This window comes from Pseudomonas sp. FW305-25, from assembly GCF_017351415.1.
Taxonomy (GTDB): Bacteria; Pseudomonadota; Gammaproteobacteria; order Pseudomonadales; family Pseudomonadaceae; genus Aquipseudomonas; species Aquipseudomonas chlororaphis.
In genome coordinates, this window is the sequence record NZ_JACNDE010000049.1 from 1 (window position 1) to 43025 (window position 43025).

Annotated in this window: 29 protein-coding genes and 1 pseudogene; 5 read left to right on the forward strand and 25 right to left on the reverse strand. The window is 65.6% G+C overall.

Going from position 1 to position 43025, the window contains the following annotated elements; translation table 11 throughout:
• Positions 1 to 54: 54 nt before the first annotated feature.
• From J4E58_RS28990 to J4E58_RS29030, 9 genes are all read right to left on the reverse strand, one after another.
• On the reverse strand, positions 55 to 1008 hold the full coding sequence (locus J4E58_RS28990) for a peptidylprolyl isomerase (protein WP_087091122.1): 954 nt from the start codon (positions 1006 to 1008) through the stop codon (positions 55 to 57).
• On the reverse strand, positions 1005 to 1541 hold the full coding sequence (locus J4E58_RS28995; protein ID WP_087091123.1) for a YbjN domain-containing protein: 537 nt from the start codon (positions 1539 to 1541) through the stop codon (positions 1005 to 1007). Before J4E58_RS28995 ends, J4E58_RS28990 begins: the two co-directional genes overlap by 4 nt.
• Before the next feature lie 20 nt (positions 1542 to 1561).
• Positions 1562 to 2224 (reverse strand): DNA repair protein, encoded by a 663-nt coding sequence (locus J4E58_RS29000; RefSeq protein ID WP_087091124.1) that lies wholly within the window; start codon positions 2222 to 2224, stop codon positions 1562 to 1564.
• Positions 2225 to 2258: 34 nt separating this feature from the next.
• Positions 2259 to 3953, reverse strand: coding sequence for a putative porin (locus J4E58_RS29005; RefSeq protein ID WP_087091125.1), 1695 nt, complete (start codon positions 3951 to 3953; stop codon positions 2259 to 2261).
• A 43-nt stretch (positions 3954 to 3996) separates the two neighbouring features.
• Positions 3997 to 4704, reverse strand: coding sequence for a TonB C-terminal domain-containing protein (locus J4E58_RS29010; RefSeq protein ID WP_087091126.1), 708 nt, complete (start codon positions 4702 to 4704; stop codon positions 3997 to 3999).
• A gap of 3 nt (positions 4705 to 4707) precedes the next feature.
• Positions 4708 to 5133, reverse strand: a complete 426-nt coding sequence (locus J4E58_RS29015; protein ID WP_007928991.1) for a biopolymer transporter ExbD — start codon at positions 5131 to 5133, stop codon at positions 4708 to 4710.
• 11 nt (positions 5134 to 5144) lie between these two features.
• Positions 5145 to 6968, reverse strand: a complete 1824-nt coding sequence (locus J4E58_RS29020; RefSeq protein ID WP_087091127.1) for a DUF2341 domain-containing protein — start codon at positions 6966 to 6968, stop codon at positions 5145 to 5147.
• Positions 6969 to 6988: 20 nt separating this feature from the next.
• Positions 6989 to 8650 carry a ShlB/FhaC/HecB family hemolysin secretion/activation protein gene (locus J4E58_RS29025; RefSeq protein ID WP_256583185.1) on the reverse strand — a complete coding sequence of 554 codons (1662 nt, stop codon included), beginning with the start codon at positions 8648 to 8650 and terminating at the stop codon, positions 6989 to 6991.
• 74 nt (positions 8651 to 8724) lie between these two features.
• Complete coding sequence (locus J4E58_RS29030; RefSeq protein WP_007928988.1) at positions 8725 to 9336, reverse strand: transposase; 612 nt, start codon at positions 9334 to 9336, stop codon at positions 8725 to 8727.
• 276 nt (positions 9337 to 9612) lie between these two features.
• On the opposite strand from J4E58_RS29030, the gene J4E58_RS29035 reads away from it, so the two are divergent.
• Positions 9613 to 10215: a GNAT family N-acetyltransferase gene (locus tag J4E58_RS29035; protein ID WP_087091129.1), complete on the forward strand. Its 603-nt coding sequence runs from the start codon at positions 9613 to 9615 to the stop codon at positions 10213 to 10215.
• Between the two features lie 463 nt (positions 10216 to 10678).
• On the forward strand, positions 10679 to 10933 hold the full coding sequence (locus J4E58_RS29040; protein WP_087091130.1) for a hypothetical protein: 255 nt from the start codon (positions 10679 to 10681) through the stop codon (positions 10931 to 10933).
• Between the two features lie 418 nt (positions 10934 to 11351).
• On the opposite strand, the gene J4E58_RS29045 is transcribed toward J4E58_RS29040, so the two are convergent.
• From J4E58_RS29045 to gspG, 12 genes and pseudogenes are all read right to left on the reverse strand, one after another.
• Entirely contained in the window at positions 11352 to 11609 is a 258-nt protein-coding gene (locus tag J4E58_RS29045) for a hypothetical protein (protein WP_256583187.1), read from the reverse strand.
• Between the two features lie 13 nt (positions 11610 to 11622).
• Positions 11623 to 12027, reverse strand: a pseudogene (locus tag J4E58_RS32370) (hypothetical protein); the annotation flags it as partial.
• Positions 12028 to 13307: 1280 nt separating this feature from the next.
• Entirely contained in the window at positions 13308 to 25970 is a 12663-nt protein-coding gene (locus J4E58_RS29055) for a filamentous hemagglutinin family protein (protein ID WP_087091131.1), read from the reverse strand.
• 135 nt (positions 25971 to 26105) lie between these two features.
• Positions 26106 to 27266 carry a substrate-binding domain-containing protein gene (locus J4E58_RS29060; RefSeq protein WP_087091132.1) on the reverse strand — a complete coding sequence of 387 codons (1161 nt, stop codon included), beginning with the start codon at positions 27264 to 27266 and terminating at the stop codon, positions 26106 to 26108.
• Positions 27267 to 27385: 119 nt separating this feature from the next.
• Positions 27386 to 28537, reverse strand: coding sequence for a substrate-binding domain-containing protein (locus tag J4E58_RS29065; RefSeq protein ID WP_087091133.1), 1152 nt, complete (start codon positions 28535 to 28537; stop codon positions 27386 to 27388).
• A gap of 534 nt (positions 28538 to 29071) precedes the next feature.
• On the reverse strand, positions 29072 to 30283 hold the full coding sequence (gene gspF, locus J4E58_RS29070; protein ID WP_087091134.1) for a type II secretion system inner membrane protein GspF: 1212 nt from the start codon (positions 30281 to 30283) through the stop codon (positions 29072 to 29074).
• The gene (gene gspE / locus J4E58_RS29075) at positions 30283 to 31704 is read right to left on the reverse strand and encodes a type II secretion system ATPase GspE (protein ID WP_062825739.1); all 1422 of its coding nucleotides are present in this window, start codon (positions 31702 to 31704) and stop codon (positions 30283 to 30285) included. Before gspE ends, gspF begins: the two co-directional genes overlap by 1 nt.
• A gap of 892 nt (positions 31705 to 32596) precedes the next feature.
• Positions 32597 to 34993: a type II secretion system secretin GspD gene (gene gspD / locus J4E58_RS29080; RefSeq protein ID WP_087091135.1), complete on the reverse strand. Its 2397-nt coding sequence runs from the start codon at positions 34991 to 34993 to the stop codon at positions 32597 to 32599.
• Positions 34990 to 35556, reverse strand: coding sequence for a type II secretion system protein GspM (gspM, locus tag J4E58_RS29085; RefSeq protein ID WP_087091136.1), 567 nt, complete (start codon positions 35554 to 35556; stop codon positions 34990 to 34992). Before gspM ends, gspD begins: the two co-directional genes overlap by 4 nt.
• Positions 35549 to 36742 (reverse strand): type II secretion system protein GspL, encoded by a 1194-nt coding sequence (gspL, locus tag J4E58_RS29090; RefSeq protein ID WP_087091137.1) that lies wholly within the window; start codon positions 36740 to 36742, stop codon positions 35549 to 35551. Before gspL ends, gspM begins: the two co-directional genes overlap by 8 nt.
• Positions 36739 to 37722, reverse strand: a complete 984-nt coding sequence (gene gspK, locus J4E58_RS29095; RefSeq protein WP_087091138.1) for a type II secretion system minor pseudopilin GspK — start codon at positions 37720 to 37722, stop codon at positions 36739 to 36741. The genes gspL and gspK overlap by 4 nt, the downstream gene beginning before the upstream one ends.
• A gap of 8 nt (positions 37723 to 37730) precedes the next feature.
• Positions 37731 to 38210: a type II secretion system major pseudopilin GspG gene (gene gspG, locus J4E58_RS29100; RefSeq protein WP_016704695.1), complete on the reverse strand. Its 480-nt coding sequence runs from the start codon at positions 38208 to 38210 to the stop codon at positions 37731 to 37733.
• Positions 38211 to 38358: 148 nt separating this feature from the next.
• Here gspG and gspI point away from each other — a divergent pair, with 148 nt between their 5' ends.
• On the forward strand, positions 38359 to 38787 hold the full coding sequence (gene gspI, locus J4E58_RS29105) for a type II secretion system minor pseudopilin GspI (RefSeq protein WP_087091139.1): 429 nt from the start codon (positions 38359 to 38361) through the stop codon (positions 38785 to 38787).
• A gap of 181 nt (positions 38788 to 38968) precedes the next feature.
• Here gspI and J4E58_RS29110 read toward each other — a convergent pair whose 3' ends face one another.
• On the reverse strand, positions 38969 to 39400 hold the full coding sequence (locus J4E58_RS29110) for a type II secretion system protein N (protein WP_007930664.1): 432 nt from the start codon (positions 39398 to 39400) through the stop codon (positions 38969 to 38971).
• A 107-nt stretch (positions 39401 to 39507) separates the two neighbouring features.
• Between J4E58_RS29110 and gspH the strand changes: the two genes are divergently transcribed.
• Together gspH and J4E58_RS29120 are read left to right on the forward strand one after the other, a co-directional pair.
• Positions 39508 to 39969, forward strand: coding sequence for a type II secretion system minor pseudopilin GspH (gene gspH, locus J4E58_RS29115; RefSeq protein WP_085531027.1), 462 nt, complete (start codon positions 39508 to 39510; stop codon positions 39967 to 39969).
• Positions 39966 to 40589: a type II secretion system protein J gene (locus J4E58_RS29120; RefSeq protein WP_087091141.1), complete on the forward strand. Its 624-nt coding sequence runs from the start codon at positions 39966 to 39968 to the stop codon at positions 40587 to 40589. The genes gspH and J4E58_RS29120 overlap by 4 nt, the downstream gene beginning before the upstream one ends.
• Positions 40590 to 40889: 300 nt before the next feature.
• On the opposite strand, the gene J4E58_RS29125 is transcribed toward J4E58_RS29120, so the two are convergent.
• The 3 genes from J4E58_RS29125 to J4E58_RS29135 all read right to left on the reverse strand — a co-directional run.
• Positions 40890 to 41840, reverse strand: coding sequence for a FecR domain-containing protein (locus tag J4E58_RS29125; RefSeq protein ID WP_087091142.1), 951 nt, complete (start codon positions 41838 to 41840; stop codon positions 40890 to 40892).
• Positions 41841 to 41879: 39 nt separating this feature from the next.
• Positions 41880 to 42425 carry an RNA polymerase sigma factor gene (locus J4E58_RS29130; RefSeq protein WP_087091143.1) on the reverse strand — a complete coding sequence of 182 codons (546 nt, stop codon included), beginning with the start codon at positions 42423 to 42425 and terminating at the stop codon, positions 41880 to 41882.
• Positions 42422 to 43025: STN domain-containing protein (locus J4E58_RS29135; protein WP_259334418.1), on the reverse strand; the 604-nt coding region annotated here is incomplete at its 5' end. The genes J4E58_RS29135 and J4E58_RS29130, both read right to left, overlap by 4 nt.

The following is a 43025-nucleotide window of genomic DNA, read 5'->3' on the forward strand; positions in this document are numbered from 1 at the left end:
TCGATCCTGTAGGAGCGAGCTTGCTCGCGAAGCGGTAGCGGCCACACCGCTTGCCTAAAGCTTCTCCTCCAGCACCTTGTTCAACTGCGCGCCGTCGATACTCAGGGTCGCGGTGTCGAGCATGCCTTCCAGGTAGGCCTTGGCGATCTGCTCCTGGCGCTGCGCCCGCAGGGCCTGGGTCAGGCGTTCGCGCAACTCATCCAGGGTCGCCGTGCGGGCCGGTTGCTGCTCGGTCAGCCTGAGCACATGAAAACCCGCCGCGCTCTGCACCGCATCGGACACCGCGCCGACCTTCAGGCGCGCCACCGCGCCGCGGACCTCGGGCAGCAGTTGCTGCAACGGCTGCAACCCGGAGTCGCCGCCGCGCCGGGCGCTGTCGGGGTCCTGGGAATACTGGCTGGCCAGGGCGGCAAATTCACCGGGGGCGGCCTGGGCCTTCTTGCTCAGTTCCTGGGCCTGCTTGCGTGTCGCCTCCAGCGCCTGCGGGTCATTCACCGCGAGGAAAATCTGGCTGACCCGGTACAAGGCCGGGGTCTGCCACTGCGCCTTGCCGGCGTCGTAGGCCTGCTGCAACTCGGCCTCGCTCGGGTAGCCGGCCGGGACCTGGCTGACCGAGCGCAAGTAGTCGCGAAAGACAATCTGTTCAGTGGCCACCCGGGTCTGCAAGGCCACCTCCGGACGCTGGCGCCAGCCCTGGGCGTCGGCCTGTTCGAGCACGGCCTTTTCCGCCAGGCGCGTGCGAATCCAGTTTTCCAGGGCCGGGCGATTGCCCCGCAGCTGCTCGCGGGACGCCTCGGGCAACGCCGCGAACAGCGCCTTGAGCTCCTCCGGCGCCACCCGCTGGTTGCCCAGGCGCGCCACCGCCGGGCCGTCATCGACCGGGCTGGCTACCGCCACCCTGGGCTGTTGCGCCGCCACCGGATCGCTGCCCGGACGCACGCCCAGCCACACCGCCAGCGCTACCAGGGCCAGGGCGCCGACACCGACCACCAGGCTTGGCTTCTTCACTGCCCAGGCACCTCAACGACAGCCTCGGCGACGGCCTCGGGCGCTGCTTCAGGCATGGTTTCTGGCGTGGCTTGCGGCGTGGCTTCAGGCTGGGCCTGCAGGCGCGCGGCGTGCTGGCTGTAGTCGCGCAGGTAGACGATGAACTCCTGCAACAGCCGATCCCACAGTTCCAGCTGGCTGCGCAGGTGATCGTGGCCGACCCCGGCCACCACCACGTCCATTTCCATCACCAGGAACTCGCCCTGCACCGACAGCCGGGCAAAGCGCCGCGAGGCGTTCCACAGCTCGGCCAGGCCCGCCGGCAACTCGCCCTGGACCCGCAGCGCGCAGCTGAAGGTGAAGTCCACATAGCGGCCCTGTTCAACCCCCGCCGCGTTGCCGAAGCGCACGGCGTAGCCGATGCCCTGGCTGGCGCTGAGCAGTTGCACGATGCCGTTCTGGTCGGTCTGGTTGACCCGGTAGCCGGCACCTTGCAGCAGCTCCGTGAGGCTCTGCGGGGTGACGCTGGCGATCAGTTGCGCTTGTTCAGTCATGCTCGATTCTTCCCTGGTATTCAGTGGGTGCTCGCTGCCCGTGGGGCATCGAACTGGGTTTTGTACAACTCGTCACCAAAGCCCTGGGCCAGTTCCTCGAACTTGACCCGGGCGCCGCCGGCGAAGGGCTGGCGGATTTTCATCACCTCGGCCACGTCGATCTTCTCGTAGGCCGCGAGGATCTCTTTGGCCACGCCATACATCTGCTGATTCTTGACCGAACATTGCTGCACTTGTGTGTCACGTTCGCTCAATTGCGCCTCAAGCCTGGCCCGTTCGGCCTCTTTGGCCCGGGCCATGACCAGCAGTTCGTCATAGGCCTTCTTGAACTTGCCGATCTGCTCGCTGCTGGCGGCCATCTGCGCCTGGGCCTGGCTGTGCAGGTTCTGCTGCTGGCCGGCCAGTTGCTCGGCGACGCCACGGGCCTTGGCCAGGTCAGCGGTCAGTTGCTTGATCTGCGCCTGCGCCTGCCTGGCCTGGTTCTCGGCGGCGACACGGGCGGCGCTGGCCTGGGCCTGTTCGCTCTGCAGGGCCTGCAACTGCTGGGTGGTGCTGCGCAACTGGGTACGCAGGCGTTCCTCCATGCCTTCGGCGCTGGCCCCGCTGGCCGTCAGCACGCCCAGGGTCAACAACAGACCGCGCCCCAACCACAGGCAGCGCCCTGCCCTGGCTCGCGTGTTCATATCGAGACTGTTCATAGCAATGCACCCTTGCGCCCTAGAAGCGCGTGTTGATTTCAAGCTGCAAGACATCGATGTCGAACGGCGCGCCGTACACCGCCTCGGAACTCAGCCAGCGGCCGGTGGCGAAGACGTTCTTGGCCAGGCCGTAGTTGCCGCCGAGGAAATAACCCTTGGCGTTGGTGCCGCCGAGGTGGAACGAGGAATCGTTGAAACCGTCAGGCAGCGCATCGGGCTGGATGTACTTGTAGCCGGCGAACAGGTTCCAGTCGCCCTGCCTGGCCAGCTCCAGGCTATTGCCCAGGGTGAACTGCACCATCCAGGCGTTGGCGCCGCTTTCCAGCTCGCCGTTGCTGTCCAGGTTGTTGACGATCTGGCCTGCGGAGCGCTTGCGCATCTCGCCTTCGTCGTAACCCAGGTTGTGGATGTAGTTGGCCTGGCTGCGCAGCTTGAAGTTCTCCGGCAGGTCGGCGTCCCACACCAGGTTCAAGTCCAGCAGGTTGAACTCCGAGGCCAGGCCGACGAACTGCGGCTGCGGGGTGGCGGCCGGGTTGAGCGGGTTGGGCGTGATGTCACGCAACAGGAACACACTGTTGCCCTTCTGCATGAAGGCCACGCGGCTGCCGTCGCTGTCGCAGCCCGGGGCCCCGGCCCAGGGTTCGCAGGCGCTGGAGCGCTGGCCTTCGATATCGTCGAAGCGGTAGTAGGCCAATGCGCCCTTGAGCCGGTGGTTGCCGTTGATCGCCCAGTTGGCGCCGATCTGCGCGCCGTACAGCCATTTGTTGTCGCTTTCTTCCTTGTCGAAGCCGTTGCTGGTGGAGGTGTCGTTGGTGTACTCCACCGGGAACGCACCGACCGTGCCGAACAGGCCCCAGTCGCGATTGAGCTTGTGGTTGAAGATCGCCGCCACGCCGTCGAAGTTCAGGTCGTTGGAATACAGCAGGTCGGTGGAGAAGAACGGGTTGGCGATCCGCCCGCCGGTCAGGGTCAGCGCGTCGGTGGCCTTCCAGGTCAGGTAGCCCTGGTCGAGCCAGATGTCCTTCTTGCCGAACCCGCCGCCCAGGGTCTGGGTGGTGGACACCGGGTTGTTGTCCGAGCCGGTGCCGATGCGGATGCCGGCGGTCCAGTCCTGGGCGACCTGGGCCTTCATGCCCAGCCGGGCGCGCAGGCGGAACAGGTTCTCGCGGTCCTCGCGGGTGTTGAGCAAGGGCGGCAGGTTGGAGCTGCTGTTGGGGTTGACATCGTACGGGCCCTTGTCGTTGAGCTTGGCGAAGTCGACGATTTCGTTGCTGTTGCTGCCCGAGTAGTAGCGCGACTCGTCGCGCAGGCGAATGTCGCCGTCGAAACTGATGCGCGACACCCAGTCCGGGAAGGTATTGGGCTGGGCCCAGTTCTCCTGCTTGGCGGTGGCCATGACCTCGGCCTTGACCTGGTCGCGGATCTGGTCGCGGACGATGGCCGGCACGTATTGCACCCGCACATCCCCCGGCGTCGCCGCCGGGCCCGCCGCCACCGCGGTGCTGGCCTGGCGCGCCTGCTGCGCTTCGCGCTCGGCCTGGGCGATCAGGCCGTCGGCCTGTTCCTGTTTCAGCACGCCCTGCTGCACCAGCAAACGGATCAGATTGATCGTGGCGTTTTCCGAGGGCGCAGCGGGCGCGGCCGCTACCGGTCCCACCAGGGTCGCGATGACCATGCCGATCGCCAGGGACAATCGATTCACGTTGGAAATCATTTGCACACAGCTCCTTTTGGCAAAACTTGCATCAGTCGTTCGGTTAACCCGGACGCCGCCCCTGCAGGGACAGGCGTACAGGCAGGGTCAGGGAGGCCGGTGGCCGCTCCGTCAAATGCGCCGCGCCGCGCAAGGCGGCCAGCACCAGGGTGTCGATTTGCGGGTTGCCGCTGGACTTGACCAGCTCGACCCGGGTGATCTCGCCGACGGCGCTCAGCCAGACGTCGGTTTGCAGCGAAAAGGCCTGGTTGCGCAGGTCCGGGTTTTCCCGCAGCACGCGCTGGAAGGTGAAGGCCAGAAACTGGCTGTAAGTGCCGTTGCCCAGGCGCCCACCGCCGGAGCCGGCCATGCCGCCGCCCTTGCCGGCGCCGATGTTGAAAGCGTCGCTGCCGGCCTGGGCATCGCCATCCATCTGCATCGGATTGGCCAGGTCGTCCACCGGCGACGGCGGCGCCTCTTCCTCGGGCTTGACCTGCTCCGGCTCCGGGGTCGGTTCCGGTTCGGGCACCTTCTCCTCGACCGGCGGCTCCGGTTCCTTGGGTTTTTCCGGCGGCGGTGGCGGTGGTGGCGGCAGCGGGATGATGGTCGGTACCTTGGGCGCCTCCCGGCGCACGCCGCTCATGTCGTTGGCCCACTGCCAGAGCAGCCAGGCGGCGCCGGCCCCCAACAGCACGCCCACGCCCCACTTGAGCAGGCGCGGCGCCGTGCGGTTCTTCACTGGCGGCAACTGGATAGGTTGTTGTGCGGTCATGGCTCAGCCCTGGCTCGGTTTGCCGGTGACCAGCCCGACCTGGGACAGCTCCAGCCGGCGCAGCAGGTCCAGGACCTCGATGACCTTCTGGTACTGCACCGTGGCGTCGCCGCGCACGATCACCGGGAAGTCCGGATTCAAGGCCTTTTCCATGCGCAGGCGTTCTTCCAGTTCCGGCAAGGTCACCGGGTAGGCGTCGAGGAACACCTGGCCGCCGTCGTTGACCGAGATCGCCTTGGTCTTGGCCTCGGACAGCGACACCGAAGCGCTGGCCTTGGGCAGGTTGATCTGGATCCCCGAGACCTGGGCGGTGGCGGTGAGGATGAACATCACCAGCACCACCATCAGCACGTCCACCAGGGGCGTGATGTTGATGCTGTCCACTGGCGCGTCGTCATCATCGTCGTGGGAGGCGTTCACAGAAGCCATGACGTTTCTCCTCAGGCCGGCACGCTGGCGTTATGAGCCCGCGCGGGCGCGGCTTCACTGGACTGGCTGGCGCCATGCAACTCGGCCAGGCGGGTGATGAACTCGTCGACGAACACCCGCATGTCGGCGCTGACTTCCTTGTTGCGTGTGATCAGCCGGTTGTAGCCAAACAGCGCCGGGATCGCGACGAACAGGCCCATGGCGGTGGCCAGCAGGGCCGCGGCCATGCCCGGGGCGATGGCGTTGATGTTCACGTCGCCAGCCATGGCCGTGCCGAGAAACACCACCATGATCCCCAGCACCGTGCCCAGCAGGCCGATGTAGGGCCCGCCGGCGATGGCGTTGGACAGGGTCGAGAGCTTGGAACCGAGCTGCTGGTTCTCGCGGGTGCGCACGCCGTCCATGGAGCAGCGGATGGCCTCGATGGTCGCCGCCGAGACCGACGAGGTGTCGGCGCCCTGCTCGCGGCGGGTGCGGATCTCCTGGACTGCCACCTGGTACAGGCGCCACAGCGAGGAATGCTCCAGGCGCTGGGCCAGCTCGCGGTCGTCGGCGAACATTTCCAGGCGGGTGCCGACCCGGGCGAACTGCTCGCGGAACAGCTGGTTGGCACTGCTGACGCGGCCGACCATGCGGTTCTTGCGGATCATGATGATCCACGACTGGAACATCATCAGCACCAGCACCGCGATGATCACCCAGGCGTCCACCGGCACGGCCTTGAGCAAAAAGCCCAGGCTGCCGAAACCGAAGCCCGACTGTTCTTCATCGACGCCGTACACCACCAGCTTCGACTCGGCGCCCTGGGCCGCGGCATCGGCCAGCAGCAGGCCGGCGGGACGGGCCACCTTGGACAGGCGCAGCTCGTCGATGGCGCCATTGAACGGCAGGAAGGCACTGGCCTCGGCCGTTGCCCCTGGCGTTGATGCCGGCGGCAAATCGGCGCCGATGGCCAGCGGCGAATTGAACGCCGGCAGCGCCACCGCCAGGCGGGCGCTTTCGCGGCCATTGACCAACAGCGCCAGCTGGCTGCCCTGGGCGGTCAGGGCCAGGTGCTGCCACTGCCCGGGATTGAGCGGCTGGGTCGACACCGCGCGCTGGCCGTCGACCTCGACAAAAGGCACGCCCTGGTTGACCCCGATCAGCAGGCTGCTGGCTCCCTCACGCCGGGCCAGCAGCAACTGCTCGCCGCTGGCCTGGTCCAGGCGCAGCCAGGCGCTGAAGGTAAAGGCGCCGTCGGCGTTGTGTTGCAGCGACGGGCTGGCCGGCAACAACAGCGGCTGGCCGTTGAACTGCAAGGCGCGGCCGATGACCCCGTCGATGCTCGCGCCGGTGGCGTTCTGCGCATGGTTGCCGTAGGCCGTGGTGTCCTTGGCCGGGGTGCCGTTGGCACCGTCGAAGTGATAGAGGGCGACGTAGTTCGGGTCGAAGGTCAGCTGGCCGTTGGCGGTCGCCGGGGCCTTCTGGTTGCCGTAGTACATCCAGATGTCCTGGCGCTGGCCGCCCTCCACGTTCGGCACGTCGACCCAGACCAGGGCCATGCCCATCAACGGGTCGAAGCTTTCGATCTGGTGGTTGAACACGGTCTTGTCATCGGCGCTGACGAAGCGCAGGTCGGAGCCGTCTTCCTTGACCCCGTCGAAGCTGAAATTGCCGGTGTGCAGGCGCACCAGTAGCGCGGTGCGGCCCAGGGCCTGGTTGATGGCCGCGCCTTGCGGCGTGGTGTCGATCGAGATTTGCTTGCGGTAGTGCCAGTCGTCCTGCCACCACGCCTGGGCGGTCGCCGGGAGCACCAAGCCCAGGCAGATCAACAGGGAAATCAGTAAGCGCTGCATGAAAGTTACTCCGTGAAAGATCAAAACGTCGCCTGCACACTGAAGTGCACGCGCGAGTCCTGTTTCTGGGTGTTCGGTCCATCAAGCAGCGGGTAACCCCAGTCCAGGCTGCCGGAAAGCCATTTGCTCAAGCTGGCGCGGGTGCCCAGGCCGACGCTGGCCAGGCTGTAGTCGGCCTCCTGGTCGGGAAGCTCGTCGCGCAGGTACATCCGCGCGCCTTCGGCGAAGGCATAGAAGCGCCATTCGTTGACATAACCGCCCAGGTACTTGGCCAGGGACGGCGTGCGCAACTCCTGGGAAAACAGGTAGCCGTCGTCGCTGGTGCGCTCGGCCGCCAGGTAGCCGCGCACCGAGGTGGCGCCGCCGGCGGAGAACTGCTCGTTGGACACCAGCGGCCCCGAGGCCAGCTGGAAGGCGGCCTTGGACCCGGTCTGCCAGTCGTTGGCGAAGGTGTAGGTGTAATTCAGGTCGCCCTTGAGCACGGCGAAACTGGGGTTGGCGCGGTAGCGCTTGTAGTCGAAGTCTTCGTCCGAGCTGCCATAGCCGAACAGGCTGCGGGTGCCGGCCACCAGGCTCAGGCCGAGGCCCAGCTGGGAGGTCTCGGTGTAACGGAAGCCGTTGTAGGCAAAGGTGAACGGCGCGTACTTGAGCGGCACCTTGTCGCTGTCGCCGCCCAGGCTCAGCTCCTCCTCGAAGTCCTTGAAGTCCACCCCGACCGAGAACGAATTGGCCCAGGCGCCGCTGGCCGGCAGGCTATAGATCAGCGACAGGCCGTAGGAATGGCCCTTGCCCAGCACGTTGCTGCCGCCGATGGTGGCGACGTTGCTGTCGGACTGGTAGCCGGCGAACTGCAGGCTCCAGCGCTCGTTCAGCGGCGCGGTGTAGGAACCGGACCAGACCTTGGCGTTGTCCTGGTCCTCGGGCGCGGTGAAATAGGTCAGGGAAATGCTGTGGCCCAACTGCCAGAGGTTGTTGTAGCCGAGGCTAGTGACCGCCCGCAGGTGCTTGGTGTCGGCGCTGTAGTCATTGTTCAGGCCGACGCTGGCCTGCCACGGGTTCTGGTCTTCCACCTGCAGGTCGACGTCCATGGTGCCGGGGCGCTGGCCTTCGCGGACCAGCGGCATGACCTGGCGCCCGGGGGTCTTGTTCAGGCTCGCCAGCTGGCCCTGGACCTTGGCGAAGTCCGGCACCTCGCCTTCCTGCAGCGCCGGCACCTCGTCGCGGATTTCCACCGGCGAATAATGCTTGGCCCCCACCACCCGCACCCGCCCGACCTTGGTCTCGCTGACCTGCAGGTAGACGATGCCGTCCTCGACCTTCTGCTCCGGCAGCTCGACGAACACCGACTGGTAGCCGCGGGCCTGGTAGACCTTCTGCAAGGCATCGCGGGCGCCCTCGATATCGCTCAGGGCTTTCTGCGGGCCGAGGAAGGGATACACCGCTTCTTCGATGGCCCGGGCATCGAGCACGGTGTTGCCGCGCACGAAGTACTCATTCACATCCACCAGCCGCGCGGGCGCGGCCGCGCCTTGCGATGCGCCGCCTTGCACCGGTTCACCCTCCACCGGGCCGCCCTCCTCGGCCAACAACGGCTGGCTCAGCGCGACCAGCGCCAGCCAGCCGCACACCGGCAGCCAGCGCCTGGTCGGCCCCGGCCGCCCCCTATCGAACAGATGCTCCACACCGCCCCCTAGATTTCCAAGAATGTCCAACCGCGTCGAAACCGCCGTCGCCGTCTGTACGGCGTTTGGCCGCCTCAATTGCTCAAGGTCGATGTCGTGGCGTGTTTGGCCAGCCAGCTGTGCAGCAGCGCGAAGTTCAACGAGAACTCAGGCATTTGCAGCAAGGCGCCACAGAACACTTCACCGATGATTTTCTGGATCAGCAGCACCGCCCGCGCATCGTTCAACAGCGTGGCGATATCGCGGCTCAGCACGCCGAGGCTCCAGACCTTGTGGTTCAGGTCCAGGCCGACGAACCAGCGAAACAGCAGGTTGTAATTGAGCTGCTCGTACAACTGCTGCTCGCCGGGCACCGAGTACAAGAGCTGCAACAGCAGGATGTGCATCACCGTGCGTGGGGCGATAAGCATGCCGGGCTCGGCATCCAGGCCCTGGAGGATGTCGCGGTGCTGGTCGAGCAAGGCGTCGATCTGCGGGCGCAGCAACACCAGCGAATGGCCCGGCGGGATGTAGCTCGACACCTCCTTCAAGGCGCCCTGCCAGTCATCCTGGGAAACGATCCAGACCCACGGCGCCCCGTAGCGATAGACCGATACCGGCTTCTTGCGCGCGGCCTCGACTATCTTCGACAACCGCTGGTCCAGCTCCTGCATGCCCACTTTCGCGTAGCGTTCCATAGTCCCCATCACCTCACTCCCGGCGTCCCGCCTCGGCTCAGAACAGTGGCCAGAAGGCCCCCTCAAGCGCGTCACATATCCATGACGGGACTGGCGAAGTGCTACCGAACTTTTGTCACAAAAGCTTCATTCACCCCAGGAAGGTTCGGCCAGGACAGGCCAGAGGGCGCCAGGGTGCTCGGCTCGGAAATATGGAGTGGAAAGGTGGGGAACGGTGAACGCCACACGGCCGGCATGCGAGAATATCGATCCCTCAACCAGGCTATTGCCGACAAGGACACACCCATGACAGACCTCAGGCCCACGGAACCCGGGGCTGTCGACGCCATCGCCTACCAGCGGGCCTCCTCGGCCTTGCAGCGAGAATTCGCCTTGCTGCAGCGGCGCGTCTATCCCGAGCCGGACGTGCCTGAAGACGCCGAAACCGCCCCGCTGCACGCTCCCGTGTTCGAGACCTTCTCGTTCTACATCTGCGCACCCGACCGGGTGCTCAGCTACGCCGCTGTCGCCATGAAGACGATCGAGCATGCCGGCCACACGTTCGACATCGCCGGACTCAGCTGCGTCATGACCGATCCCGCTTGCCAGGGACAAGGCCTGGGCCTGAGGACCGTCGCCGCGGCCACACGCTGCATGGAACACAGCAACCTCGATATCGGCGTCTTCACCTGCGATCCACCGCTGGCGCGTTTCTATGCCCGGGCTGGCGGCTGGCCCATTGCGCCCGACGTAGTGCTGATCGGCAATCGGCACGAAATGGCGTTACGCAGCGATACGCTGGGTAAAGTCGTTCTGTTGCGCCTGTTTTCACCCAAGGCAATCGCGGCAGCCTCTGTATTGACCCACGGGGTCATCGACCTCGCCCTGCCGGATGGGCAGTTTTTGTAGTGACAGGGCTGGGGTGATGGGCAGGCCGCTGCTGCGCAGCAGGCATCGAGCGCGATCCCCCGTAGCCGCTGCCGCAGGCTGCGATCGGCCGGAACGGCCGCGACGTCGTCATGCCTTGAGAAGGACTAGATCAAACAGAACTGCCTGCTGCGTTGATAACCAGAAAAGCCTTACAAGCGGCGGTGAACTCGCCTTATTCCCGCCCAGCACAGGCCGGTTTACCTTCGACTAGTCGCCCAAATGGCGACCGGGTTTGGCGACCTGACACCAGAACTGATGCAAAACCTCCTGCTTGCAGGTACTTTTGCATCCGCACGACCGCTTGATGACGGCTGTGCGTGGGAGATCTTCGGGTCTGCCGGCTTTACTTCTGGTGTCGGTTCGCCAACCTGCGTACAGCCGTCACCCTTTTCGTTTGGCGACGATGGGGTGACAGCTCAGATAATCAACCAGAGGTGAGTTTATGAACCGTTACGTGCCAATTACCGGCCACGACTGCAACATCCCTTCCTTGCTTATAGATACCCAAGCGCCTATCGATATGCTGCACGATGCGGCCGCTTATCGCATACGCGCAGTGACCCAACTACTGGAAAGTTTTTCGGTAGCGGATGCCCCTCGACACGAACCTGTTCTGCTTCAGGAACTGACGCTGGTTTGCAGCATCATGCTGCGCGATGGGTGTGATTTGATGGATGTGGCGGGACGAAAGTTATAAGAATGGCTTTCAGTACAAGTAGTAATTCGCGATTTCAGGCCGCCAATTTTTAGTTGGTTTAAAGTTAAAAGTCGTCATAGACCACTACTCATCCAGCAATACGGAAAAGCCCACCCTGAATATAAAGCCACAAGGACTGCAACTAAGGTGAGACTGGGCAAGATAACTGAGAGCATTAGATCAAACAACAAAAGGGCGCCTAGTTACAATGAAAGAATAAAAAACATCCCAGCAACGCCAGGGATATTTATGACCCCCTCAAGGATATTTATAAACTCTCTAAAAACTGAGAAGTCAAGCTTTCTATTCTGAAGAATACAATACATTCACAATCTGCTTACCACATGCGAAATCCTACATCACCAACCACTTTCCACCAAGCCTAAACGTAGTTTGAGCAGTTCCTTTCTCGTGCCGACTACATCCCTTCTTTAATGTAGGAACGAAACACCCCATCTCCTTCATCCACATGGAGCCGACCGCACTTCGGGCAAGAATAAACTGTTTTCGCCCCCTCACCTATCGCATCATAAAACTCATCTTCGGACATGCTTCTAACAGAAAGCAAACTACCAATATCATCTATCTTTCTTTCTGAAATCAAGCTCATTTCAGACTCAGATGTTCCATTAGATAGATTAATTATATACCCACAAACACATGCAAATTTCGACATATTGATCATTTCCTTAAGGACGATCGTAGCGAGCGACAGAGCCGTCAGCTTTCTGAAAAAACAAAGTCTTTATGCTTTGAGCATTGGGTTTACCCCACATTCGAGCTGCAATTGAAGACATATCCTCACTTGATAGATCCGCCTGAACAAATACGCCACCCGCCTGATTTGATTTCTTCTCAATATTTTTAACTATATTTGAAGGAGACAAATTTTGCGGTGTATACACGTCAATCGCCCCTAGTCCATCAACCTTTAAATCCGCAGTACGTTGTCCCTGAACACCTTTCGATGATGCTGTTGCCAGGTGAGTAACATCGTAACCGAGACTTGACAACCCTTGTCCTGCACGCACTTCATTTGCATCAGGTATTGCACCTACCTCTACTTTTATCTTCCCTGCACCTGTTACTTTCGCACCAGCAATATTTTTCTCTGCCTCAACCAACCCCGCTAGATTACCTCCCTCTTTCGGCTTCAGTCCATTACTGGTCTCAAAATAAAGCTTGCCATCCGCAGCTAAAACTTCTGTGTTGCCAGTCTTGGTATTGATAACCCGGCGATAGCCCTCTGGTAACCCCCCCGTCTCATTGAAAGCAGCCCCTACTGAACCGCCTTCGCGATAACCTACCGGCAGTGCGGTTTTCTCCGCAGTGAGTGCTCCTTTAGTCGCAAGCGCATCACGCGACACCAACTCTTTCAAAAAGCCAGCAATGCTTCCCTTGCTTGCCCTACCTACCGGCAACACCGCGAGAAGCGCCTCTAGATCAATATCTGAGGTAACTCCACCAGTCGCGTAACGTCTCAGCGCGCCCCATTGGGCCTCCGTGAGTTCAGCATCGTTACTGATAGCCCCGATCTCTCGGAGCTTCTTGGTTGCAACTGACTCACCATACTGATCAATCCATTTATCAGGAACGACACCCGATCCATCCGGAGAGTTGTTGTAAGTGGTATTACTTGCAGAGTTGAACAGCAGAGGGTCCTTGTACTGCTTGGAGGTTGCACCAAATGCGTAAACCTTGTCGCCATTCGCAACGATAGGAGAACCATCCGCCCAAGTCAGAAGAACTTTTTCACTCTGTAGTTGCTTAACAACATCCCTGGCTCTATCAAGGTCCTCAGCCAGATGCACGCCCTCAGGGTTGTTCGGCCCATAACCGATCAAGATTGCCTGTAGCTGTTTATTAGACTGCGCATCAAGTTCGCCATCAGCGGCATAGGTGAGCAACATGCCCCAATCAAGGCCGGAACTACTTTTACCTAATGATGCTTCCAGCTTTTTAGCTTCTTCAGCAAGCCGTTTTTCCTCTAAAGCATGGAGTTTGCGGTTGTACGACTGCGCGTTACCAGCTATCTGAGACCCCAGTGCAACATCACCATTGACGCCAGCAGCCGCCAACAGACCGACGAGTTTGGAGGCCGCGTTCACAAGCCGATCATGCTCAGCTGGATTGTCACCTCTCAATAGCGGGCTCTTCTCAAGCGTGGTAATGAGTGCCTCATTATTTTGCCGTCAATCATCCGCCGGGCCGGTCGATAGGCGCCGGTCTTCTCCATGAATCCGGGCAGAAAATGGCAAAACCGCGGACTAGAGCCTTCGCCTAGGTCTCAAGGGGTGATGGGCACCTGTGTGGCAGGTCTGCAAAAAAAAGGGGCGATCAATGATCGCCCCCAAGCGTGTTGCCACGAGAGAACCTATAAAGTCAGTTGCCGCCGCTCCTCCTCGGTCAACTGCTGCCGCGCCTGATCGCTCAGCGGCCCGGCGCCCAGCACCTGCACCGGGCTGTCCGGGTTGTAACCGGGGTTGGCCCGGCTGGCGCCATCCTGGGTCGGCGCCAGGCGCTCCTGGCCGAAACTCAGCACCTGCACGCTAAACACCGACGGCATGTTCTGCCGCGCCGCCGCCTGCTGCTGGCGCGCCACATCCTCGGCGGCCTGGGTCGCCGAAGACGCCGCCGAGCTGGCCGACGTCAGGGCCCCGGTATTGACCGAGGCCACCACCGGAATCCCCGAGGACTTGCCCTGGGTCTGGATATTCGCCGCGTTGACCACTTGCAGGGCGGCGATGTTGACGTTGCCCGAGACTCGGATCCCCGCCTCGCCGGCATCGATGGTGCCCAGGGGCGCGATCAGGTCGATATCCCCCGGCGCCACCTCGGCGATCGGGTTCAGCGTGGCGATACCGGCCCCGGTGCTCGGCACCGACGGCGACAGGGTCACGTTGCCCCAGTTGTCGTACACACGCCTTGGCGGGGTATAGACCACGGTGGTTTTCGAGCCGCGCCCGGCGTTGATATCGCCCTCGGCCGACCAGCCGAGGATCGAACCGCCGAAGGTGGTCATGATCCGGCTCTGGCCCAGCAGGATGCTGCCCTGGGAATACAGCTGGATATTGCCCTGGCCCTGGGTGATGACCCCCGCCGTGGACGGTGGCGCTTCGCCCTCGATGCCAAACACCTGCTGCCCGCCCGGGGTCAGCATCTGGATATCGCCGCCGACATTGGTGTGCACCCCGGCGCCGCCATACAGGGTGATATTGCCCTGGTAGACAATCGGGTTGCCGGCCACATCGGTGTCCGGGAACAGCGCGGCAATGGCGTTGCGCCCGCGCAGATAGCTGCCCTGGCGCGGACCGTCGACCTGGTTGTACTCCAGGCCGCCGGCGCGCAGCTCGGCAAAATACACCTGGCGCGCAAACAGTCCCTGCTCCACCGCCGGCAAGCCGGCGAAGTAGGCCCGGGCCTGCTCGTCGCTGCCGCTGAAGCCGTAGCGCAGCTTCAGCCAGCTGGCCAGTTCCGTTTCGTAGGTCTTGGCCACCTTGCCCGGTTGCGCGGCCAGGGAAGCGCTGTCGCTGGCCAGGTTGGCCGGGTCCAGGTAGCGCGCGGCAAAGGCCGTGTAGTTCGGCCCACTGGCCCCGGCCCCCGCCTGCAGGACGATGCTCGCCCCCGGTCGGTTGTCGCCTGGTACCAAGGCGCCGAGGCTGGTGATCGACGCCTTGTCTTCCATGCGGATATCGCGCCCGGCGTTGATTTGCAGCAGGCCGGGCCCCGCGACATTGAAGCTGCTATAGAGGATGTCGCGCCCGGCCGAGACCAGGGAAATATCCAGCGGATCGTTGTGCACGAACAGGTTGCCGCTGCTCGTCCCCCCGCCCAGCAAAGGCACAATGGTTGTCGCCTGCCCCAACTGGGTGCCGCTGTTGACGATATCCCGACCGGCCAGCATCCAGACCGGCGCGGCCGCGTCGTACCAGGTCCGGCCCGGGCGCGAGCCGGAAGCGTTGAAGTTCAGTTGCTCGCCCGAGCGTATGCCCACCAGGTCGCCGGCCATGGCATAGAAGCGCGCCGGCTCACGTCGGCCGCCGAAGGTGGTCAGGGTGTCGCCGCCAAAGGCGAAGAGCGGGAAGCCACCCATGCCTTGCGTGGAAGACAGGCCATCGGGGCTGAGATTGCTCACCAGCAGGCGCTCGCCACCGCCCTGCTCGCGCCCTTCGAAGGCCGGCATGAACGGCGTCGGCAGCAGGCGGCTGTCGGCCCCGGACTGGTTGAGCGCATAACCGCCGGCGAAGATCGAACCGCCGGCCAGCATCTGCAACTGACCGTTGGGCGAAGGTGCCAGTACCAGGGAAGAATAAGACGAGCTCATCTGGCCAGCATCGGTATAGAGCGCCGAAGAACCGTAGTACAGATTGCCGCCCGGAGCCACGGCCCGCAGGATCGAGGGATAGATAAAGCGCCCGTCGGTCGGCGAGGTATTGAGCTGGGCCCGTGGCGTTATCCCATCATTGCTGCTCATGGCCAGTTCTCCGGCCTGGGTCGAAGGCGTCAGGTTGCCCCCCGCCGAGAACAGGTCGATGGCGGTATGCTCGGTCCAGAGCGAAAACCAGCTGCTACCGCCGCCCAGGTAGGCGCTGCTGTCCAGGCTGAACGCCGACGTATTGTGCTGCCGCGTACGGCCCGGGTCGACCGCACCGCCCAGCACCAGGTCGCCACGGGTGGTGAGGCTGACCGTGGCATCGCCGGGAATGATCACCAGGCCGCCGGTGGCACTGGCCACCGAGGCCGAATACGGATCGTAGGCCCGCACTTCGCGGGCGTCCTGGTTGAGGCTGAAGCGACCAAAATTCTGCTGGATGCCACCCATGGCCCCGGCATTGGCCTGCACATTGCCCCGCAGATTGATCAGGGCGCCGTTCAAATCATGGTTCTGCCCCTGCGCAGGCCCGCTGCGAACAACACTGGATGCCCGGGCGTCCAGGGAAGGATTGAGGCCGCCACCGATATTCAGCTTGAGGTCGCCGCCCCCGGTCAGGGTCAGACTGCCATCGGCGGCCACCCGCCCGGTGCTGCCCACCGCCAGGATCAGCGCCTCGCTGCGCGGCGAGTCTAGGGTTGTACGGTCGCCACGGCGTAACAGAGTGCCGGCATCGGCGCCGACCCGCACCTCGAGATTGCCGCCGCCCAAGGTGCCGACTCCAGTAAAACCGCTGACCTGAGGCATGGGCGCGCCTATGGTCGGGGTGACATAGGTCCCGAAGTTGATCCACCAGGCGGTCGGAACGGCCTGGTCCACCGCCGCCGAGCCGCTGCCCTGGCGCCATAGCCAGTTGCCTGCGCCGACACTCGACAGGGCAGTGCTGCTCGCGCTCCGCTCCCAGGTACTGCCCAAGGCATCGCCGCGCAGGCTGCCCGCCGTCGACAGCAACAGGTTGCCGCCTTGCTCCGGGTACCAGGCCTGGTAGAGGCTATCTCCTGCCACCAGCTTTTCGTAGGCCGCCACCTGCTCGTCGAAGCCGGCTTTGTAGTTGGCGTCTCTGTACAGATCGAGGCTGTCTTTGTCGTAACCACCCAGCACCGTGCCTTTGCTGCCCACGCCGCGGGTTGCCGCATAACCTGCGCCCATGGCCTCGGACTGGGTGCCGGCGGTGTAGACGCCGAAGACCGATTGCATGCTCATATCGCCGCCGGCGATCAGGTCCAGGTCGCCGGTGCCGGTGCGCAGCACGCTGAAGATCGGCGCCATGGCGCGCACCGCGATCACCTCGCCAGGCTTGTCGGGTTCGCCCGGCTCGCCGGGCTTGAAGACGCACAGTCCCGGTGCCCAGTCGCAATAACCATTAGCCAGATCTTCCGGTGACAGCGGCTGCCCCACTACGCCACCCAACCAGCTCCAGTCCGGGCTCTCCACCTCAGGTCCCCAGACCCAGCTATCACCATTAGGCTTAAAGACGCACAGTCCCGGCGCCCAGTCGCAATAACCGTTAGCCAGATCTTCCGGCGACAACGGCTGCCCCACTACACCGCCCAACCAACTCCAGTCCGGACTCTCTACCTCAGGTCCCCAGACCCAATTGCCCGACGGCTTGCCAGGAATGATCTCGCGATCCCTGAACAACGAGTAATGGGTATCGGCCAGGATCAACTGGCCATCGACCACCCGGGGCTTGACGCTGCGGGTATCGGCCGCCTCGGTATCGGCGCCACTGACCAGGCGCAGCGACCAGGATTGCGAGCCCTCGGGCAGCAACCCGGCGATCGCCCAGTTGCGCCCCTGGCTTTCGCCATCGGCCGGACGCAGGGCCACCGACAAGGCACCGTTGGGCAACTTGACGTCGGTCTGGGACGGGATCAGCGCGCCCGCTTTCAGCGCCAGATCGCCATTGAGGGCATAAGTGTCTTGCTGGCCGCTACTCGGATCGAGGGTCGCCGGCAACGCCACGCCCTTGGGCCAGAGCATGGCCTGCAAGGCGGTGCGCGTGGTCAACAGGGTCCCGGCGCCGAGCCGGGTGCCCACAGGCAGGGTCACCGCCTGTTCCAGCAAGGTGCCAGCGGCGTACAGCAGGCTGCCGTCGGCGGCGCGCACGTCAGCGCGCACGACGCTGCCAGCATCCAGGATCAGCGCTTGCGCCAAGCGACCCTCGGTGGGCAGCACCACACCACTGGCGAAGGTGGTGGCCTTGATCGGCAAGTCGTAGTTGAGGGTCTTGCCGCCCAGGAACAGCGTGCCATCGGCCAGGGTCACGCCCAGGCCCGGTACCACCAGCTCACCGCCGAACGGTTGCATGCCGGGCAGCAATACCCAACCGGCGTCGTCCGGGGTGGCGGGCGGCGGGGTAAAGCCATCGGTGACGCTGCCGCGCACTTCGAGGTTGCCGGCGGCGCGGATCGCCAGGCTGCCGGTCTCGCCGGAGCCGTAGACCGCGGTCCTGGCAAAGCGTGGATTGAGGCTGGCATAGCGGTAGCCGGACAGGTCCAGGTCGCCCTGGATCACCACGTCCCGCTCGCTGCTGATCTGCACCCCGGGACGCAGGTGCAGGACATCGGCATAACCACCGGCGGTCAGGCCGGCCAGCTTGCCGTCGAGCAGCGTGGTGTTGGCCAGCGCCGCGTCGATGAAGGCCGTGCTCTGGTCGTGTTTGAGGTTCATGTAGACCTGGTCGATCACCCGATACGGCTTGCCGCTGGCGGCGTCGTTGCCGTCCTTGAGCAAGGCGTCGCTGTCGCTGTCGTCATAACGCCAGATGCCATTGACCGCGATCGACCTGGCCCCGCTGATCTGCTGGCGGCCGCTGGCATCGATATCGATATCGCCGCCACTGACCCCACCCAGCCGAGGCGCATTGAGTTCCAGAGTGCCTCGGGCCTGGCCATCGTGCTGCCCGGGTTGGCTGCCCGGGGCCGCGGCGGTGCCGTGGCGCAGATCGATGCGGCTGCCCTCGGCCAGCACCAGCCGGCCCTCGCCCGACGTAAGGTCGACCACCGCGCGGTTCGGCGCATCGATGATCTTGCCGTAGCTGTCGACCCGCAATTGCGTGCCATGGGCATCGAGCAGCGCCGAACCGCCCAGGGTCAGGCCGTTGCGCGCCGCCAGGCGGATGCTGCCGACCTGCTCGCCGCTGGCATCCACGGTACCGAGCACCGTCAAGTAGCCATTGTCCAGGGACAGGTTGATCTCCCCCGCCTTGAGTTCGTTGCCCAGTTGCAGGTCGCCCTGTTTGAGCTGGAAGCTGCGCGAACCATAGACCTGGCCTTCGTTGAGGCGCTGGTTGAGGGCCGCGAAATCGCCCACGCCCTGGGCGCGGATATCCACCCCGGCTGCCTTGTACGGCACCTGTGTGCCGCCGGCATCGTAATGACCGGAGCTGCCGCCGAGGATCGCCCCCAAAAGCGCTACCTGGCCGGCCCCCGGGTCCAGGGCGATGGCGCTCAGGGTCCCGGCCTTGTTGTTCTGCGCCGACAGGTCGATCCGCGAGCCGGCGGCCTGGCGAATATCGCCGCCACGGCTTTCCAGGATCACGTCGCCGCCCCAGCTGTACTTGTTCAGGTCATTGAAGGGCACGGTGCGCCCGGCCAGGTCCAATAGGGCATTATCCGCCAGCACCAGGTCGCGCTCGGCCAGCAGGCTCAGCTTGCCGCTGGGCAGCACCACCGCGGTGTCCAGGCTGATGCTGTGCCCCTGCAGCGCCAGCTCTCCGCCCAAGGTGTTGATCGGCCCCGGCACGGCGCCGCCACCGGAAATACGGATATCGCCGCCGGCCTTGATCCGGTTCACCGAGCCTGCTTCGCCCGTCAGCAACGGGGTGACGATATTCAGGTCGCCGCCGCTGTAGCTGTAGCCCTTGCCGCTCTCGTAGGCCCCCTGGCTCTGGTAGACCGCCAGGCTGCCCTTGTGGTTGGCGGTCAGACGCTGGCTGGCGCTCAGGTCGACCGTGGCAAAACCCAGGGCCAGGCGATCGAAGGAGGCCAGGCTGTCAGGCTGCGATTGCGGGCCGTAGCCGAACTCGATGCGCTCGGCGGCTAGTTCCAGGCGGCCGCTGCCGGTACCGGCGCCCTGGTTGATCACCGTGCCTGGCAGACCGGCCGTGCCATTCCAGATCAGGTTCGCGGTGCGAATGCTGGCCACGTCCTCGGCGCCGCCATGACCGTAGATCGCCGGAGTGCCCAGGATCAGGTGGCTCAGGCTGGATTCGCCGGTGACCGGGTCCAGGGTGCTCAACTGCGTCGAACCATAGAAGTTCAGCGAGTCCCGGGCATTCAGGGTCAGGGTTTCCAGGGCCGGCGCGCCGCGCTCGCGGTCACCGCGCAACAATCGGTCGAGCACCTGCTGGTTAAGGGTCAGGCCGGATGCCAGGGTATTGCCCGCAGCGGCTTCGGCCAGGCTCTGGCTGCTGCCGACATTGATCCCACCCACCGCCAGGGTCAGGTTGCGGGTGCCATAACGCACCTCGTCCCCCAGTTCGAACAGATTATCGGTGGCCGCGGCCAGGGTGCCTTCGGAATACAACTGGGTCACGCCGCTGCAGCTGCCAGCACAGCTGCCGATGCGAATGCTGCCCGGGCCCACCACCTGGCCGTTCTGCGCCGGGGTTGGCGGCAGCAGGTCGAGCCAGCCATTGGACACCGCCAACAGGCTGGTCCTGCCGGGGTCGTAGATAAAGCCATCGCGGGAATCGTAGGCACTGGCGCCCTGCCCCAGAGTATCGATCCCGGCGCCCTGCTCCACCACGATGCCGCCATTGGTCCGGCCACTGAGGAGCATCACTTCGGGTGCCGACAGCAGGGCCCCCGAGCGCAAGGTCAGGTCGGCCAGGTTGGAGCTGAAGGCGATGTAATTGCCGCCCTGGCCATACTGGCGGGTACCGGTCCCGCCGATCCGCAGGCTGGCCGCGCCCAGGGCATTGAGCTGCGCCACATCGATCGAGGTACCGGTAAAGCCCGCGCTCGGGCCGCCCGAGACGATCTCCATTTGTGAGCTTTGGCCCAGTACGTTGGCAACGGTGCCGTAGCCCCCCTCGTCCGGACTGAAGCGACCGGTGCCGGCATAGGTGAAGGACGGTTGCCCGGTCTGGTTCTGCAGCAAACTCAGGGTCAGGCCCTTGGCGTCGGCGGTCAGGGCGGCGCGGGGAATGCCCAGGCGCGCCGCGTCGTTGACGAGGAATTGAGCTAGGGAAGTTTCGTTGTATTGGGAATAGCGGCGCAGCACATCGGCCGAGGTCAGGATCACCTGGCGCGACAAGCTGTCCTGGATCCCGGTATCGAGGACCGACAAGCGCCCCGAGGTACTCCAGGAGCCATTGGCCATGGCCAGGCCCGGCTGCTGGGCGGCCAGGCCGGCACCGCCGTTGAGCTCGACCCGGAACGCCCCCGGCAACAGCGCATAGGTCGCCGGCAACAGGGTATAGACCCCCGGTGCCAGTCCCGGCACCCCGGCCTCCAGGGTGATCTGCTGGCCGATCAGCGGGTCCAGGGCACCGCTCTGCCCAGCGCCAGGGGCATAACCTGCCTGGTTGCCAGGCACAATGGCGTAGACCGGATTGCTGGCCCGCCCCGGCAGGCTGAAGCGACCGTCGGCGCCGATCTGCACCAAGGGGTTGAAACGGGCATCGGTGGAACCGCCACGGCCGGAAACGAAGCCGGCGCCGGCAAGCTCGCCACCGCCCGACAAGTCCACCACGGCGCCACTCTGAACATCGATCGACTGGCCGACCAGCGTCAGGGACGGGGTAGCATTGAGTACACTCTCGCCCAGTGGCTGGCCGTCCTGATTCCAGGTCTGGCCGTCCACCGTACCGCCAAAGGGCATGACCAGCCCCGCCGCGCTCAGGGAGGTCAGGCTGCCGGGCAGCAGGCGCACGGTCGAGCTGTTATCTTCCGGGCCGCCGTTGAAGCCCAGCCCCAGGCTGCCCTGGGGTGCGCGAACCACCCCACCCTGGTCGATGCTCTGGGCGGACAGCAGCAGGCTGCCATAGGCCGAATAGGGCACGCCGGGGTCCTGGGCGCGGCTGCGGCCGATACTCAGGTGGCGGGCGCGGATCTCGGCACGGGCCAGGGTCTCCGGGTAGAGCTGCGCCACCGTCAGGTTCAGGTCGCCCGGGGTATTCAGGCGGGTGACGGAGATACTGCCAGTGGGGCGCAGCATGCGCATGTCCCCGGCGCTGCGCACATCCATCGTGGCGAAGCCGCGCTGGTCCAACTGCAACTGGCCACTAAGCAGGGTGATGTCGCCATGGGCGCCGAGGTTGACCTCATCGCGGATATCCAGCAATTGGCTGACCACGGCCAACTGCGCCTGGGTCGCCTGAGTCGAACTGCCACCGCGTACCACAGGTACCGTCACCCTGTTGTTAAGGGCACCGAGCTGGGCGACACCCGCCAGCCGCACATAAGGCGCACTGAGCCTGACCCGGGTATCGGCCGCCGCGCCTTGAGCCAGGCCCAAGGAAGCCGAATACAGCTGCAGGCTCTGGCCCAGGGCCAGATCGACATCGCCGTCGAAACTGATCTGGCCGTTGCTCAGCAGGACCAAGCTGCCAAAGCTACCGGCGTTGACCTGCTCCACGCTGAGATGGCCCTGTCCATAGGCCAACGGCCCCGAGCTTGTGCCATCGAGGGCCTGGCGACGCTGGCTGAGCAACAGCTCCCGCGGTACCAGCGGCATATCGCTGTCCAACCAGTTGCGATCATAGGACCCAGTCTCCAGAGCCACCGCCAGGCTGCCGCCCGCCGCCCCCTGGCCACCGGCGGCGGCGCGTAGGTCGCCGTCCAGATACAGGCCATTGAGCGAACTGAGGCTGATACTGCCGCCATTGCTGGCCAGGGTCATCGGACCGGTGCCCTTGATGTCCAGGGCAGCCTGGGCACCGGAGGCCTCGAGGCGCGAACCGGCCTTGAGCTGCACGAACAGATCCGGCGCCGCCGCGCGGCCAGTGGCCATATCCAGGGTGCCACCAATGACGATGCTGCCACCGTCACCGACCTTGCCGTAGCGCCGGCCCTGGGCATCCAGGGCACTGACCACATAGCCGGAAACATCCACCAGGGCATTGTGCCCCAGCAGGATCGAGCGCTGATGAGTACTGATCAGCGGCTCGCTTTCCAACCGCAGCGGTTGTACCGCACCGATCGAGACCTTGCCGCCATGGGCGATCAAGTGGCCATCGACGCTGATCTGGCCGACCCCGCGCAAGGCAATGGACTGGCCATTGTCCACCTGTACGGTGGCGCCCTGTCCGATGTCCAGAGCGACGCTGGCGATATCGGCAGTACTGGAATCGAGTCCCCCGGCCTGCAGGGTCAGGCTGGCACCGGCGCGCTGGCTCAAGCGGCCCTTGGCCGGGTCCTCCTGATAGGGCTCCGGCAGCCACGGCTGCAGGGCGCTGGCGGCCGGCTCGCCGGTGGCGACACGGGCCGTCCCGGCGGCCTGGACATAGACCGGTACCCGCACATCCACCTGGGCGCCCTCGGCGACTTTCAGCCCCTGATTGCCGGTGATGTCGTAGGCGCCGAAGCCCTTGCCGAAAAAGTCGCTGGCCAGGACCAGAGTCGTGGCGTCGGGCGCCGCTGCGCCACCGATCTGCACCTTGCCCGTTTGCAGGCTCAGGTTGCCACCGCCACTCACCCCATGGCCCTTGAGCTGGCCATCCAGGGTCAGGACGCCATTGCCAACGCTGGTGCCGGCATTGGCCGCCAGGGTCAGATCACCGCCCTTGCCACCACGCAGGCTGCCGTTCAGCAGCAGCGCCGCGCCGCTGCTGACATCCACCTGGCTGCCGACGGCCAGGGTCAGGTCGCCACGGCTGCGCAGGGACACACTGCCGCCATTGACAAAGGCCAGGCCCCTGTTGTCCTGCGGCGCCAGCAACAGGTTGCTCCACAGGCCGCTGGTGTCCAGGTGCGCGCCCTTGCTCAAGACCAGGCTGGCCCGGGATGCGGTGGAACCGATCAGGGTGTCCGTCAGGTCGGCTGCCGACGATGCCCTTTGCCGCAGCACGTTGCCCAGGGCAATGCGCCCGCCATGGCTGGTCAACCCGGCATTCACCTGGACCTGCGGACCGTGCAAGGCGATCTCCCCCGCCGGCCCGACCTGCAGGTCACCGTCGACCGTGACGCTCTCGTAGGCGGCGACCCGCACCGCGCCCAGGTCGAAACCGTTGAGTAGCCCGGTATCCAGTTGCAGCCGCCCCTGGCGTTCGCCCAGGACCGAGTCCAGTCCAATGTCCAGGGCCTGGGCGACCTGCCCCGGGGCCAGGACCACCTGCTTGAGGGTGCGGTCGGTGGCCTGCAAGATGTTTTGCAGGGTGCCGCTGTCCTTGTGCCAGAACGGTGTATAGCTGCCGACGAGCAACTGCGCGCCACGGGCCACGGCATTCTGCGCCTGGTCGTAGCCATCGAGCCCGGCCTGGGCGGCCTGGGCCTGGCGCTCGCCCTGGTAGGTGTTGCCGAGCAACTGGCCTTCGAGCACCGCGCTGCCGGTGCCGACCACCAGCTTGCCGGCATCGCGGCCAACGCTATAGCCGTCTTCGTAGCGCTGCTGCGGCGCAATCAGCGGGCTGTAGTAGTAATCGGTCTGGCCCCAGCGCGGGCTGTTGTCCTCATAACCCTTGTAGATACCGCTGTAAAGGATGTCGCCCGGCGCCCGGGACAACTCGTAGAGGCGCCCGTCCTCCCCCTTGAGCCAGGTCTGGCGCACCAGGCCGCCCTGGACATCGAGGGTGCCGCCGGACAGGTTGATGCTCGAACTGGCCTGGGTCACCACGTCGCGTCCGGTAAATGTCACGCTGCCGCCCTGGGCCATCCACTCGCCCACCCCGTGGGCCTGGGTCCCCAAGTAGCCGCCCACTTCCAACAGGCCGCCGCCGGTGTACCAGCGGTCCGTGGCGTAGCCGTTGGTCCCGGCCGGCACATAGACCAGTTCGCGCACATCGACCCACACATCGTTGTTGTTCAGGCTGCCCTGGCCGCGGTTGCCGGCGGCATCGCGCTGCTCGTTGCCCTGGATATTGACCTTGACGCTGTTGGCCTCCATGGCCACCTTGACCCCGACCGCACCCGCCACATCGATCACCGCGCCGTCGCGCACCAGGCTGCGCTGGCCAGCGCTGACCGCCACCTGGCCACCGGTGGCCAGGGTGCTGGAGCCGGACTGGAAGTCCACGGTGCCGCCACTGACGATCTCCACCCGCGACTGGTCGGTACGGTCGACCACACTGCTGAGGTTGTCGAAGGCGCCACCGATGTTATTACCAAGGCCGCCCAGCCCGGCCAGGCCAGCGGCGCGCTGGCTGTCCAGGGCGGTGCCACTGGCAGCGTCCAGCAGGATCGCCGTGTGGCTGCCCTGGCCCAGGGTCACGCTGGAACTGCTGTCGCTGGCCGAATTGAGCAGGTGCACGGTGCCACGGCTGTCCACCGAGGTGGTGGCCAGGACCAGGCCGTTCTGCTGCACCTGGTGGCCGGTCAGGGTGATATCGCCGGTGGCGGCCTGGATCAGGCCGTTGTTGCTGACCTTGCCGGCCTGGCTGCCGATCTTGCGGGTGCTGGCCACCTCGTTGCCGCGGGTGGTCGAGGTGGTATTGCCGGCAGTGCCAGCGCCCTTGCGGATATAGAAGCTGTCGCCGGCGGCCAGGGTCGCCTGGCCTTTGGGCGTGACCAGGCTGCCGGCGTTGTCCACCTCGCTGCCCAGCAGCAGGACATAACCGCCGGACTCGGTGGACACACCCGGCGCCCGGGTCTGGATCAGCGCGCCCTGTTGCACCTGGACCATGCCGGCGGCGTCGGTGAAGGTCGGCTGCGAGCCGCTGCTGTCGACATACAGCCCGCGCTCGCGGAACTGGCTGTCGCTGATGGTTGCGGCGGCGGCCACCAGGTTGCGGGTATCGACCTGGCTGCTGCCGCTGAAAATCACCCCGTTGCGGTTGACCAGCATCACCGTGCCGGCCGCCTTGATCTGACCCTGGATCTCGCTCGGCCGCGCCTGCGGGTCGTTGACCCGGTTGAGCACCGCCCAGTCGGCCTGCTGCTGGAAGTCCACCGTGGTGTTGCGCCCGACGTTGAAGGTTTCCCAGTTGAGGATGGCCTTGTCCGCGGTCTGGCCGATGCTCACCGTGGTCTTGTCGTCGGCCTGGGTCTGCACCGGGTTGCTGGCATTGGTCCAGCCCTTGGTCAGGGCATTCTCGTCGACCTTGAGCCCGCCCTCGCCCAAGCCATCGGGAATGCTCGAGGCCGCCACCAGGGCCGAACGCCGCCCAGCTGCCTGGGCCGCCTGCTGCGCGGCGATGGCCGCCACCGTGTTATTGACGTTGCTCAAGGACTGCTGCAACTGCTGGTTGGCCTTCAACTGCTGGGCCAGGGGCGGCGGCGAACCCGGCTTGGGCAGGCTCCCCGCGACACCGCCGACGCCCGCCGCCTGCTGCGCCGCGCCCTTGCTGGCGAACCAACCGGCGCTGAACGCTGTCTCAGCCTGGGCACTGCCCGCCACCAGCAACAGGGCAATGGCATGGGCCAGGGGATTGAGACGCAGGACAGGCAACGTCTCGCAGCGGCTTGCGGACTTCAGAACAGGGTTGGGCTTACCGAGGCGCATCGCTCATATCCTTTTACACAGTCGCGAAATAGGTCGGCGGCCCGCCCGCTGTCACGGACGGAGCGCTCAGGTAATAGGCAGTTGGCGCCGGCCGGCACCGAACCTTTGTCATGAAAACTTCATCCGCGTGTGGGTTCAGAGCGGACGGCCGATGCCGTTGCAGACGCTGGGGTAGTTCAGGCTCAGGGGGTTGGTAGTCAGCAGGAAGTTGTCGCGCACGGCCTTTTTCCAGAGCGCGTCCACAGGGATCAGGTGCTGGGCGTTCAACTGGGCGTCGGTGTTGATCTGGGGGTTCGGACCGAAGTGGCGCATCAGCAGGCTTCGCATCGCCGTAACGTCCCGCAGGTCGCGATAGCACTGGCCAAAGATCAGGTAGCTGTAGCCGACCATGGCATAGCCATAGGCCGGGTTGGCAATATCCGGTGCCCACTTGTGCGGGTCGGCACGATCGCTGGCGGTGGCCGGTGGCGTGAACTGCGCCAGATCGACCTGGCTGATCGCAGAAGGCGGCAACAGACCATTGATCCGCGCTACCTGGGCGTTGCTGGTGATATCCAGGGCCGCGGGGCCCGAGTAACCGATGGCGCCTTCGTTGGCGGCGACTCCGGCCAGCAGCGCCTGATCGCTGCTCACCGCCTGCCAGTGCCCGGGCAGCGGCCCCCGGTGAGCCGAAACGAACAGGTTGCCGATGTTGAAGGCCTGAGGACAGAGGCTGTTGAGGTGGCGCGTAAGGATCTCGCTGGTACCGGCGCGATCAGCGCGGTAGATCACCTTTATCGGCGTGCGCGAATAGGCCGGGTTGATCTCGTCCCAGGTGGTGATGGCGCCGGAAAACAGGCCGCAGAGCATGCCGCCGTTCAGGTCCAGGTCGGTCAACGGCTGGCCGCTGGCCAAGCGCACCCGGTAAGGAATCGCCACCGAGGTGATAGCCACCGGGACCTGGATCAGCGGGCCCCAGTCCGCCGCCGAGCCGGCAACGGCCCCCGGTACCTGGTGGTTACTGCGGTATTCCGCAAGCTCGTTGACGGTCAGCCGTGATTCGCTGATGGCGTAGTCCACGGAAAACGGCACAGAGGAGCCCGGGGTCAGTGCCTGGCTGTCATTGATCAGCAGCGCCTTCTTGCCGGCCCCGCTGCCTGCGGCTCGATAGGGCCCGGCTGTCGGCGGCAATACGCCCAAGGTGTTGTAGAAACCCTGCATCAGGTACGAACCGCCGCCGTCCAGAGCCGCCGAGGCCGGAGCAGTACAAAGGCCAGCCAAAGCCCCAGCCAGGGCAACCAATAGATATCTGGACATGGCAACTCCCTCTGTTGCCCGGGATGCCCCATGGCAACATGAAATTCGCGCGAAGAAAAAATCGGCAACGGCTGGCGCCGTTGCCGATCGGTGTTACAGGTACTAAGCCTCGGCCTGGATCAGGCTGGACGGCCGATACCGTTGCACACGCTGGCGTTGTTCACGCCCTGGGCGCTGGTTGGTGGAATGAAGGCGTTGCGAATGGCGGTCTTCCAGGTTGCGGTCAGCGGGATCAGTTTCTTGTCGATGATTGCCTGATCGTTGCTGCTGGCGAAGGTGGCGTTGTAGTGCTTGGTCAGGAAGCTGCGGATCGAGCTGACATCCGCGGTGTCCTTGTAGCACTGGCCGAAGATGAAGTTGGTGTAGCCAACGATCGAGTAGCCAGTATCCGGGTTAGGCAATACCGGTGCCCACTTGGTCAGGTCGGCACGATCGGCGGCGGTAGACGGAGGCGCAATGGTGCTCAGGGCGGTCTGCACGTTGCCCACGGTTGGCAGCAGGCCGTTGATGCGAGCCACTACAGCGTTGTTGGTGGCGTCGACATCTTCAGGGCCGACATAGCCGATGGCGCCGTCGGTGGAAGCCACAGTGCTGGCCATGGCGGAGCTGCCGCTGACACCGATCCAAGAAGCTGGCTCGGCACCTGGGTGGGCATTGGCGAAAGTGCTGCTGACGGAGGTGAACACCGATGGGCAACGGTTGTTCAGGTGGCGGGTGAGAATTTCCGAGGTCCCGCTACTGGTGGCGCGGTATACCACGCGAACCGGAGTGGTATCGGAGGTGCCGAGTACTTCACCCCAGGTACGGGCGGCGCCGTTGTTGCTCGACAAGGCCAGGCACAGTTGCTCGCTGGTCAGGTTCAGGTTGGTGGTGCCGGCCTTGTTGTAAGGAATGGTCACCGAGGTGGCGGCCGACGGGAACTGCAGCAGCGGGCCCCAGTTGGCAGAATCGGTAGCCGGTACGTCTTGGTGAGCGGTTTTGTAGTTGCTGATTTCAGTGGCGTTGAGTATCGAGTCGCTGCCTGCATAGTCCACAGTGGTACCAGCTGGCAGGCTGGAGGTCAGCGAACCGACGTTATTGGTCAGCACGGCAGTCTTGCCGCCGCCGCTGCCCACGCCGTAGTAGGTACCGAAACCAGGAGTCAGTACGCCCGGAGTGTTGTACAGCTGCTCAGGCAGAGTGGCACCGCCACCCACAACAGCAGCCATCGATTGGGCCGAAGCCAGAGCCGCTACGGCCATGGAAGCTGCGATCATAGTGCGCTTAAACATGAAGAATCTCCTTTCGTCGTGTGTATACGGAGGTCAATGGTTCTTGCATGACGCCATGGCGCTCAGATCCTCTGCCCTGCTCTGAGAGCGTTGTGCGGGGTGAGGCCATGGGTAAGAAGTTCGCAGTTTCCGGTGACAGATAAAGGAAAAAACCTCGGGAGAAAGGCCTTGATTTTCAAAAACTTTCTCGGGTGTCCGAGGGCCCTGGCGCGGGCTTTTCAGCGCAGGTGACAGCGAGGTGTCGCGGGGCCTTTTGCCAGCTCTTGGCCAGGCGCGGCGCGGGTCTTGGGTTGGGGGCGCTGGGGGTGGTTGTGCATGACAGAACGAGGAACCCGAGTTCGGCGGATTCGACGCTCGGGTGATGAATGGAGCACAGAAAAAAGTTGCCTGGGCTGACCCTTTCCCCTGTAGGAGCGAGCTTGCTCGCGATGGCCCTGAACCTTGACGCGGTTCTTGCCGAAACATCCCGCTGCCTTGAGCCTTTTTCGCGAGCGAGCTCGCTCCTACAGAAAAGCGAGCCGGCAATCGATGTCGTTACTGCACCAACTGGTTGATCTCGATGATCGGCAGCAGCACCGCCATGACGATCACCAGCACCACCCCGCCCATGACCACGATCATCAGCGGCTCTAACAAGGCGGTCATGCCCATGGCGCGGCGTTCGATGTCGCGGGACAGGGTTTGCGCGGCGCGTTCGAGCATGGGTGGCAGGGCGCCGGTTTTTTCGCCGCTGGCGATCAGGTGGATCAGCACCGGCGGGAAGACTTTTTCCACCCGCAGCGCGGCGGCCAGGTTGACGCCTTCGCGGACCTTGGCGGTGGCGTCGCTGACGCTCTGGCTCAGGCGGTCGTTGGACAGGGTCTGGCGCGCCGCTTCCAGGGCGCGCAGCAGCGGCACCCCGGCTCCGCCGAGGATCGCCAGGGTCGAGGCGAAGCGCGCGGTGTTCAGGCCCAGCACGAAGCGCCCGATCAGCGGCAGGCGCAGCACCCGGCTGTGCCAGTTCAAGCGGGCCTGGGGATTGCGCAGGTACATACGCCAGCTCCAGAAGCCACCCGCCAGCACGCCGAAACACAGCCAACCCCAGGCGCGGATGAAGTCGCTGGCGTTGAGCATCGCCAGGGTCAGCCCCGGCAGGTCCTGGCGTGCCTGGGAGAAGGCGCTGACCACCTGGGGCACCACGTAGCTGAGCAGGAAGATCACGATGCCCACCGAGACCAGCCCGACCACACCGGGGTAGATAAAGGCGGTGAGGATCTTGCCGCGCAGGGTGTTGCGTTCTTCGATGTAGTCGGCCAGGCGCTCCATGACCTGGGCCAGGTCGCCCGACTCTTCGCCGGCGGCGATCAGCGCCCGGTAGATGTCCGGGAAATCCCGTGGCCGCGCCGCCAGGGCTTCGGCCAGGCGCATGCCGCTGCGCACATCGGCGCGCACCGCGCTGAGGGTCTGGGCGATGTGCTTTTTTTCCGCTTGTTCGACCGTGGCACTCAGCGCCGCTTCCAGCGGCAGGCTGGCGCCCAGCAGGCTGGCCAGCTGGCGGGTGGCCCAGGCCAGGTCGTTGTCCGACAGCTTGGCGCTGAACAGGCTCCCGCCACCGGCCTTGGGCGTGTTGCTCTCGACCTGCACCATCAGGGCCGTCAGCCCGCGGCTGCGCAGTACGCCGAAAGCGGCGCTCTGGCTGTCGGCTTCCAGGTGCCCGGACTCGATCTTGCCGAGGGCGTCGGCGGCTTCGTAGCGATAGCGATTCATCAGGCGTCCCGGGTTACGCGCAGGATTTCTTCAGGGGCGGTGGCGCCGCTGCGCACCCAGCGCTCGCCGTCCTCGCGCATGCTCAACATCCCGGCGCGCCGTGCGGCGGCGCGCAGCGCCTGTTCGTCGGCGCCCTGGTGGATCAGGCTGCGAATGTCGTCGTCGATGCAGAACAGCTCGTGAATGCCGGTGCGTCCGCTGTAGCCGACCTGGTTGCAGGCCGGGCAGCCCACCGGGCGCCAGGTGCCAGGGGCGGTCGGGTCTTCTTCCTTGCAGTGCGGGCACAGGCGCCGCACCAGGCGCTGGGCCAGCACCCCGAGCATCGACGAGGCCAGCAGGAATGGCTCGACGCCCATGTCGATCAGGCGGTTGACCGCCGACACCGCGTCGTTGGTGTGCAGGGTCGCCAGCACCAGGTGCCCGGTGAGCGAAGCCTGCACGGCGATCTGCGCGGTTTCCAGGTCGCGGATCTCGCCGATCATGATGATGTCCGGGTCCTGGCGCAGGATCGCGCGCAGGGCCAGGGCGAAGGTCATGTCGATCTTGGCGTTGACCTGGATCTGGCTGATCCCCGGCAGGTCGTACTCCACCGGGTCCTCGACGGTGAGGATATTGCTGGTGCTGGCGTCCAGCCGTGCCAGGGCGGCGTAGAGGCTGGTGGTCTTGCCGCTGCCGGTGGGGCCGGTGACCAGCACGATGCCGTGGGGCTGGCGGATCAGGTGGTCGAGCTTGCCCAGCACCTGGGGGTCCATGCCTAAGGTTTCCAGTTGCAGGCGCCCGGCCTGTTTATCCAGCAGACGCATCACCACCCGTTCGCCGTGACCGGTGGGCACCGTGGACACGCGGATATCGATGGGCCGCCCGGCCACGCGCAAGGCAATGCGGCCGTCCTGGGGCAGGCGTTTTTCGGCGATGTCGAGCTGGGCCATGATCTTGATCCGCGACACCAGCGCGCCGTGCAAGGCTTTGCGCGGCGAGACCACGTCGCGCAGCGTGCCGTCGACCCGGTAGCGCACCACCGAATGGCTTTCATAGGGCTCGATATGGATATCGCTGGCCTCGTCCCGCGCGGCCTGGGTCAGCAAGGCGTTGATCATGCGGATCACCGGCGCACCGTCCTGGGTGTCCAGCAGGTCGGTGATTTCCGGGATGTCCTGCATCAGGCGGTCGAGGTCGACCTCGTTTTCGGCGGCGCCGACCACGGCGGCAGCGCTGCCGGTATCGGAATAGGCGCTGGCCAGCAGGCCGTCGAGTTCCTCGTCGCGCACCCGCTCCAGGCGCGCCGGGCCGAACTGGCGGCGTGCTTCGCTGATCGACCAGCCGGGGGTCGAGGGGCAGACCAGGAGTACGGCGCCCTCTTCGCTATGGCGCAGGAGGATGCGTTGGGATTTGGCCCAGGCGTAAGGGAGTTGGGGGTTCATGGGAGTAACTCCGGGGCTTGGGCTTGGCTGTGTGCAAATCCGGTGCTGCGGTCATGGCCACCTAGGGTTCCGCTCTTACAGCGGGGTGGGTGTACATATCCGTTGCTACGGTCACGGCCGCTGGCGGTTTCGCCCTTACGGCGAGTCACTTTGAAAAGCCCAAAGTAACCAAAGGCTCTTGCCCCAAGCGTCCGGTCCTCGCCAAGGCTCGGATTCCCTCGCTCCGGTCCTGCTCCGTGGGCCGCCGCCCCAGGCCATCCATGGCCTGGGGCGGCTAACTCGGCATCCCTGCCGAGTTGCCCACTGCGCAGAACCTCCACTCGGCCTCCCGACGGGGCAAGAAAATCAAAAACAACGCGAGGCGACCTGCCGGCCGGCCTGTCTGAGAACACGTTCCCTGTAGCCGCTGCCGCAGGCTGCGATCGGCTGCGAAGCAGACGCAAAACCATGCGCCTCGATCTGCCTGATACATCGCGTCGTCTGGTTTGGCGTGCGCTGCGCGCCCGATCGCAGCCTTCGGCAGCGGCTACAAGAAGCGCGTACAACGCGCTTGGCTTTGGCTTTAGCTGTGGCTTTTGATCTTGCCCTTGATCCACCCGCCCCTTTCCCAGAGGCCGAACGCAGGCGTTGCGCAGGGGGTAGCGCGGCAGGGATGCCGCGCTAGCCGCCCCAGGCCATGGATGGCCTGTGGCGGCGGGCCCCCGGAGCAATGCCGGAGTGAGGGCATGCCGAGCCTTAGCGAGGCACCGAATGGAGGGGCAAGACTTTTTGGTTACTTTTGGGGCGTTTGCCAAAAGTGACCCGCCGTAAGGGCGGAACCATAAGTCGCCGTTACCGCAGCAACGGATATGTACCCCGTCAGACACCCGGCGCATAAACGCAACAGGCGAACTCATTGCACCGGCACCGCTTTGATCCTCGCCCTCGGCGCTGGCGCTGGCACCGACACCGGCACAACCCCCGGCACCCCCTGCTCCGCCGTCGGCAATTGCGGCGCCTGCATGTCCGGCATGGCCCAGCTGCGGTCCGGCTGCAGGCCGCCCTGGGCGCGGCGCATGAAGTCGTAGCGGTTGAGGGTGATGCTGCGCCCCGCGGCGCTGTCGCGAATGATGTAGGGCCGCAGGAACACCATCAGGTTGGTCTTGTTGGTCGAGCGGCTTTCGTTGCGAAACAGCGCGCCAATCCCGGGGATAGTCGACAGCCATGGCACCGCGTTGTTGCTCTGGCTGTAGCCGTCCTGCAGCAGGCCGCCGAGGACCATGATCTGGCCGTCGTCGAGCAGGATGCTGGTGTCGATCGCGCGCTTGTTGGTCACGGTACCAGCCTGCACCGAGGCGCGCTGGTCGACGCTGCTGACCTCCTGATAGATGTCGAGCTTGACCGTGCCGCCCTCGGAAATCTGTGGCCGCACATTCAGCTTCAGGCCGACTTCCTCGCGCTGCACGGTCTGGAACGGGTTGTTGCTGTTGCCGCCACCGCCGGTGACGTAGCTGCCGGTGACGAAGGGAATGGTCTGGCCGACGAAGATGCTCGCCGCTTCGTTGTCCAGGGTCAGCAGGTTCGGGGTCGACAGCACGTTGTTCCCGCCCTTGCTCTTCAGGGCCCGGGCCAGCACCTTGAGGTCGAGGATCTTGCCGATCCCGGGGATGTCCACGGTGCCGTTGACCAGGCCGACGTTGAGGCCCTGGGGCAGCACGTCGATGCTGGTCTTGCCGTTGAGGTTGAGGCCGCTGCCGCCAAGGTTGGCGCCGCCGATGACGCCGCTGCCCCCCAGGTTGCCGGTCTGCCACTGCACGCCGAATTCGGCGGCGTCGTCTTCGTTGACTTCGACGATCAGGCTTTCGATCACCACCTGGGCGCGACGCTGGTCGAGCATGTCGATGACTTCGCGCAGGTTGCGGTACAGCGGTTCCGGCGCGGAAATCAGCAAGGTGTTGGTGGTGGCATCGGCCTGGATGGTCACGCCGCCGGCGCTGAAGGCAGTGTTCTGGTCGGAGGCCTGGGTGCCGCCCTGGCTGCTGCTGGAACTGCCGCCCTGGGCATAACCGTTGCCGGAGCTGCCGCCGCCGAGGCTGGAGCTGCCACTGGTGGAGCTGGTGCTGCCGCTCTGGCCGCTGCTGGAACTGCCGCCCTGGCTCATGCCGCCCATGCTGCCGAGCATGGCCCGCGCGTTGTCGCCGGTGCCGCTGTCGCTCTCGCCGGTGAGCAGGCCGCGCAGGGCCTGGGCCAGCTTGCCGGCCTGGGCGTTGCGCAGGTACACCACGTGCAGGTTGCTCGGGTTGCTCTGGGCGTTGTCCAGCTTGTAGATCAGGTTGCGCGCCAGCTCGGTGCGCTCGGGGCTGCCGGTGCGGATGATGATCGAGTTGGAACGCGGGTCGCCGACCACGCTGACCTTCTGGGTCGGGTCGGCGCCCTGGGTTTCCAGCAGCTCGGAGACCATGCCGGCGATGTCCACGGCGATGCCGTTCTGCACCGGCACCACATCGGTGTCCAGGGCGCTGGGAATGTCGATGCCTTCGATGATCTGCGCCACCCGGGTGAGGTTCTCGGCGTAGTCGGTGATGACGATGCTGTTGTTCCCCGGATAGGCGTTGATCGGGTTGTTCGGCGACACGATCGGGCGCAGCACCGGGATCAGGTTCACCGCGTTTTCGTATTGCAGGCGGAAGGTGCGGGTCAGCATGCCGTTGGCCGACGGCTTGCCAGCGTTGTAGATCGGCCCGCCGAGCAGCTTGGCGTCGGCTTCCGGCACCACCTGGGCCACGCCGCCGACATCCACCACGCTGAAACCCTGCATGCGCAGGGCCGCCAGCAGCATGTCGTAGGCCTGGTGGGCCGGCACTTCGCCTTCGCTGACCAGGGTCAGGTTGCCCTTGACCCGCGGGTCCACCAGGAACTGCTGGCCGGTGGAACGCGCCAGCGCCCGGACCACGGCCTGGATATCGACATCGACGAAATTCAGGCGCACCGGCTGATCGCCCAGGGGATTGCGCACCACCGTGCTGCTGGCGGCGGGAGCACCGGGGGCGCGTCCCGCACGGCTGATCGGATGCTGGAATTTGGGACGCTGGGTCTGTTGCGCCTGGGCCCGCTCCCGCTCGGCCACCACATCGCCGCCACTGCGATTGGTCTCGCCCAGGGGCCGCCCCAGTTCGCTGTCCACCAGCAACGGTGGCTGTGGCTCCTTGCTGTTACTGCACGCCGCCAGTGCCAGGGCCAGCGGCCCCAGCAGGAGCAAGGGCAACGCCTTGCGCGATTGGCGGGCGTAAAAAGAACCTGACCACTTCATGAAGCTTCCTTAGCGCCAAGCGCCTGATCCATGCGAACGGTTCCGGACAGTTTGCCTGCCGTGCCATCGATGTCGGCCGGCCCCGCGCGTTGCAGGCGGGCCTCCACCACTTCCAGGGAAAACTGCCGGGGATTGCCCAGCAGCCAACCGACCACGGCATCCGCCGGGGCCTCTTGAAAACTCAAGTGCCAGGCCTGGGGCTCGCCCTCGCCCGCCAGCTGCAACTGGTACAGCCCCTGCAGGCCGGCGGCATCCAGGGTCTGGCGCAAGGACTGCTCCAGGCTCTGCCCCGGCTCGCCGCCACGGGGCCCGCCGGCCTGGTGCAGCACCAGCTCCAGGGCTTCGGACTGGGAGCGCAGCTTGGGAATCTCGGCCTGCCAGTAATCGATCTTGTTCAGGGCCGGCTCGATCAGCACCAGCCACACCAGCAAGCCGCCCAGCAGCGCCGCCGCGCCGGCCAGCAGGCGTTTCTCGCGCAGGGCCAGGCCGTTCCAGTACAGCTGTGCCTGGGCGGCCTGACGCTGCCAGCGTTGCTGGTAACGGCTGAGGTTCAGCTTATTCATCCTCGTCTTCCTCGCTGTCGTCGGCTTCCATCGGCACCGCGCCGGTCGCCGTGCCTGTGGCGGCGCGCAGGGTCCAGCCCTGGTCGCCGGGGCTGGCTTCAAGCCCGGCCTGGGTCAGCAGGCCCTGCCAGCCGCTGTCGGGCGCAGGGACACGGGTGTCGCTGAGCAGGCTCAGCTGCAATTCGCCGTTCTGATAGTTCAACCGCTCGACCCCGCCGATCACGAAAGGCATGGCATTGCTGGCCTGCAGCACCAGGCTGTTGAAGCTGTGCGGAGCGTCGCCGCTGGCCCCGCTCTGCCGCGCCGCCAGTTGCTGACGCGCCTGTTGCAGGGGGTTGAGGATCACCGGCAATTCCGGGAACACCTGCTGCACCCGTTGGCTCATCTGCGCCTTGAGCTGCTGGCCCTGGGCCGCCTGGCGCGCGGCGTACAGGTTCAGGCCCAGGGTCCAGACCACCAGCGCCACCGCGCACAGCGCCGCGGCACGGCCCCAGCCCTGCTGGCGAGCGCTGTTGTCCTGCACCCCGCCGTGCAGGCCCCAGTCGGGTGCCTGGCCGGTCCAGCGGCAGCTGTCCGGCAGTTGCTCCAGGGCCGCTGGCGGGGCCGCCTCGCCTATCCATTGCAGCCCGGCGCCGTTGGCCAGCAACGCCTGCAAGGCGTCTTCGGGTAGCGGTTGCACACTGCCCTGCCGCGGGCTGTGGCGCAGCAACAGGTGCTGGTCTTGCAGGCAGGCGGTCAACTGGCCCGCCGTCGGCACCGGCAAGGCATAGGGCGCCGGGTACAGGCCGCGCAGTTTCAGGCCGGCCTGCTCCAGCACCTGGCCGAGCCGCGCTAGCGCCTCGCGCGGCAACCAGCTGATGTGCACCTGGCCGTCGCCGTCGCGCGGGCTGTGGGCCACGTACAGGCTGTCGCTGTGGCCGAGAATCAGCGCCTGGGCGGCACAGGCCACCGCCGCGCTGACCTTGGCCGGCGTCAGGGCCGGCAGCTCGATACTCGCCAGCAGGCTGTCCTCGGGGTGCAGGAAACACTCCAGCGCCGGCGCCTTGGGCATCTGCCCCAGTTGCATCAGGCTGGCTTCGCCGGCTTCCTTGACCTGGCCTTCTTTAACCTGGAGCCGGGCAAAGCTCACCCGGCTCTCGGCCGTCAGTGTGTGCAAGGGCGGCAGGCTGACGCGCAAGCGGCTCATACGCCCACCCGCGACCAGATCACTCGGGGCATGTTGTCTTCGCTGCGGTGCAGCAAGGCCAGTAGCTTGACCCGTCGCCGCTCGCCACGAGCCTGGCCTTGCAGGCGGAACCATTCGCTGGTGATACCGACCCGCACCGCGTCCGCCGGTACCTGCGGCATGCGCAGGCGGTTGATGAAGTCACCCTGGTTGATGAACCACTGGCCGCTGTCGCGCTCGGCGATCAGTGCCTTGGCCCGAGGCAGCGCCAGCCCCGGCACGGTCGCGGCGAGCACTTCGGCGCTGGCGGTGTTGCCGTTAACCCAGGTATTGGCCGGCAGGATGGTGACAAAGGGTTGCAGGCGCGCCAGCAGCTTTTCGTCGACGCCGTTCACCCCCAGCAAGTCGTCGAGACTGCGTAGCATCGGTTGCTTGGCCAGCAGCGGTTTGCGCGCAGCCTCGGGCGAAGTGTCGCGACCGCTCTGGAAACCGTTATTGACCGGCGCCGCCGTGCCTTCCGGGCTCAACTGCCGTGGGTAGGAAGCGATCACCCGCTGGCTGATGCGCTGGCCCAGGGTCGCGCTGACCCCGAGCAGCTCGCACAGGCGCTGGAAATTCTCTATCTGCAACGGGTCGAGGCGGTCGTTGGCCAGCAGGTTGCGCAGGTTGAACTTGCTCTGCTCATCCTCCAGCCGCCCCTCGAACGGCCCGGCGCCCGGCCCCAGGGCCGCGAGCTGGATCGGCCGCGCCCAGTTCTGGTCGAGGCGGGTCAGCACGTCGCGCTGGCGGTCTTCCCACAGGCGCTGGCGGCTGACCTCCATGCCGCCCTGCAACTGCCAGCTGCCCTGGACCCGTAGCTGCTCGCTTTCCAGCCCGCGGGTGAACAGGGTCTGGCGGGTCAGCATGCCGCCGGCGATCACCGCCACCACGGCGGCGATCAACAAGGCGCTGATAATGGCCATGCCACGCTGTTTCGCCGCTGTCGGCGAACGGGCTGTCATGGCGGCGCTTACAACTGCCAGGAGCCGATATCGGCATTCACGCCGTCACCGTCTGGCTGGCCGTCGGCCCCCAGGGAGAACACATCCACTTCGCCGTTGGCCCCCGGGTTCAGGTAATGGTAAGGACGGCCCCAGGGGTCGTTGGGCAGGCGTTCCAGGTAGGAGCGCCAGTTGCTGTTCTTGGCATCCGCCGGGCGTTCCACCAGCACTTTCAGGCCCTGGTTCATGCTCGGGTAGGTACCGTGGTCGAGGCGATAGAGCTTGAGGGCCTGCATCAGCCCGCCGATGTCCTGCTTGGCCGCGGTGGCCCGGGCCTGGTCCGGACGGTCGAGTACCTTGGGCACCACCATCGCGGCGAGGATCCCGAGAATGACCACCACCACCATGATCTCGATCAGGGTGAAACCGCCCTGTCCGCGTGGGCGGCGGGGCTGGAGGCGGGGCTGAAGATGAGGCTGGGGGTGTGACGTGAAGCGCACGACATCCATCTCGACGTTCCTTGGCTTGATTTCGATTCGTCGGGCAGTGTTACAAGAAAATATGTCAGTGATATTGACGTTGCTCGGGAGCGTCCGTAGCCAATCGGTCAAATTTGCCATGTAGCCTGCAAGCCTCCATTTGCGCCACGAGACGTCCATGCCGCGGCCCCGCCAGCCACTACTCAAACGACCCGCCGGACCGCCAGCCGCTAAACAGCGGGGGTTCACCCTGATCGAGGTGCTGGTGGCGCTGGCGATCATCGCCGTGGCCATGTCGGCGGCGATCCGCGTGGCCGGCTTGATGACCCAGAGCAATGGCTTGCTGCGGGATAGATCCATCGCCCTGCTGGCGGCCCAGTCGCGCCTGGCGGAGTTGCGCCTGGAAGGCCGCCTGCCACCCGGGACCAAGAACATCGAATGCGACCAGGGCCGGCTCAAGCTGCGTTGCGAACAGAACATCGCGCCCAGCCCCGATCCACGGCTGTCCCGGGTCAGCGTGCGGGTCCTCGACCGCAGCCGCGAGGCCCCGCCCCTGGCGCGCCTGGACACCCTGGTCGCGCGGACACCGAAAAACCCCAATCGTTAAGGAATAACCTTGTAGGAGCGAGCTTGCTCGCGATGGACGTTAACGATAATGCGTGTTGAGTGGATGAACGCGGCGTTCTCGGGTCCATCGCGAGCAAGCTCGCTCCTACAGGGGGCTTCGCTAGGCATGGCCTGCGTAGCACCGAAGGCTCCAGCATGCAGCCGCTTGTCGTACAGAACCATCACTGCCGGGTCAGCACCGGCAACGCCGGACTTTCCGGCAACTTGCTGACATCCAGCCGCGAGCGCTCGCCGCCGCGCTCGATCACCACCCCGTCGCCCTCGATGGCCACCAGTTGCACGCCCTGGGCCAGGCGCTCGCCCACCAGGAAGCTGCGCGGCGGCGCATCGTTGAGACTGAGGATCGCCACCGCGCCGCGGGGGCTGGCCATCAGCCCGGTGACCTTGATGTCCAGCGCCAGCGGCTGGTTGGAAAACCACTGCTGCGCCGGGCTCTGGGCCTGGGCGGCCAAGGCTTGCGGCGGCGCCTGCGGGGTGCGCGACTCGGCGGGGGTCAGCAGCAGCGACGACCAGGTCGCCACCCCGGCCACGATCGCCAGCAGGGCCACGGACTGCACCAGCTGCGGCGGGGAAAATCGATGGACGAATGCCATGGCAAGGACCTCCTGTTTGTCCGTCTTCGCAGCCTAGCGCGCAATGGTCACGTTTTTATTTCACATTCGCCGGGCAGGATGAAAACCGACGCACAGGAGCGCGCCCCATGACCCCATCCCGACAACAGGGCTTCACCCTGATCGAGCTGATGGTGGTGCTGGTGATCATCGGGATCGCCAGCGCCGCCATCAGCCTGAGCATCCGCCCCGACCCGCTGCAGGGCCTGCGCAAGGATGCCGAGCGCCTGGCGCAGTTGCTCCAGGTGGCCCAGGCCGAGGCGCGCGTGGATGGCCGGCCCATCAGCTGGCGGGCGGATGCCAAGGGTTTCGCCTTCAGCCGGCCCAGCGACGACGGCCGCGGCCTCGATCAGTTCAAGGACGACCCGCAACTGCGCCCGCGGCCCTGGGAAAGCCCGACGATCAAAGTGCGCATCGAGCCCGGCCCGCGGCTGGTGCTCAACGCCGAATGGATAGACGCGCCGCTGCAGGTGCAACTGTCCGACGGCCGGCACAGTCTGACGGTGCAACGCACTGCCACAGGCCAGGTCCGGGTGGTGGCACAGCCATGAGGGCGCGGACCAACCAGCGCCAAGGCGGCTTTACCCTGATCGAGGTGATGGTGGCGATCCTGCTGATGGCGGTGGTCAGCGTGATCGCCTGGCGCGGGCTGGACAGCGTCAGCCGGGCCGACAGCCATTTGCAGGCCAGCAGCGCGCAGACCGAGGAACTGCTGCGCACCCTGCACCAGCTGGAACGGGACGTGGCGCTGCGGGCCAGTGTCGAACTGATGGAGCCGGTGCCGGCCGGGGCCGATGCCGAAGCCGTCGATGTGCCGGCGGCCCTCACCGTGCGCAGCGCCGACAGCGGCACCTTCCGCCTGGATGTGATCCGCAGTTCGGCGACGCCCGGCGAGGGCCTGCAACGGGTGCGCTGGTGGCTCAAGGGCGACACCCTGTACCGCGCGGCGGCGCCGGCCCGCGATCGTTATCCGCTGCCCGCGCCGAAAAACGGCGTGGCGGTGCTGGAGCATGTCAGCGACTTGCAACTGCGGGTCTGGGATCGGGACAAGGGCTGGCGCCAGCTCAGCGGCAACCGCAAGGAAAACCCGCCAGGCCTGGAGATCCGCCTGGTGCGGCAGACGCCCCAGGGCGAAGAGCGTTATCGCCAGGTGCTGGGGCCGTTGGAATGATTGCCGCGTCGAGCTGGACGCCGCACCTGTAGCCGCTGCCGAGCCCGCGAGGCTGCGAACGAGGTGGGCGGCATTCCGACGAAGTCCTCGCCAAACCTGAGCACGCGGTTTTCCAGGAAAACTGGATTGCCCGGTTTACGACCGCTGCGCGGTCGATCGCAGCCTCGCTGCGCTCGGCAGCGGCTACAGAAACTCGCGCCCCCTCGAAATGGAGGCTTGCCCGCGATCCAGGCCACGCGGGTTGTCTGCACGGATGCTATCGCGAGCAAGCTTCGCTCCTACAGATCCAGGTGCCAGGTCTCAGCTCAACAACACCACGCCGCCCGGCAATTCGGTGCACTTGGCGCCGTAGGCGTCGCGGATCAACAGGGCCACGCCGGCCAGCTGGTTGAGGTTGAAACGCGCCTGCACCTTGCGCTTGCCCAGCTCGGCGTTGAGCAGCACCAGCATGCCCGGACGGTAGCGGTTGATCTCGTCGATCACCGTGTTGAGGGTGGCGTTGTCGAACACCAGCACCTGCTCGCGCCAGGCGATCACCGCCGTCGGGTCCACCGCCGTCGGCTCGCCGACCTGGCGGCTGTCGTAGGTCAGCTGGCGACCGCTGTCCAGGCGGATCAGCCGGCCCGCGACCTCGACCTGCAGCGCGCCATCGATGCAGGTCACGCAGACGCTGTGGTTGGTATTGCGCACATTGAAGCGTGCCTGGGAGGCGCTCAGCCAGCCGTTGCCTGCCTGGACTCGCACCGGCAGCGCACTTTGGCTCAACACCTCGACCTCGCCTTCGAGCAGTTCGATGCCCTGCCCGCCGTCGGCCAGTTCGCGCCGGCTGATGCGGGTCTGGGTGTTGAGTTCCAGGCTCAGCCCGTCCTCCAGTTCGACCCGGCGCTGCTCGCCGACCTCGGTGCGGTAGTCGGCGCCCAGCCCGGCAAAACCGCCGGGCACCGAGACCCGCACCGCCACCAGGGCCACCGAGGCCGCCAGCGCCCCACCGAGAAAGGCCCGGCGGCCGAAGCGCCGCGGCTGGGCCTGTTGCTGGCAGTGTTCGGCGGCCGGCTTCAGGCTGTGCCACAGCAACTTGGCCTGCTCGAAGGCCTCGGCATGCTGCGGGCTCTGCGCGCACCACTGCTGCAAGGCCCGGGCGTCGGCCGCGGTGGCCCGCCCCGAGGTCAGCAGGAGCAGCCAGTCCTGGGCCTCGTTGCGCAGCCGGTGGTCCGGTGTCGCCCGAGAAGTGGAGATACTAAAGATGTTCAAGCGTGCGGGTACTCACGGATTAATCGGGGCCTTTAGTGACTAGGACGGTTTTCCGGCGCCGGGACCGAACCGCTGAATCACTTTTCTTTCAAGACGCGAGGCGCAGTGGCCCAGGGCCGCCTTGATTTCCTTCTCGACCATCCGTGTCGAAATGCCGAAGCGCTGGGAGATTTCCAGGTGCGGCGCCTCCTCCAGGCGTGCAGCGATAAAGATCTTGCGGCGGCGCGCCGGCAGTTCGTAGAGCGCCTTGAGCAGCGACTGGATTTCCTTCTGCCCGCCCACCACCCGCGACGGGTCCAGGGCCTCGTCGCTGATCTGCAGCAGTTCCTCGACCTCGCTGCCGGTGAGCAGCCGGGCATCGGCCTCGCGGCGGTCGGCGGCGATGTTCAGGGCCATGCGATACAGGTAGGCATTGGGCTGGGCGAGGTTCGGCGGCTCTTCCATGCGGTCGACCCGCAGGTAGGTTTCGTGCAGCACATCGTTGGCCAGATCCTCCGAGCCCAGGCGCCGGCGCAGACGCACCTTGAAGTCGTCGTAGGAGGTCAGGAACAACCTGACCATCGCACTGTGCCCGGTATTCTTCATGCCCCGGAGGCTCCCTGGCGTTGTCTGCAATCCATGCGTTTTCCTGCGCTGTCGGGTATCAGAAGCAAGGTCACTGGCTGGCGCAGCGAACTTGGCGCGGGTCGTTCGACCCAGGTTTCACTGAGGCTCTGCACCAGTGCCTCGTCGCGCCGCAGATCGCCGGTGGTGGTGACCAGGCGGCTGTGCTCGATATGCCCGCCGCGGTCGATCCACAGTTGCAGCACCGCGCGATAGCGCCCCGGCCGGGTCAGTTCCGAACGGCACAGGCCGGCCTCCACCGCGCGTTGCAGCGCACTGGCGAAACTGTCGCTGGCCCAGGCCCCGGCACTGCCGCCCGCCCCCTTGGGGGCAGGTGCATCGCTGAGCTGGGCGACTTGCAAGGTAAAGGCATCGGAACGGGCGTAACGGGCCATCAAACCACTTCCTGTCAGCAGGCGACTCAGGGCGTCCCGGGCGCTGTAGCGCCCCTGGACCCGTACCGAGCGACGCCCTCGGGTCAGCTCGCGGTCCACCAGCACCGCCATCCCGGTCGAGCGGCTGAACAGTTCAAGCGCTTCGGCCAGGTCTTGCGCAGCGATGTCCAGGTCCAGCAGCCGGTGC

Excerpts from the sequence above, each read along its gene's own strand:
- J4E58_RS28995 (WP_087091123.1), bottom strand. The coding sequence starts at position 1,541 with ATGACTGAACAAGCGCAACTGATCGCCAGCGTCACCCCGCAGAGCCTC.
- J4E58_RS29000 (WP_087091124.1), bottom strand. The coding sequence starts at position 2,224 with ATGAACACGCGAGCCAGGGCAGGGCGCTGCCTGTGGTTGGGGCGCGGT.
- J4E58_RS29005 (WP_087091125.1), bottom strand. The coding sequence starts at position 3,953 with ATGATTTCCAACGTGAATCGATTGTCCCTGGCGATCGGCATGGTCATC.
- J4E58_RS29010 (WP_087091126.1), bottom strand. The coding sequence starts at position 4,704 with ATGACCGCACAACAACCTATCCAGTTGCCGCCAGTGAAGAACCGCACG.
- J4E58_RS29015 (WP_007928991.1), bottom strand. The coding sequence starts at position 5,133 with ATGGCTTCTGTGAACGCCTCCCACGACGATGATGACGACGCGCCAGTG.
- J4E58_RS29020 (WP_087091127.1), bottom strand. The coding sequence starts at position 6,968 with ATGCAGCGCTTACTGATTTCCCTGTTGATCTGCCTGGGCTTGGTGCTC.
- J4E58_RS29030 (WP_007928988.1), bottom strand. The coding sequence starts at position 9,336 with ATGGGGACTATGGAACGCTACGCGAAAGTGGGCATGCAGGAGCTGGAC.
- J4E58_RS29035 (WP_087091129.1), top strand. The coding sequence starts at position 9,613 with ATGACAGACCTCAGGCCCACGGAACCCGGGGCTGTCGACGCCATCGCC.
- J4E58_RS29040 (WP_087091130.1), top strand. The coding sequence starts at position 10,679 with ATGAACCGTTACGTGCCAATTACCGGCCACGACTGCAACATCCCTTCC.
- J4E58_RS29045 (WP_256583187.1), bottom strand. The coding sequence starts at position 11,609 with ATGTCGAAATTTGCATGTGTTTGTGGGTATATAATTAATCTATCTAAT.
- J4E58_RS29055 (WP_087091131.1), bottom strand. The coding sequence starts at position 25,970 with ATGCGCCTCGGTAAGCCCAACCCTGTTCTGAAGTCCGCAAGCCGCTGC.
- J4E58_RS29060 (WP_087091132.1), bottom strand. The coding sequence starts at position 27,266 with ATGTCCAGATATCTATTGGTTGCCCTGGCTGGGGCTTTGGCTGGCCTT.
- J4E58_RS29065 (WP_087091133.1), bottom strand. The coding sequence starts at position 28,537 with ATGTTTAAGCGCACTATGATCGCAGCTTCCATGGCCGTAGCGGCTCTG.
- gspF (WP_087091134.1), bottom strand. The coding sequence starts at position 30,283 with ATGAATCGCTATCGCTACGAAGCCGCCGACGCCCTCGGCAAGATCGAG.
- gspE (WP_062825739.1), bottom strand. The coding sequence starts at position 31,704 with ATGAACCCCCAACTCCCTTACGCCTGGGCCAAATCCCAACGCATCCTC.
- gspD (WP_087091135.1), bottom strand. The coding sequence starts at position 34,993 with ATGAAGTGGTCAGGTTCTTTTTACGCCCGCCAATCGCGCAAGGCGTTG.
- gspM (WP_087091136.1), bottom strand. The coding sequence starts at position 35,556 with ATGAATAAGCTGAACCTCAGCCGTTACCAGCAACGCTGGCAGCGTCAG.
- gspL (WP_087091137.1), bottom strand. The coding sequence starts at position 36,742 with ATGAGCCGCTTGCGCGTCAGCCTGCCGCCCTTGCACACACTGACGGCC.
- gspK (WP_087091138.1), bottom strand. The coding sequence starts at position 37,722 with ATGACAGCCCGTTCGCCGACAGCGGCGAAACAGCGTGGCATGGCCATT.
- gspG (WP_016704695.1), bottom strand. The coding sequence starts at position 38,210 with ATGGATGTCGTGCGCTTCACGTCACACCCCCAGCCTCATCTTCAGCCC.
- gspI (WP_087091139.1), top strand. The coding sequence starts at position 38,359 with ATGCCGCGGCCCCGCCAGCCACTACTCAAACGACCCGCCGGACCGCCA.
- J4E58_RS29110 (WP_007930664.1), bottom strand. The coding sequence starts at position 39,400 with ATGGCATTCGTCCATCGATTTTCCCCGCCGCAGCTGGTGCAGTCCGTG.
- gspH (WP_085531027.1), top strand. The coding sequence starts at position 39,508 with ATGACCCCATCCCGACAACAGGGCTTCACCCTGATCGAGCTGATGGTG.
- J4E58_RS29120 (WP_087091141.1), top strand. The coding sequence starts at position 39,966 with ATGAGGGCGCGGACCAACCAGCGCCAAGGCGGCTTTACCCTGATCGAG.
- J4E58_RS29130 (WP_087091143.1), bottom strand. The coding sequence starts at position 42,425 with ATGAAGAATACCGGGCACAGTGCGATGGTCAGGTTGTTCCTGACCTCC.